General features: G+C 71.9%; 55 protein-coding genes (1 of these 55 only partly in view). 36 read left to right on the top strand and 19 right to left on the bottom strand.

What is annotated here, in order from left to right:
• The first annotated feature begins 164 nt into the window (after window positions 1-164).
• The 3 genes from DPM19_RS36035 to DPM19_RS02500 are packed head-to-tail and all read left to right on the top strand — an operon-like array spanning window position 165 to window position 2973.
• A complete protein-coding gene (locus DPM19_RS36035; RefSeq protein WP_111863105.1) occupies window positions 165-1025 on the top strand; it encodes an acyl-CoA dehydrogenase in 861 nt (286 codons plus the stop codon).
• Window positions 1022-2170: an acyl-CoA dehydrogenase family protein gene (locus DPM19_RS02495; RefSeq protein WP_111863106.1), complete on the top strand. Its 1149-nt coding sequence runs from the start codon at window positions 1022-1024 to the stop codon at window positions 2168-2170. Before DPM19_RS36035 ends, DPM19_RS02495 begins: the two co-directional genes overlap by 4 nt.
• A gap of 11 nt (window positions 2171-2181) precedes the next feature.
• On the top strand, window positions 2182-2973 hold the full coding sequence (locus DPM19_RS02500; RefSeq protein ID WP_111863107.1) for an enoyl-CoA hydratase: 792 nt from the start codon (window positions 2182-2184) through the stop codon (window positions 2971-2973).
• On the opposite strand, the gene DPM19_RS02505 is transcribed toward DPM19_RS02500, so the two are convergent.
• Genes DPM19_RS02505 through DPM19_RS02540 form a run of 8 tightly spaced genes read right to left on the bottom strand, consistent with a single transcriptional unit; the run spans window position 2960 to window position 9250 of the window.
• Window positions 2960-3745: an acyl-CoA dehydrogenase family protein gene (locus tag DPM19_RS02505; RefSeq protein WP_111863108.1), complete on the bottom strand. Its 786-nt coding sequence runs from the start codon at window positions 3743-3745 to the stop codon at window positions 2960-2962. The two genes, DPM19_RS02500 and DPM19_RS02505, sit on opposite strands and share 14 nt — an antisense overlap.
• Window positions 3742-4830 (bottom strand): acyl-CoA dehydrogenase family protein, encoded by a 1089-nt coding sequence (locus DPM19_RS02510; RefSeq protein ID WP_111863109.1) that lies wholly within the window; start codon window positions 4828-4830, stop codon window positions 3742-3744. Before DPM19_RS02510 ends, DPM19_RS02505 begins: the two co-directional genes overlap by 4 nt.
• On the bottom strand, window positions 4820-5224 hold the full coding sequence (locus DPM19_RS02515) for a nuclear transport factor 2 family protein (protein WP_111863110.1): 405 nt from the start codon (window positions 5222-5224) through the stop codon (window positions 4820-4822). The genes DPM19_RS02510 and DPM19_RS02515 overlap by 11 nt, the downstream gene beginning before the upstream one ends.
• Complete coding sequence (locus DPM19_RS02520; RefSeq protein ID WP_111863111.1) at window positions 5202-6416, bottom strand: metal-dependent hydrolase family protein; 1215 nt, start codon at window positions 6414-6416, stop codon at window positions 5202-5204. The genes DPM19_RS02515 and DPM19_RS02520 overlap by 23 nt, the downstream gene beginning before the upstream one ends.
• A 2-nt stretch (window positions 6417-6418) precedes the next feature.
• The gene (locus DPM19_RS02525) at window positions 6419-6739 is read right to left on the bottom strand and encodes a hypothetical protein (protein ID WP_111863112.1); all 321 of its coding nucleotides are present in this window, start codon (window positions 6737-6739) and stop codon (window positions 6419-6421) included.
• Window positions 6726-7991, bottom strand: coding sequence for an aromatic ring-hydroxylating oxygenase subunit alpha (locus DPM19_RS02530; RefSeq protein ID WP_111863113.1), 1266 nt, complete (start codon window positions 7989-7991; stop codon window positions 6726-6728). Before DPM19_RS02530 ends, DPM19_RS02525 begins: the two co-directional genes overlap by 14 nt.
• A gap of 24 nt (window positions 7992-8015) precedes the next feature.
• Complete coding sequence (locus DPM19_RS02535) at window positions 8016-8546, bottom strand: carboxymuconolactone decarboxylase family protein (protein ID WP_111863114.1); 531 nt, start codon at window positions 8544-8546, stop codon at window positions 8016-8018.
• Window positions 8543-9250: an SDR family NAD(P)-dependent oxidoreductase gene (locus DPM19_RS02540; RefSeq protein ID WP_111863115.1), complete on the bottom strand. Its 708-nt coding sequence runs from the start codon at window positions 9248-9250 to the stop codon at window positions 8543-8545. Before DPM19_RS02540 ends, DPM19_RS02535 begins: the two co-directional genes overlap by 4 nt.
• A gap of 272 nt (window positions 9251-9522) precedes the next feature.
• Here DPM19_RS02540 and DPM19_RS02545 point away from each other — a divergent pair, with 272 nt between their 5' ends.
• Entirely contained in the window at window positions 9523-10959 is a 1437-nt protein-coding gene (locus tag DPM19_RS02545; protein WP_111863116.1) for an aldehyde dehydrogenase family protein, read from the top strand.
• Window positions 10956-12161: a CaiB/BaiF CoA transferase family protein gene (locus DPM19_RS02550; RefSeq protein WP_111863117.1), complete on the top strand. Its 1206-nt coding sequence runs from the start codon at window positions 10956-10958 to the stop codon at window positions 12159-12161. The genes DPM19_RS02545 and DPM19_RS02550 overlap by 4 nt, the downstream gene beginning before the upstream one ends.
• A 71-nt stretch (window positions 12162-12232) precedes the next feature.
• Here DPM19_RS02550 and DPM19_RS02555 read toward each other — a convergent pair whose 3' ends face one another.
• Complete coding sequence (locus DPM19_RS02555; RefSeq protein WP_111863118.1) at window positions 12233-12934, bottom strand: SDR family NAD(P)-dependent oxidoreductase; 702 nt, start codon at window positions 12932-12934, stop codon at window positions 12233-12235.
• A 169-nt stretch (window positions 12935-13103) separates the two neighbouring features.
• On the opposite strand from DPM19_RS02555, the gene DPM19_RS02560 reads away from it, so the two are divergent.
• On the top strand, window positions 13104-13670 hold the full coding sequence (locus DPM19_RS02560) for a TetR/AcrR family transcriptional regulator (protein WP_199484788.1): 567 nt from the start codon (window positions 13104-13106) through the stop codon (window positions 13668-13670).
• Here DPM19_RS02560 and DPM19_RS02565 read toward each other — a convergent pair.
• The 3 genes from DPM19_RS02565 to DPM19_RS02575 form a co-directional block, all read right to left on the bottom strand.
• Entirely contained in the window at window positions 13621-14352 is a 732-nt protein-coding gene (locus tag DPM19_RS02565; RefSeq protein WP_111863119.1) for an alpha/beta hydrolase, read from the bottom strand. The genes DPM19_RS02560 and DPM19_RS02565 overlap by 50 nt on opposite strands.
• On the bottom strand, window positions 14342-15061 hold the full coding sequence (locus tag DPM19_RS02570) for an enoyl-CoA hydratase/isomerase family protein (RefSeq protein WP_111863120.1): 720 nt from the start codon (window positions 15059-15061) through the stop codon (window positions 14342-14344). Before DPM19_RS02570 ends, DPM19_RS02565 begins: the two co-directional genes overlap by 11 nt.
• Before the next feature lie 104 nt (window positions 15062-15165).
• On the bottom strand, window positions 15166-16161 hold the full coding sequence (locus DPM19_RS02575) for a ferredoxin--NADP reductase (protein WP_111863121.1): 996 nt from the start codon (window positions 16159-16161) through the stop codon (window positions 15166-15168).
• Window positions 16162-16225: 64 nt separating this feature from the next.
• On the opposite strand from DPM19_RS02575, the gene DPM19_RS02580 reads away from it, so the two are divergent.
• The 12 genes from DPM19_RS02580 (at window position 16226) to DPM19_RS02635 (ending at window position 29299) form a co-directional block, all read left to right on the top strand.
• Window positions 16226-17761 (top strand): AMP-binding protein, encoded by a 1536-nt coding sequence (locus DPM19_RS02580; protein WP_111863122.1) that lies wholly within the window; start codon window positions 16226-16228, stop codon window positions 17759-17761.
• A gap of 38 nt (window positions 17762-17799) precedes the next feature.
• A complete protein-coding gene (locus DPM19_RS02585) occupies window positions 17800-18978 on the top strand; it encodes an amidohydrolase family protein (protein ID WP_111863123.1) in 1179 nt (392 codons plus the stop codon).
• A gap of 20 nt (window positions 18979-18998) precedes the next feature.
• Window positions 18999-20408 (top strand): FadD3 family acyl-CoA ligase, encoded by a 1410-nt coding sequence (locus tag DPM19_RS02590; protein ID WP_233509748.1) that lies wholly within the window; start codon window positions 18999-19001, stop codon window positions 20406-20408.
• A 147-nt stretch (window positions 20409-20555) separates the two neighbouring features.
• Complete coding sequence (locus tag DPM19_RS02595) at window positions 20556-20945, top strand: roadblock/LC7 domain-containing protein (RefSeq protein ID WP_111863125.1); 390 nt, start codon at window positions 20556-20558, stop codon at window positions 20943-20945.
• A 72-nt stretch (window positions 20946-21017) separates the two neighbouring features.
• Window positions 21018-22595, top strand: coding sequence for a methylmalonyl-CoA mutase family protein (locus DPM19_RS02600; RefSeq protein WP_111863353.1), 1578 nt, complete (start codon window positions 21018-21020; stop codon window positions 22593-22595).
• On the top strand, window positions 22595-22996 hold the full coding sequence (locus tag DPM19_RS02605) for a cobalamin-dependent protein (protein WP_111863126.1): 402 nt from the start codon (window positions 22595-22597) through the stop codon (window positions 22994-22996). The genes DPM19_RS02600 and DPM19_RS02605 overlap by 1 nt, the downstream gene beginning before the upstream one ends.
• 93 nt (window positions 22997-23089) lie before the next feature.
• Window positions 23090-24031: an LLM class F420-dependent oxidoreductase gene (locus DPM19_RS02610; RefSeq protein ID WP_267900860.1), complete on the top strand. Its 942-nt coding sequence runs from the start codon at window positions 23090-23092 to the stop codon at window positions 24029-24031.
• Complete coding sequence (locus tag DPM19_RS02615) at window positions 24028-25092, top strand: CaiB/BaiF CoA transferase family protein (protein WP_111863128.1); 1065 nt, start codon at window positions 24028-24030, stop codon at window positions 25090-25092. Before DPM19_RS02610 ends, DPM19_RS02615 begins: the two co-directional genes overlap by 4 nt.
• A 76-nt stretch (window positions 25093-25168) precedes the next feature.
• Window positions 25169-26584 carry a class I adenylate-forming enzyme family protein gene (locus DPM19_RS02620; protein ID WP_111863129.1) on the top strand — a complete coding sequence of 472 codons (1416 nt, stop codon included), beginning with the start codon at window positions 25169-25171 and terminating at the stop codon, window positions 26582-26584.
• The gene (locus tag DPM19_RS02625) at window positions 26562-27455 is read left to right on the top strand and encodes an acyl-CoA dehydrogenase family protein (RefSeq protein ID WP_111863354.1); all 894 of its coding nucleotides are present in this window, start codon (window positions 26562-26564) and stop codon (window positions 27453-27455) included. Before DPM19_RS02620 ends, DPM19_RS02625 begins: the two co-directional genes overlap by 23 nt.
• Entirely contained in the window at window positions 27442-28530 is a 1089-nt protein-coding gene (locus tag DPM19_RS02630; RefSeq protein WP_111863130.1) for an acyl-CoA dehydrogenase family protein, read from the top strand. Before DPM19_RS02625 ends, DPM19_RS02630 begins: the two co-directional genes overlap by 14 nt.
• 1 nt (window position 28531) lies before the next feature.
• The gene (locus tag DPM19_RS02635) at window positions 28532-29299 is read left to right on the top strand and encodes an enoyl-CoA hydratase/isomerase family protein (RefSeq protein ID WP_111863131.1); all 768 of its coding nucleotides are present in this window, start codon (window positions 28532-28534) and stop codon (window positions 29297-29299) included.
• Between the two features lie 48 nt (window positions 29300-29347).
• On the opposite strand, the gene DPM19_RS02640 is transcribed toward DPM19_RS02635, so the two are convergent.
• Window positions 29348-30109, bottom strand: a complete 762-nt coding sequence (locus DPM19_RS02640; RefSeq protein ID WP_111863132.1) for an SDR family oxidoreductase — start codon at window positions 30107-30109, stop codon at window positions 29348-29350.
• A 53-nt stretch (window positions 30110-30162) separates the two neighbouring features.
• On the opposite strand from DPM19_RS02640, the gene DPM19_RS02645 reads away from it, so the two are divergent.
• The 3 genes from DPM19_RS02645 to meaB all read left to right on the top strand — a co-directional run bounded on the left by DPM19_RS02645 (window position 30163) and on the right by meaB (window position 33758).
• A complete protein-coding gene (locus DPM19_RS02645) occupies window positions 30163-31608 on the top strand; it encodes a class I adenylate-forming enzyme family protein (RefSeq protein WP_111863133.1) in 1446 nt (481 codons plus the stop codon).
• Window positions 31601-32743: a thiolase family protein gene (locus DPM19_RS02650; RefSeq protein WP_111863134.1), complete on the top strand. Its 1143-nt coding sequence runs from the start codon at window positions 31601-31603 to the stop codon at window positions 32741-32743. The genes DPM19_RS02645 and DPM19_RS02650 overlap by 8 nt, the downstream gene beginning before the upstream one ends.
• A 106-nt stretch (window positions 32744-32849) precedes the next feature.
• The gene (meaB, locus tag DPM19_RS02655; protein WP_325050191.1) at window positions 32850-33758 is read left to right on the top strand and encodes a methylmalonyl Co-A mutase-associated GTPase MeaB; all 909 of its coding nucleotides are present in this window, start codon (window positions 32850-32852) and stop codon (window positions 33756-33758) included.
• Window positions 33759-33780: 22 nt separating this feature from the next.
• Here the strand turns inward: meaB and DPM19_RS02660 are convergent, their stop codons facing one another.
• Window positions 33781-34587 (bottom strand): acyl-CoA thioesterase, encoded by an 807-nt coding sequence (locus DPM19_RS02660; protein ID WP_111863136.1) that lies wholly within the window; start codon window positions 34585-34587, stop codon window positions 33781-33783.
• Between the two features lie 26 nt (window positions 34588-34613).
• The gene (locus DPM19_RS02665; protein WP_199484790.1) at window positions 34614-35642 is read right to left on the bottom strand and encodes an NAD(P)H-dependent amine dehydrogenase family protein; all 1029 of its coding nucleotides are present in this window, start codon (window positions 35640-35642) and stop codon (window positions 34614-34616) included.
• Between the two features lie 454 nt (window positions 35643-36096).
• Between DPM19_RS02665 and DPM19_RS02670 the strand changes: the two genes are divergently transcribed.
• From DPM19_RS02670 to DPM19_RS02735, 14 genes are all read left to right on the top strand, one after another.
• On the top strand, window positions 36097-37470 hold the full coding sequence (locus DPM19_RS02670) for an ABC transporter substrate-binding protein (protein WP_199484791.1): 1374 nt from the start codon (window positions 36097-36099) through the stop codon (window positions 37468-37470).
• A complete protein-coding gene (locus DPM19_RS02675; protein WP_111863138.1) occupies window positions 37471-39585 on the top strand; it encodes a branched-chain amino acid ABC transporter permease in 2115 nt (704 codons plus the stop codon).
• Complete coding sequence (locus tag DPM19_RS02680) at window positions 39566-40276, top strand: ABC transporter ATP-binding protein (RefSeq protein WP_111863139.1); 711 nt, start codon at window positions 39566-39568, stop codon at window positions 40274-40276. The genes DPM19_RS02675 and DPM19_RS02680 overlap by 20 nt, the downstream gene beginning before the upstream one ends.
• Window positions 40273-40980, top strand: coding sequence for an ABC transporter ATP-binding protein (locus DPM19_RS02685; protein WP_111863140.1), 708 nt, complete (start codon window positions 40273-40275; stop codon window positions 40978-40980). Before DPM19_RS02680 ends, DPM19_RS02685 begins: the two co-directional genes overlap by 4 nt.
• A complete protein-coding gene (locus DPM19_RS02690; RefSeq protein ID WP_111863141.1) occupies window positions 40977-41375 on the top strand; it encodes a hypothetical protein in 399 nt (132 codons plus the stop codon). The genes DPM19_RS02685 and DPM19_RS02690 overlap by 4 nt, the downstream gene beginning before the upstream one ends.
• A complete protein-coding gene (locus DPM19_RS02695) occupies window positions 41326-41658 on the top strand; it encodes a hypothetical protein (protein ID WP_199484792.1) in 333 nt (110 codons plus the stop codon). Before DPM19_RS02690 ends, DPM19_RS02695 begins: the two co-directional genes overlap by 50 nt.
• 17 nt (window positions 41659-41675) lie before the next feature.
• Window positions 41676-42974 (top strand): amidohydrolase family protein, encoded by a 1299-nt coding sequence (locus DPM19_RS02700; protein ID WP_111863142.1) that lies wholly within the window; start codon window positions 41676-41678, stop codon window positions 42972-42974.
• Entirely contained in the window at window positions 42971-43696 is a 726-nt protein-coding gene (locus DPM19_RS02705; protein ID WP_111863143.1) for an enoyl-CoA hydratase-related protein, read from the top strand. The genes DPM19_RS02700 and DPM19_RS02705 overlap by 4 nt, the downstream gene beginning before the upstream one ends.
• Window positions 43697-43833: 137 nt before the next feature.
• Entirely contained in the window at window positions 43834-45363 is a 1530-nt protein-coding gene (locus DPM19_RS02710) for a class I adenylate-forming enzyme family protein (protein WP_111863144.1), read from the top strand.
• Window positions 45364-45663: 300 nt separating this feature from the next.
• Window positions 45664-46341, top strand: a complete 678-nt coding sequence (locus tag DPM19_RS02715; protein ID WP_158566684.1) for a TetR/AcrR family transcriptional regulator — start codon at window positions 45664-45666, stop codon at window positions 46339-46341.
• 177 nt (window positions 46342-46518) lie between these two features.
• A complete protein-coding gene (locus DPM19_RS02720; protein ID WP_146778721.1) occupies window positions 46519-46953 on the top strand; it encodes a hypothetical protein in 435 nt (144 codons plus the stop codon).
• A 387-nt stretch (window positions 46954-47340) separates the two neighbouring features.
• Window positions 47341-49248: a molecular chaperone HtpG gene (gene htpG / locus DPM19_RS02725; protein WP_111863147.1), complete on the top strand. Its 1908-nt coding sequence runs from the start codon at window positions 47341-47343 to the stop codon at window positions 49246-49248.
• Between the two features lie 256 nt (window positions 49249-49504).
• The gene (locus DPM19_RS02730) at window positions 49505-49795 is read left to right on the top strand and encodes a hypothetical protein (protein WP_111863357.1); all 291 of its coding nucleotides are present in this window, start codon (window positions 49505-49507) and stop codon (window positions 49793-49795) included.
• A 202-nt stretch (window positions 49796-49997) separates the two neighbouring features.
• Window positions 49998-50387, top strand: coding sequence for an STAS domain-containing protein (locus DPM19_RS02735; protein ID WP_111863148.1), 390 nt, complete (start codon window positions 49998-50000; stop codon window positions 50385-50387).
• Window positions 50388-50441: 54 nt separating this feature from the next.
• On the opposite strand, the gene DPM19_RS02740 is transcribed toward DPM19_RS02735, so the two are convergent.
• The 4 genes from DPM19_RS02740 to DPM19_RS02755 all read right to left on the bottom strand — a co-directional run bounded on the left by DPM19_RS02740 (window position 50442) and on the right by DPM19_RS02755 (window position 55737).
• Window positions 50442-51353: a TIGR03619 family F420-dependent LLM class oxidoreductase gene (locus DPM19_RS02740; RefSeq protein ID WP_111863149.1), complete on the bottom strand. Its 912-nt coding sequence runs from the start codon at window positions 51351-51353 to the stop codon at window positions 50442-50444.
• 30 nt (window positions 51354-51383) lie between these two features.
• Window positions 51384-53300 carry an AMP-dependent synthetase/ligase gene (locus tag DPM19_RS02745; RefSeq protein ID WP_111863150.1) on the bottom strand — a complete coding sequence of 639 codons (1917 nt, stop codon included), beginning with the start codon at window positions 53298-53300 and terminating at the stop codon, window positions 51384-51386.
• A 219-nt stretch (window positions 53301-53519) separates the two neighbouring features.
• Window positions 53520-54968: a PepSY-associated TM helix domain-containing protein gene (locus tag DPM19_RS02750; RefSeq protein WP_111863151.1), complete on the bottom strand. Its 1449-nt coding sequence runs from the start codon at window positions 54966-54968 to the stop codon at window positions 53520-53522.
• A 196-nt stretch (window positions 54969-55164) separates the two neighbouring features.
• Window positions 55165-55737, bottom strand: coding sequence for a hypothetical protein (locus tag DPM19_RS02755; RefSeq protein ID WP_111863152.1), 573 nt, complete (start codon window positions 55735-55737; stop codon window positions 55165-55167).
• A 286-nt stretch (window positions 55738-56023) separates the two neighbouring features.
• On the opposite strand from DPM19_RS02755, the gene DPM19_RS02760 reads away from it, so the two are divergent.
• A protein-coding gene (locus tag DPM19_RS02760) for an ABC transporter substrate-binding protein (protein WP_199484793.1) crosses the window boundary here: on the top strand, window positions 56024-56155 show its start. Its footprint extends 1569 nt past the window's final position; the window shows 132 of its 1701 coding nt (coding positions 1-132); its start codon is at window positions 56024-56026; its stop codon lies off the right edge, out of view.

Consider the following 56155-nt stretch of genomic DNA (forward strand, 5'->3'; position numbering starts at 1 on the left):
ACTCTTACTTGCTTGCAGTGAGAATGCTACTCTCGTGACATGTGCCACCTTGGCCGGCCAGGCGGAGCGACGTCCTGCAGCCGGCCGCGACGAGCCGGCGGTGAGAGCCGCGCGCCGCGACTCCCTCGGCGGCCCGGTGCGAAAAGTCCATTGGGAGGTCGCCTGTGCAGTTCGAGTTCGATGAGGACCAGCGGCTGCTCCAGCAACTGGTCCGCGAAACGGTGGCCAAGGCGCGGTCGCTGCCCGAGGACCAGCTCTGGGCCAAGTACCAGGAGCTGGGGTGGCTGGAGGCCCCGCCGGTGGAGCTGGCGATCGTGCTGGAGGAACTGGGGTACGTCGCCGATCCGACCCCCTTCCTCGCCACGTCCACCTGGTTCGCGCCGCTCGCCGGCCGGCTGCCCCGCGGTGCGGGCACGGGGGTGTGCGACGGGACCGGGCGGTTCGTGCTGGACGCGGACCGGGCCGACGAGATCGCGCTGGTCACCCGCGACGGCGTGGTGGTGGTCGACGGCGCGGCGGTGAGCACGGAACGGGTCGCCGTCTTCGACCCGACCCTGCACGTAGCCCACATTGCCCATGTGACCGCCCCGGACCTGGTCCCCGGAATCGCGGACCTGACCCTGATGGGCCTGGCGATCTCCACGGTGGGCAGCTGCCGGCGCATCCTGGACCTGGTCGTCGAGCACGTCAAGCAGCGCGTCCAGTTCGACGTCCCCATCGGCTCCTTCCAGGCGGTCAAGCACAAGGCCGCGGACATGCACGTGGCGATCGAGCGGGCCCGGGCGCTGGCCTACTTCTCGGCGCTGACCATCGCCGAGGACGACCCGCGGCGCGGCCGGGCGGCCCTGATGGCCAAGGCCGCCGCGGGGGAGTGCCAGCAGGTCGTCTTCCAGGGCGGCCTCCAGCTCTTCGGGGCGATGGGCTTCACCTGGGAGAGCGAACTGCAGATCCATCTCAAGCGGGCCAAGGCCGGCGACCTGCTGCTGGGAACCGCGGCCGTACACAGAAGGGCGTTGCTGGCATGAAGCTGGACTCCGATCCCGCGATCGAGGAGTTCCGCGCCGAGTTCTCCGCCTTCCTCGACGCGCACCTGCCCACCGCGGCCGAGGCCATGCCCCGCCCCCGGTCGAGCGCGGACGTGCCACCGTGGGCGGCCCGGTGGCAGCGGACGCTGTTCGACGCGGGCTGGCTGCTGCCCGGCAACCCGCCGGAGTACGGCGGGCGCAACGCCACGCTGCCGCAGCAACTCGCCCACCTGGAGGAACTGTCCCGGCGGCGGATCTACCACAGCTTCAACCCGCAGGGCCTCGGCATCATCGCGGCCTCGATCCTGACCTTCGGGACCGAGGAGCAGAAGCAGCGGTGGGCCGTCCCCATCCTGCGGGCGGAGATCACGGCGGCGCTCGGCATGAGCGAGCCGGAGGCCGGCTCCGACCTGGCCGGCCTGCGCACCCGCGCGATCCTCGACGACGACCACTTCGTGGTGAACGGGCAGAAGGTGTGGACCTCGGGGGCGCACCACGCGGACGTGCTGCTGACGTTCGTGCGCACCGACCCGTACGCCCCCAAGCACAAGGGGATCAGCGTCCTGCTCATCCCCACCGACACCCCGGGGGTGGTCCGGCGGCCGTTCGGCTCCCTCGCCTCGCCCGACGACCTGGACTTCAACGAGGTGTTCTTCACCGACGTCCGGGTGCCGAAGGAGAACCTGATCGGCGAGCTGCACCGCGGCTGGCGGGTGGCGCACGGCTCGCTCGGCCACGAGCGGACGATGCTGTGGCTGAGCTACGCCGAGCGGCTGGACGACCTGATCAGGGACGCGCCCGGCGACGAGGAGTGGTACGCGACGCTGCTCATGGACGCCCAGGCGCTCCGGCTGCTCGGCTACCGGCAGCTCGGCGGCGACCGGGACCCGGCGGAGGTGTCGGTGCTCAAGCTGCTCGGCTCCGAGGCCATCCAGGCCGCCGGCCTCCGCGCCCTGGAGGCGCAGGGGCCCGAGGGGCTGGCCCATCCCGCGGCGACCGCCCCGCCCAACCACATGAGCGTGGAGGCGTTCACCGCCAGCTGGTTCGAGCGGTACGCCCGGAGCTTCGCCGGAACGATCGCCGGCGGCACCTCCGAGATCCAGCGCAACATCATCGCCGAGCGCATCCTCGGCCTCCCCAGGTAAGGAAGAAGCCCATGAGCCAGATCCTCTACGAGGTCACCGACCGGGTCGCGGTCATCACGCTGAACCGGCCCGAGGTCGCCAACGCCCAGACGATGGAGCTGCTGGACGACCTGGACGCGGCCTGGACCCGGGCCGCCGACGACGACGACGTCCGGGTCATCGTGCTCCGCGGCAACGGCAGGCACTTCTCCTCCGGGCACGACCTGAAGGGCACCGGCCCGCGCCCGGACAAGATCACCCTGGAGTCGATCTACAGCGTCGAGGCGCGCCGGTACATCGAGTACACCCTGCGCTGGCGCAACATCCCCAAGCCGTCGATCGCGGCGGTCCAGGGCAAGTGCATCGCGGGCGGGCTGATGCTCTGCTGGCCCTGCGACCTGATCGTGGCGGCCGAGAACGCCGAGTTCTCCGACCCGGTGGTGCGCCTGGGGATCGGCGGTGTGGAGTACCACGGCCACACCTGGGAGTTCGGCCCGCGCAAGGCCAAGGAGATCCTGTTCACCGGCCGGGGCGTCACCGCGGCGGAGGCGGAGCAGCTCGGCATGGTCAACCGGGTGGTGCCGCTGGCGGAGCTGGACGCGTCCGCGATGGAGCTGGCCGGGCAGATCGCGCAGATGCACCCGTTCGCGCTGCGCCAGGCCAAGCGGGCCGTCAACCAGACCCTGGACGTGCAGGGCTTCTACGCGGCGATCCAGTCGGTGTTCGACACCCACACGACCGGGCACGGGAACGCGTTCAGCGTCTGCAACTACCCCATCCTCATCGACTACGAAGAGATGAAGAAGCAGGTCAAAGCTCAATGAGCCGGGGGGCGCGGCGGGTCGCCAGCAGCGACCCGCCGACGTCCTCGGCCAGCGCCTTCGCCGACCCGAGCAGGTCGTCGAGGACGAGCACCCGGCGCGCGAACGACTGGAAGCGGTGCTCGGCGGTGAACCCGATCCCGGCGAGCACCTGCTGGCAGTTCCGCGCCGCCGCCAGCCCGGCCCGCCCGGCCAGCGCCTTGCCCAGCGTCGACGTCGTGGGGTCCGTCGCGTGCGCGAGCGCGGCCTCCGCCGCCTCCAGCGTGACCAGGGTCTCGGCCAGCCGGTGCCGCACCGCCTGGAACGACGCCAGCCGCCGCCCGAACTGCGTGCGGGTCAGCGCGTGCTCGCGGGCCAGCTCCAGCATCGCCCGGCCGGCGCCGACGAGCTGGAATCCGAGCGCCCGGCGGCCCGCCGCCACCGCCTCCTCGCCGAGCGGCCGCCACTCCACCCGGCACAGCCCCAGCGCCGGGTCGAGCCCGCCCGCCGGCACGCAGGGCCGCCCGAACGCCAGGCCGTTCTCGGCCAGCGCGACCACACCGCCCGGCGGCCGGCCCAGCGCGTGCAGCAGCACGTCGTTGAGCAGGGGAGCGTGCGCCCCGGTCGCGCCGAGCAGGGGGAAGACCAGGGCGACTGCCTCGTCCGGCGAGTCCGCCAGCAGTTCCCGCCAGCCCAGCTCCACGAGTGCGGCGTCCAGGCGGTCGGCGTCGCCCGGTTCCTCCATGGCCGCGCGGAAGCCCGTGGACAGCAGCGTCAGGTCGGCGGCGTCGATCATTCGTCCCCCAGGGAGAGCAGTCGCTTGGCGACGATGTTGCGCTGGATTTCGGCGGTGCCCCCGTAGATGGTGGCGGCCCGGGAGTAGAGGTACTCCTCGCGCCAGGGCGACTCCTCGTACTCGACGACCCCGGGCAGCAGGTCGCGGGCGGTGTCGAAGAGCCGCTGCTCGGCGGAGGCGATGAGGATCTTGTCGATCGAGGTCTCCGCGCCCAGCGGCTCGCCCCGCGCCCGGCGGTGCTGGGTGCGCAGGGACGTCGAGCGGATGGCGTGCAGGTCGAGGAACGCCTCGCCGAGCGCGCGCTCGGAGCCGGCGGGCGCGGCGGCGAGCAGCCGGTCGAGCCGGGTGTACAGGTGCGCGACCCGGTGCCAGAAGCAGGAGGACCGCTCGTCCGGGAGGATGCTCATCGCGATCTCCCAGCCCTGCCCCACCGCGCCGATCATCCGGTCGGCGGGCACCCGGACGCCGTCGAAGAACACCTCGGCGAACTCGTCCACGCCGTGCATGGTCTCGATGGGCCGGACGAGGACGCCGGGGCTGTCCATGTCCACCAGGAAGGCCGAGATGCCGCGGTGGCCGGGGCCGGAGGTGCGGGCGAGCAGCAGGCAGCGCTGCGCGTACTGCGCCAGGGAGGTCCACACCTTCTGCCCGTCGATCACCCATTCGGCGCCGTCGCGGACGGCGCGGGTGGTCAGCGACGCCAGGTCGCTGCCCGCGCCGGGCTCGGAGAAGCCCTGGCACCAGGTCTCCTCGCCGGACAGCAGCAGCGGGACGAAGGCGAGCAGTTCGGGCGAGCCGTACCGGATCAGCGTCGGCGCCAGCACCTCGATCAGGGAGTAGATCCCCGGCTCGGCGAGGCCGCGGGTGGCGACCTCCTCGCCGAGCACCGCGCGCAGGATCGTGGGCCCGCCGAGGCCGCCGGCGTGCTCGGGCCAGCCCCAGCGCATCCAGCCGGCGTCGAACAGCGCCCGGCGCACCCGGGACAGCTGGGCCATGTCGCCGTCGAGGGACTTGTCGTGGACGGGGCTGAGATCGTGCTCGTCGAGCCACGCGCGCAGCCCCGTCCGGAACTCCTCAACGCGCATGCGAGTGCGGCCGGCCCGAGTCGTGGGCGCCGCTCTTGCGGATGAACGTCATGGCGCGGGTGCGCAGCCGCCAGCCGTCCTCGGTCCTGACATAGGTGTCGTTGTAGTACCCGATCCGCATGTGGTGGGTGGCGTCCTCGACGAAGCAGAGGTTCTGCACGCCGGTGGCCTCGTCGCCGTTGATGTCCAGCAGCGGCGTCGCGGTCATGAACAGCCCCTTGGGCGCCGCTTCGACCAGGGCGGGGAACTCCGCCAGCGGGTAGACCTCGCCGAACGCGCTGTAGGTGCCGTCGGGCGTGAAGACCTCCAGCAGGGAGTCGATGTCGTTCCTGGTGATCGAGACCGCGTACTTGGCGAGCAGCTGCCCGATCTCAATGATGTCCTGGTGCTCCATGGAAGACCTTCCCTCCTTTCATGACGAAGCGGACCTCGGACAGGACCGAGATGTCCTCCAGTGGGTTGCCGGGCACCGCGATCAGGTCGGCGAGCAGGCCCTCGGCGATCCGGCCGCGGTCGGCGGCGCCGATCAGCTCGGCCGCGTTGAGGGTCGCCGCCTGGAGCACGTGCAGCGGTGTCATGCCCCGCTTGACCATGGCGGCGAGTTCCTTGGCGCCGTGGCCGTGCGGGATCGCCGGCGCGTCGGTGCCGGCCGCGATCTTGACACCGGCCCTGCTCGCCCGGGCGACGACCGTCTGGGCCCGGGGGAAGATCTCGGCGGCCTTGGCCTTGAGCTCGGGGGCGGCCCTGGACAGGTCCATCCCCTCGGTCAGGTAGGTCGTCGGGACGAGGAAGGTGCCGCGCTCGGCCATCAGCTCGATCGTGTCGTCGTCGATCAGGAAGCCGTGCTCGATGCAGTCGATCCCCGCCTCCACGGCCGACCGGACGGCGTCCGCCCCGTGGGTGTGCGCGGCCACCTTGAGCCCGCGCCGGTGGGCCTCGTCCACGATCGCGCGCAGCTCCTCGTCGGAGTAGTGCTGCGCACCCGGGGTGCCGGTGTGCGACATCACCCCGCCCGACGCGCAGACCTTGATGAGCTTCGCGCCGTGCTTGATCTGGTAGCGGACCGCCTTGCGCACCTCGTCGACCCCGTTGGCGATGCCCTCCTCCAGCGAGAGGGGCATGATCCCCGGCGCGTACGCGGAGAACATCGTGGGGTCCAGGTGCCCGCCGGTCGGGGTGATCGCGTGCCCCGCGGGGACGATGCGCGGACCGTCCACCCAGCCGGCGTCGATGGCCTTGGCCAGGGCGACGTCCAGCAGGTAGCCGCCGGTCTTCACGAACAGGCCGAGGTTCCGGACCGTGGTGAACCCCGAGCGGAGCGTCCGGCGGGCGTTGCCCACCGCGCGCAGCATGCGCAGCGGCGGGTCGTCCTGGACCGGGGAGAGCGCGGCGGTCTCCCCCCGGCCGCCCATGAGCAGGTTGACCTCCATGTCCATCAGGCCGGGGAGCAACGTGACGTCGCCCAGGTCCAGGACCTCGCCCCCGCCGCCGCCCGCGATGCGGTCGCCGTCCACGGTGACCAGGCCCGGTTCCTCGATCTCGCCCGTCTCGACGTGGAGGAGGCGGGCCGCCTTGAGCGTGATCACGCTCAGACCCGGGGTTCGAGGACGAGGTCCAGGTACGCCGCGCCGCTGTCGGGCACCCGGGCCTGCTTCCACACCTCGATCGGGAACGACACCATCACCAGCGAGAACATCAGGAGCAGCAGGTTGCGCTCGGCCTCGGGGAGGTCGTCGACCGGGAACCCGTCCAGGTGGGCGGCGGCGGGCTCCAGGTGGGGGAACGCCGCGTCGTAGAACGCCTGCATCTCCTCCATCGAGCTGGCCAGGCGCTTGGCGTACCGCTCCGGCTCGGTCTCCAGGACCCAGGCGCCGAACTTCTCCAGCTCCGCGAACTCAGCCGGCAGCATTGGCGTGCTCCTTCACGTGGTCGCCGACCACCTTGTGCAGGTGGCGGAGGAGGATTTCCTGGTCGTTGAGGGGGAAGTCGGTGACGGCCCGGCTCTTGAGCATCGTCTGGGTGGCCTCCAGGGTGTTGGCGTCCTGGAGGGCGTACTCCTTGAACGTGACCGCGGCGAGTTCCTGGGCCAGCCGCTGGCGGCCGGTCTTGGCCGGCACGAAGTACAGCTTGGCCTCGAAGATGTGCCGGTCCACCGCGGTCGGCCAGTAGTGGTAGGTGAGGTACCAGCCCGGCGCCCACACCAGCAGCATGAAGTTCGGGAAGAAATGGAAGGAGTCCACGCCCCACGCCCGGTGCCGGGCCGGGTTGACGCCGGGCGGCAGCGGCTCCAGGCCCTCGATGTCGGGCCGGTCCCAGGGGCCGAACAGCCCGCTGCGCAGCACCCGCTCGATCGGCTTGACCATGCTCGGGTCCTTGGGCGGGGACATGCCGCCCCAGGCGGAGACCATCCCGTGCGGGGTGGTCACCTCGTAGTGCAGCGCCTCGAAGCCGAACCCCAGCAGCTTCTCGGCCTCCTCCTTGGTGGCCTGCTTCTGGTGCAGTACCGGCGCGTGGTAGAACTCCGCGAACGCGTCGATGAACAGCTTCCAGTTGCTGCCGACCTCGGCCTTGTAGCCGAAGACCTCGGTCATCTCGTGGAAGGGGTAGCCCTCCACGCCCTTGCCCATCTCGCCGAGGTACTCGGCCAGCGGCCGGGCGTCGGGGTCCAGGTTGACGAAGATGAACCCCTCCCAGATCTCGCAGCGCACCGCCTTCAGCCCGAAGTCGGCCTTGTCCAGGTCGAAGAACTCACCCTCCTGCTGGACGAAGGTCAGCTCGCCTTCGAGGTTGTACCGCCAGGCGTGGTACTTGCAGGTGAACTGGCGGCAGGTGCCCTTGACCTCCTCGCCGGGGTAGTCGTTCCACACCAGCTTGTTGCCGCGGTGCCGGCAGATGTTGTGGAAGGCACGGATCTGCTTGTCCTTGCCCCGGACGACGACCAGGGAGGTGTCGACGACCGCGAGTTCCTTGGTGAAGTAGTTGCCGACCCGGGGGACCTGTTCGATCCGGCCGATGTTCAGCCAGGTCCGCCTGAAGACGGCCTCGCGCTCGGCCTCGTAGTAGGCCGGGTCGATGGAGTCCTCGTAGTTGACGGGTGCGGTGCCCAGCTCGGGGTACTGCTCGGTCCAGCTCCCCGCCGCAGGCTTGGGGAAGAACGCCATGTCACACCTTTCTGAAATGTGTTGTCACGCGGGGCTGTCGAAGCCGCCGTCCGGCAGGCCGGGATCGAGGCCCACCCCGAAGGTGTTGAACGCCACGGCCAGCAGGCCGTAGGCGCCGACGGTGAAGACGAAGTCCATGAGCTGGGTCTCGTCGTAGATCTCCGCCAGTTCGGAGTAGGTGGAGTCGGGCAGCTGGGAGTCCTCCTCCAGCTGGTCCACGGCCCGGTTGATGAGCGTGTCGTCGCCCGCCCGGACCGCGGCGATCTCCTCGTCGGTGACGCCGGCCTTGCGGGCGATGAGCACGTGCTGCGCCCACTCGTAGGCGCAGCGCCGCCGCCAGGCCACCCGCAGGATCGCCAGCTCCCGGTCCCGCACGGGCAGGGAGGAGGTTCTGCCCAGCAGGTGGCCGTTGAACGTCAGGAACGCCTTGGCCAGCGGTGGGTGGTTGGCGAGGAAGCCCAGCGCGTTGGACGGCGGGAGCTTCCGCCCGGGGGCGAGGACCGACAGGGCCTCGGTGTCCCATTCCTCGTAGGGGACGAGCGGCAGGCGGGTCATGTGTTCCGCCCCCCGTTCACCCCGATGATCTGCCCGGTGATGTAACCGGCCTCCTCCGACACCAGGAACGCGCAGGTCGCGGCGAGGTCCTCGGGCCGGCCGATCCGCCGGACCGGCGTCTGCTCGATGTGGTGGTCGAGGGAGTCGCCGAGCAGCCCGCGCTCCGCGGCCTTGCGCAACATCGGGGTGTCGATGAAGCCGGGCGGCACCGCGTTGACGGTGATGCCGAGCGGGCCGAGCTCCAGCGCCAGCGCCTTGGTCAGCCCGTTGAGCCCCGACTTGGCCGCCACGTAGTGCGCCATGTACTGCTGGCCCGAGTGCGCGCTGGAGGAGGAGATGTTGACGATCCGGCCCCACTTGGCCTCGATCATGTCGGGGAGCACGGCCTGGGTGCAGTGGAAGACGCCGTTCAGGTTGACGTCGATCACCCGCTGCCAGGACTCGAACGACAGGTCGGTGAAGCGCTTGAACCCGTCCAGCCCGGCCGCGTTGACCAGGACGCCGATCGGGCCCAGCCGCTCCCTGACGGCGGTCAGCGCGATGTCCACCTGGGCCCGGTCCGTGACGTCGGCCTGGTAGGCGAAGTCGGCGTCGGGCGGCGGGTTGAGATCGAGCACGGCGACGTGGTGGCCGTCGGCGTCCAGCCGCTCCGCGATGGCCCGGCCGATGCCGGAGCCGCCACCGGTCACAACTGCGGTCTTCATACGAGAGCCCCGTCCGTCTCAGCCATCGGTAATCTCCCTTCCGAATAAGAGAATCATACTCTCACTCCAGAATGATCCGGAAGCCTTGACATTTGGCCCGCGCGGCCGATGGTGGTCCGCCTGTCGTTCTCGTCAACTAGTAGTTGATTCACGCTGTAGGAGAATGTAGTTTCCACACAGCGAGGAGGAGGCAGGATGGGATGTCAGGACAGGGTGGCGATGGTCACCGGCGCCGAGCAGGGAACCGCGGCGGACACGAGGGCGGTGCCGGCATGAAGCGCCTGCTGATCGACGGAGAGCTGGTCGGGGCCGACCGGGCGTTCGACTCGCTCAATCCCGCAACCGGTGAGGTACTCGGACAGGCCCCGGACGCCACGGTCGCCCAGGCCGAGGCCGCCGTCGCGGCCGCGCGCCGCGCCTTCGACACCACGAGCTGGTCGACCGACGTGCAGCAGCGCGTCCGGTGCCTGCGGCAGTTGCACAAGGCGCTGGTCGAGCACGGCGACGAGCTGCGCGAGCTGACGATCGCCGAGGTCGGCGCGCCCCGCATGCTCACCTACGGAGCCCAGCTCGACCAGCCGATCGAGATCGTCCGGTACTACGCGGACCTGCTCGAGGGCTACGCCATGACCGAGGACCTCGGCGAGGTCGAGGTCCGAGGGAAGCCCCACCGCCGCTGGGTGGAGAAGGAGGCCGGGGGAGTCGTCTCGGCCATCGTCGCGTACAACTACCCGAACCAGCTCGCGCTGGCCAAGCTGGCCCCCGCGCTGGCCGCCGGGTGCACGGTGGTGCTCAAGGGCGCCCCGGACACGCCGCTGGTCACGCTGGCCCTCGGCGAGCTGATCGCCGAGCACACCGACATCCCACCGGGCGTGGTGAACGTGCTGGCCTCCTCCGAGGTCGCCGTCGGCGAGGTGCTCACCACCCACCCCGACGTCGACATCGTCACCTTCACCGGCTCGACCGCCACCGGGCGCAAGATCATGGCGGCCGCGAGCACCACGCTGAAGCGGGTGTTCCTGGAGCTCGGCGGCAAGTCCGCGTCGGTCGTCCTCGACGACGCCGACCTCGCCACCGTCGCCATGTTCTCGGCCTTCGCGATCTGCTCGCACGCCGGGCAGGGCTGCGCCATCACCACCCGGCTGGTGGTGCCCAGGGAGCGGCACGACGAGATCGTCGAGCAGGTCGCGGGCATGATGAGCCAGATCAGCTACGGCGATCCGGCCGACCAGAAGACCTTCATGGGGCCGCTGATCAACGCGCGGCAGCGCGACAAGGTGGACGGCCTGGTCCAGCGGGCCGTCGCGGCGGGCGCGAAGCTCGTCACCGGCGGCGAGAAGGTGGATCCCGGCTTCTTCTACACGCCCACCCTGCTGGCCGGGGTCGACCCGGACAGCGAGGTCGCGCAGGAGGAGGTCTTCGGCCCGGTGCTCGCGGTCATCCCCCACGACGGGGACGACGACGCCGTGCGCATCGCCAACAACTCCATCTACGGTCTCTCCGGCGGGGTGTTCAGCGCCGACGAGGACCGGGCCATCGCGGTGGCGCGGCGGATCCGCAGCGGCACGTTCAGCATCAACGGCGGCAACTACTTCCACCCCGACGCGCCCTTCGGCGGGTACAAGCAGTCGGGCATCGGCCGGGAGATGGGCGTCGCCGGGCTGGAGGAGTTCCTGGAGAGCAAGACCTTCGCGACGGTGGTGGCATGAAGCCACTTGAGGGGATCCGCATTCTCGAGGTCGCCATGTACGGCTTCGTCCCCTCGGCCGGAGCCGTGCTCGCCGAGTGGGGCGCGGAGGTGATCAAGGTCGAGCACGCCGTCAACGGAGATCCGCAGCGCGGGCTCCGGCAGACCGGCACCATGCGCGTCGAGGGCGACCCGAACCCCAACATCGAGCACGCCAACCGCGGCAAGCGCAGCATCGGCCTGGACATCGCGAAGCCCGAGGGCAAAGAGGTACTGCTCGACCTGGCCCGGCGGTCGGACGTGTTCCTGACCAACTTCCGGCCCGGGGCCCGGCGCAAGCTGGGGATCGACGTGGACGACATCCGCGCGGCGAACCCGAAGATCGTCTACGCCCGGGGGAGCGCGCTCGGCCCGCGCGGCGAGGAGGCGGACCGGGGCGGGTACGACATGACGGCCTTCTGGGCCCGGGGCGCCACCGCCGCCAGCCTCACCCCGCCCGGGACGGAAGGGATGATCAGCCCGCCCGGCCCCGCCTACGGCGACACCATCTCCGGCACGAACCTGGCCGGCGGCATCGCGGCGGCGCTGCTCAAGCGCGAGCGCACCGGGGAGCCGTCGGTCGTGGACGTCTCCCTGCTGGGCAGCGGCCTGTGGGCGATGGGCCACGGGATCGGGCTGTCCCTGCACCTCGGCGAACCCCTGGTGGCGCCCGTGCCGGGCGCCCACGGCTCGCCGGTCAACCCGCTGACCGGGCTGTACGCCACGGCCGACGGCCGCTACCTGTCCTTCGTGATGTTGCAGCCGACCAAGTTCTGGGCCGATGTGTGCCGCCACGTCGACCGCCCCGAACTGGCCGACGATCCCCGCTTCGCCACCGCCGAGCTGATCGCCGCCAACACCGCGCAGGCCGTCGAGATCCTGCGGGAGGCGATCGCCGCCCGGACCCTCGCGGAGTGGACCGAGCGCTTCGCCACCCTGGCCGGGCCGTGGGCTCCGGTGCAGGACTCCCTCCAGGTGGGCCAGGACGCGCAGATCCGGGCGAACGAGTACCTGATCAAGGCCGGGGAGCTCGAACTGGTCGCCAACCCGGTGCAGTTCGACGTCGGCGCCCCGGACCCGGGGCCGGCGCCCGAGTTCGCCGCCCAGACCGAGGAGATCCTGCAGGAACTCGGCCTGGACTGGGAGCGCATCATCGCGCTCAAGACGGCGGGCGCGGTGACCTGACCGTGGGGACGAGGGAGCCGCGCGCAGGCGGGCCGGGCCGGCCGCCCGCCGCGTGGCTCCCCGTCCGGCCGCTAGGGCAGCGGCGCCTGCGCGTAGGGAACGGGCGACCTGCCGGGTCGCAGCACCAGCTGGGTGCCCGGCTCGGCCGTGCGCAGTGCGTGCTCGATGGCCGCCGCCACCTCGTCGGCGCCCGGCGCGGGGACCCCCGGCGGCCGGAGCCCGTTGCCGGTGACCGGCGGCGCCTCCCAGGGGCCGGGGCAGACCGCGCTCAGCCGGATGCCCTCGCGGGCCAGCCGCCCGGCGGACGCCCGGACCAGGCCGATGACGGCGTGCTTGGTCATCGTGTAGAAGGGGTCGTCCTCCACGCCGACCAGCCCGGCCAGCGACGCGGTGATCACGATCGAACCGCTGCGGCGCCGGCGCATCAGCGGGAGCGCGGCCCGCAGGCCGTACACGACGCCGTGCTGGTTCGTCCCCACCACCGACCGGTAGCCGCTCAGGTCGAGCACGTCCGGGTCGGTGGCCGTGCAGCCGGTCTCGGCGTTGAGCACGAGCATGTCCAGCCGGCCGTCCACGTGCGCGACGGCCTTCGTGGACAGGTCGGGATCGCTCAGGTCCCCGACCACGGCGAGGCCGCCGATGTCCGCCGCGACCTTTTTGACCGCGGGATCGCGGTCCACCAGTACGCAATGCACCCGCGCGGCCGCGAGCCTCCGCGCCACCGCCTCTCCGATGTCGCCTGACGCACCTGTGATGATCGCCACTTCGGTCATGACACCCGTCCTTTCCGCCACGACCGGGCGCAGAAGGGCCCGCTGGAGCCTGATCGGGGAGGGCTCCTCGACCAAGGTGTGAGCAGGGTAACACTCCTACCTACATGTAGGTAGGTCGTCCGCCGTGCCATGACGCCGATACTGTCTGTTGCGGGAGGAGGTGCCGAAGGTGAAGAGCCGGCGCCAGGAGATCATCGATACGGCCCTGGAGATGTTCGCCGAGCGCGGCTATCGCGGGACGTCACTGAACGCGATCGCGGAGCGCGTCGGCCTGACCAGGCAGGGAGTGCTGCACTACTTCCGGAGCAAGGAACAGCTCCTCACCACGATCCTCCAGCTCAGGGCGGAGCTCAACCGCCAGAACCTGGGCGCCGACCGGCTGGAGAGCGACTGGCCGGAGCTGCTCGCCGAGGTCGTCGCCTACGACCGCAAGAACCCCGGTCTGGCCGTGGTGCACAGCGTGCTGGCGGCCGAGAGCGTGACCGAGGGTCACCCGGCCCAGCAGTACTTCCGCGACTACTACCAGTCGGTGCGGGAGGACATCTTCCGGGTGCTCACCGAGCGTTACGGTGACCGCCTGCCGAGTGGCCTGGCCCCGCAGACCGTGGCGGCGGCCCTGCTGGCGATGCTCGACGGCCTGCAGCAGCAGTGGCTGCTGGACCGTGAGCTGGGCGACCACCCGGAGATCACGCGAGACGTGCTGGCGATGCTGCTGCTGGGGTCCGCGCCGCGATGAAGCCGGCCATGGCCGGCCCGGCCTCGGCGTCGAGGTCGGCGGCGTCCGACCGCACCCGCAGGTCCACCGTGACGCCGGATCGCGCCGCGCGGGCGGCGAACGCCAGCGAGTCGTCCAGCAGGGGATCGGTGCTGGCCACGAGGAGCTGGATCGCCGGCAACCCGTGCAGGTTGGCGTAGAGCGGGTTCAGCAGCGGGTCGGTCAGGGGGGTGTCGGCGGCGTAGCCCGCGACGCGCCGCCGGAGCTCGGCGGCGTCGAAGGCGGGATTGGCGGCCGCGTTGAGCTGGAGGCTCGGCGCCTGCAGGGTCAGGTCGAGCAGCGCCGAGACCAGCACCGCGCAGCGGGGCGGCGCGGCGCCCGAGTTGCGCAGCTGGACCAGCAGGGCGGCCGCGAGCCCGGCCCCGCCCTGCTCGCCCGCCACCACCACCGGGCCCGCGGACCGGCTGCGGAGGTAGGCGTTCTGGACGTCCTCCAGCGCGGCGGGGAAGTCGGGCCGCAGCCGCGGGCAGACGACGGTGGAGCCGGTGTGCAGGGCGAGGCGCCCGGCCCGGTCGAGCGCCGTCTCGGGGGCGGCCGCGAGGTACCGGTCGCTGTACAGGTAGAGGACGACCGTCTCGCCGGGGTCCGGCGGGCGCACCACCGGTCCGGCCGGGCCCGCCTCGACGCTCAGTTCACCTGCCACGGTTCATCACTTTCTCCGCCGCCGCCCAGTGCTCGTCGGACACCCAGAGGCGGGCGAAGGCGCGCGCCGCCTCCTCCGCCGACAGGGTGCCCGAGGTGACGCGCTTGATCTCTCCCGCCGGAGCGGTGGCCAGCGACCTGGCCAGGGAACGCCAGTCCTCCTCGAAGGAGGCCCGAGGCAGCACCCGGTCCACCAGGCCGACGCGCTGGGCCTCGGCGGCGTCGAGGATGGTGCCGGTGCCCGCCAGCAGCAGCGCCCGGCTCCGGCCCACCAGCGCGGCGAGCCGCTCGGCGCCGCCCCAGGCGGGCATGATCGCCAGGGCCGTCTGGTTGAAGCCGATCTTGATGTCGTCGGCGGCCACGCGGATGTCGGCGGCCACCGCGACCTCGGCCCCGCCGCCCAGGGCGTGGCCGTTCAGCGCGGCGACCACCGGGCCGGGGAAGGCCGCGATCCGGTCGCAGATCCCGCGCATCCGCAGGGCCATGGCCAGGGCGGCCTCCTCGGTCCGGAGCGCGGCCAGTTCCTTCAGGTCGCCCCCCGAGACGAACGCCCGGTCGCCCGCTCCCTTGATGACCAGGGCCCGGGCGCCGGCCACCGAGTCGAGGGCCTTGTCCAGCTCGTCCATGGTGACCGGTGCGATGGCGTTGCGAGCCTGCGGGCGGTTGATGGTGATGACCGCCAGCCCCTGGTCCATCTCAAGCTCTACCATGCTTGCTCTCCCATAGCGGTATTGCCATTCTCATTCCGGGCAAACATTGTATTCGCCGGTGCGGGGCGTGATCCAGGCGCGGCCGGTCCGCCCGGTAGGCGAGTTCAATCTTCGTAGACGACAGTGATGTCCGCGGTGGTGGGTTCGCCCTGGCAGGTGAGGACCCAGCCCTCGGCGATCTCGTCCTCCTCGAGCGCGTTGTTCGCGCGCATCCTGGCCTGGCCTTCGGTGACCTGGGCGATGCAGGTGGCGCAGTTCCCGGCCTCGCAGGAGAACGGCGGGGCGAGGCCGGCCCGGCGCGCGCTCTCCAGCAGGGTCTCGCCGGGATGCCGGGGGACCGCGTGCCGCTTGCCGCCGAGGACGATGGTGACCGTTCCGCCCTGCTCCTCGTCCGCGGGCGCCCGGTCCGCGGGGGAGTCGGCCGCGGGGGTGAAGCGCTCGATGAGGATCTGCTCGGGGCCGGCGCCCCAGGCGAGCAGGGCGTGCTCCACCAGGTCCATGAAGGGCGTGGGCCCGCAGACGTAGAAGTCGGCGTCCCGGTCGTCGCCGGCGAAGGCCCGGACCTCGGCGGCGGTGACGAACCCGTTCGGGACGTCCAGATGGTGGCGGACCTCGAAGCGGCCGGGGTACCGCCCGGCCAGTTCGGCCAGCGCGGACGCGAAGATGACCGAGTCGGCGTCCCGGTCGGCCGTCAGCACGCGGACCCGCCGCCGTGTCGTGGCCAGCGCGCTCTTGACCAGCGACAGGATCGGCGTGATGCCGCTGCCGCCGCAGAACGCCACCAGGGGGGCGGTGGTCTCCCGCAGGCAGAAGACCCCGGCGGGGCGGGTGACCTCGACGAGGTCGCCGGCCGCGAGGTGGTCGAGCATCCAGTTCGAGACCAGGCCGCCGGGTACCCGCTTCACCGTGGTCATCAGCTCGGCGTCGGTGTCGGGAGAGCTCGACATCGAGTAGCTGCGCAGGGTCCCGCAGACCTTGAACGTCAGGAACTGCCCAGCCTGGTAGGGGAACGGCGCGTCGAGCACGTACGTGCACGCGTCGGCCGTCTCCTGGACGACCTGCCTGATCCGGACCGGATGGAAGCCGTGGTCTCGCGCCATGTGCGGAATCTAGCTTCTCCCTTTAGGAGAGTGCAATTATCTCCCCATGGAAGGAGCTCTTGTGATGAGAAGCATTCCCACCGAGCTGGCCGAGCGGTACGAGGCGGAGGGCTGGTGGACCCGCGACACGCTCGGGGACGTGCTGGCCCGCGGGCTCGCGTCGGCCCCCGACGCCGGATTCCGCGTGTACTCGGCCGTACGGCCCTGGTCCGGAACCTTCCGCGACGTCGAGCACGTCGCGCGCAGGCTGGCGGGCGGGCTGCGCGCCCGGGGCGTCGGTCCCGGCGACGTGGTCGCGTTGCAACTGCCCAACTGGATGGAGGCCGCGGCGGTCTTCTGGGCCTCGACGTTCCTCGGGGCGACCGTGGTGCCGATCGTCCACTTCTACGGGCGCAAGGAGGTCGGGTACATCCTGGACTCGGTCCGGCCGCGCGTCTTCGTGGCGGCGGAGCGGTTCGGGCGGCTGGAGTACCAGGCCGACCTAGCCGCGAACGTGCCCGTCGTCGGTGTGGTGGGGCGCGACTTCGACGACCTGCTGGCCGACGAGCCGATGCCCGGGGTCGTCGCGGCGGACCCGGCGAGTCCCGCCCTGATCGCGTTCACCTCCGGCACCACGCGCGACCCCAAGGGCGTCGTCCACAGCCACCAGACGATCGGCTACGAGACGCGCCAGCTCGCCGCCCGCTACCCGCCGGACCGGGGCAGCCAGCTCACCGCGGCCCCCGTGGGCCACTTCATCGGCATGCTGAACGCCTTCCTGATCCCCGTCCTGGACGGTGCGCCGGTGAACCTCGCCGACGTGTGGGACCCGGGCCAGGCGCTGGCGCTGATGAAGAGCGACGGGCTCACCGTGGGCGGCGGGGCGACGTACTTCATGACCAGCCTGCTCGACCACCCCGACTTCACGCCCGAGCACCTGCCGTACATGAAGTACGCGGGCCTCGGCGGCGCGGCGGTGCCGGCGGCGGTCACCACCCGGCTGGCGGAGCTGGGCGTCACGGTGTACCGCGCCTACGGCAGCACCGAACACCCGTCGATCACCGGCTCCCACTGGGCGGCGCCCGAGGACAAGCGGCTCTACACCGACGGGAACGTCCTGCCCGGGGTGGAGCTGCGGCTGGCCGAGGACGGCGAGATCCTCAGCCGGGGCCCGGACCTGTGCCTGGGCTACACCGACCCGGCGCTGACCGAGCGGGTCTTCGACGCCGACGGCTGGTACCACACCGGCGACATCGGGGTGCTGGACGAGGACGGCTACCTCACGATCACCGATCGCAAGTCCGACATCATCATCCGCGGCGGCGAGAACATCAGCGCGCTGGAGGTCGAGGAGGTGCTCCTCGGCATGCCCGCCGTCGCGGAGGCCGCGGTGGTGGCCGCCCCCGACGCCCGGCTGGGCGAGCACGCCGCGGCCGTCCTGCGGCTGCGGCCCGGGCACTCCGCGCCCGACCTCGACGAGCTGCGCGCCCACCTGGAGCGGGTGGGGCTGGCCAGGCAGAAGTGGCCGGAGGAGCTGCACGTGGTGGCGGACTTCCCGCGGACCCCCAGCGGCAAGATCCAAAAGTTCGTTCTCCGACGGGACATTGCGACACCCAAGTGATGAGAATACTATTCTCGCATTCAGCAAGGGAGGATCTTATGTCGTCACGCGACGTGCCGTTTCCGCTGTTCGACGCGGACAACCACCTGTACGAGACCGAGGAGGCGATGACCAAGTACCTGCCCAAGGAGTACGAGGGCGCCATCCAGTACGTCCAGGTGCGCGGCCGGACCAAGATCGCGGTCCTGGGGCAGATCAGCGAGTACATCCCCAACCCCACCTTCGAGGTGGTGGCCCGACCGGGCGCGATGGAGGAGTACTTCCGCGTCGGCAACCCCGAGGGCAAGTCCCGCCGTGAGATCTTCGGCGACCCGATGCGCTCGATCCCCGCCTTCCGCGAGCCGGCACCCCGGCTGGAGCTGATGAACGAGCAGGGCATCGAGCGGACGCTGATGTTCCCGACGCTCGCCAGCCTGATCGAGGAGCGGATGCGGGAGGACCCCGAGCTCATCCACGCGGTCGTCCACGCGCTCAACCAGTGGCTGTTCGAGGTGTGGTCCTTCAACTACAAGGACCGCATCTTCACCACCCCGGTCATCAGCCTCCCGATCGTGGACAAGGCGATCGAGGAGCTGAACTGGTGCGTCGAGCGCGGGGCCAAGGCGGTCCTGATCCGGCCGGCGCCGGTGCCCGGCTTCCGCGGCCCGCGCTCCTTCGCGCTGCCGGAGTTCGACCCGTTCTGGAAGCGCGTCGTGGAGACCGGCGTCGTGGTCGGGCTGCACTCCTCCGACAGCGGCTACGCCCGGTACACCAGCGACTGGGAGGGCCGGAGCAACGAGATGCTGCCCTTCAAGCCGAACGCCTTCCGGCAGATCAGCGAGTGGCGGCCGATCCAGGACTCGGTGGCGTCGCTGGTCTGCCACGGCGCGCTGACCCGGTTCCCCGAACTGAAGATCGCGGTCATCGAGAACGGCGCCTCCTGGCTCCAGCCGCTGCTGAAGCAGCTGGCGGACCTCAACAAGAAGATGCCGAACGAGTTCGAGGAGGACCCGGTCGAGGCCGTCAAGCGCAACATCCACATCAGCCCGTTCTGGGAGGAGAACATGGCTGAGCTGTCCGACATCATCGGCGTGGAGCGGGTGCTGTTCGGCTCGGACTACCCCCACCCCGAGGGCCTGGCCGACCCGGTCAGCTACATCGACGAGCTGACGGGTCTCGGCGAGGACGACAAGGCCAAGATCATGGGTGGCAACCTCGCCAGGTTGATGTCGGTATGACGTGGGACACCATCCCCCAGATGGTGCTCAGTGTCGACGACCGCTTCGGTAACGCCGAAGCGGTCGTCGACGGGCCGCTCCGGCTCACCTTCACCGAACTGGCCGAGCGGGTCCGCGTGGCGGCGGGGGCCTTCGCCGAGGCCGGGATCGACAAGGGTGACCGGGCGGCGATCTGGGCGCCCAACTCGGCCGAGTGGATCATCGCGGCGTTCGGGCTGCTGACCGCCGGCGGCGTGCTGGTCACGGTCAACACCCGGTTCAAGGCCGCGGAGGCCCACGACATCGTCCGCCGTAGCGGGGCCAAGCTGGTCCTGTCCCAGCCGGGCTTCCTCGGCGAGGACTACACGGGCCCGCCCGAGGTGCCCACGATCGACATCAAGTCGGACTTCCTGTCCAGCGGCTCGCCGCTGGAGCGCGCGGTCAGCGGCGACGACGTGTGCGACATCATGTTCACCTCGGGCACCACCGGGCGGCCCAAGGGCGTCATGATGACCCACGCCCAGGCACTCCGGATGTACGCGGAGTGGTGCGACCTGGCCGACCTGCGGCAGGGCGACCGGTACATGATCGTCAATCCGTTCTTCCACATCTTCGGGTACAAGGCCGGCTGCATCGCGTCCATGATCCGCGGGGCCACCGTCCACCCGGTGCCGGTCTTCGAGGTGGACCGGGTGCTGGAGCTGATCGAGCGCGAGCGGATCACGATGCTGCCGGGCCCGCCCACGCTGTACCACTCGCTGCTGGAGGCGCACGCCGAGGGGAAGTGGGACCTGTCGTCGCTGCGCGCGGCGGTGACCGGCTCGGCGGACATCCCGGTCGAGCTGATCCGCCGGGTCGTGACCGAACTGCCGTTCCAGACGATCAGGACCGGATACGGCCTGACCGAGGCGGGGACCGCGACCATCTCCCGGGACGGCGACTCGTTCGAGGACATCGCCACGACGGTCGGCCGGCCCTGCGACGGCGTCGAGATCCGGATCGCCGACGACGGTGAGGTGCTGGTCCGCGGCTACAGCGTCATGCGGGGTTACCTGGACGACCCCGAGGCCACCGCCGAGGCGATCGACGCGGACGGCTGGCTGCACACCGGGGACCTGGGGACGCTGGACGAGCGCGGCAACCTGCGGATCGTCGGCCGCAAGAAGGACATGTTCATCGTGGGCGGCTTCAACGCCTACCCCGCCGAGATCGAGAACTTCCTGATGGAGCACCCGGCCGTCACCCAGGCCGCCGTGATCGGCGTGCCGGACGAGCGGCTCGGCCAGGTGGGCAAGGCCTTCGTGATCAAGCGGGAGGACCTCACCGAAGAGGAGCTCATCGCCTGGAGCCGTGACCGGATGGCCGGCTTCAAGGTCCCCCGGCAGGTGGTGTTCCTCGACGAACTGCCGCTCAACGCCACCGGCAAGGTCATGAAGGACCAGCTGCACTGACCAGCACCCGGGCCGGGTACCGGAGCGCCCGGCCCGGGTGCCCACCACGACCACACCCACGTCGCCCGGGGTGATTCCAGCGCCGAAGTCCGAGCGCGTCTCCGGCTCCCGCGGGCGGCACCACCCCTGCGATGAACGGGAGCGACCATGAGACAGCAGACGATGCCCGGCGAACTGGACTGGCTGCTCGACGACCTGGTGCATCGGGTCGGCGGGGTGCGCCATGCCCTGCTGCTGGCCGAGGACGGGCTGGTCCTGGCGACCTCGGGGAACATCACCCGCGAGGACGCCGGGTTCCTGGCCGCGCTGGCGTCGGGATTCGACCGCCTGGCCGGCGGCGTCCGGGAGCACTACCGGGCCCGGCGCGTGCAGCAGAGCACGGTGGAGCTGGACGACATGCTGTTCTTCGTGGTGCCGGCCGGCGGCGGGAACTGCCTGGCCGTGCTGAGCGACAAGGGCGGCAACGCGGGGCTGGTCGCCTACGAGGCCACCATGCTGATCAGACGGTTGCAGGGGCAGCCGACCGCGCCGCTCTGACCGACCTCGCGATCATCTTATTCTCTTGGGTGGTATTGGCATTCTCGTTTTTTGAAAGTAACGTATCTGATGATGAACGACTTCGCCGAGACTTCGTCCGGCATCCCGCTCCAGCCGGTCTACGGACCGGCGGACCGGCATGCCGAGCCCCCCGAACCGGGCCGCTTCCCCTTCACCCGCGGCAACTACGCCTCCGGCTACCGGGGGCGACTGTGGACGTTCCGGCAGTACTCCGGGTTCGGCACGGCGGAGGAGTCCAACCGCCGCTACCGCTACCTCCTGGAGCAGGGCGGCACCGGGCTGTCGGTCGCGCTCGACCTGCCCACCCAGTGCGGCTACGACTCCGACGACCCCGAGGTGAGCGAGGAGGTCGGCCGGGTCGGCGTGGCGGTCGACACCCTCGCCGACGCCGAGATCCTGTTCGAGGACATCCCGCTGGACCGGATCAGCACCAGCTTCACCATCAACGGGACGGCCGCGATCCTGCTGGCGTTCTACGTGGCGGCGGCCGAGCGCAAGGGCGTTCCCCGGGCGAAGCTCACCGGGACGATCCAGAACGACATCCTCAAGGAGTACGCCTCGCGCGGCACCTGGATCTGGCCGCCCGAACCGTCCCTGCGGCTGATCGCCGACACTATCGAGTTCTGCGCGGCCGAGGTGCCGAAGTTCAACGCGATCTCGGTGGCCGGCGCGCACTTCCGGGACGCCGGCGCCAACGCGGTGCAGGAGATGGCCTTCACCCTCGCCGACGGGGTCACCTACTGCGACACCGTGCTGGCCCGCGGCCGGATGACGATCGAGAAGTTCGCCCCGCAGGTCTCCTTCTTCTTCTACACGCACGGCGACTTCTTCGAGGAGATCGCCAAGTACCGGGCGGGCCGGCGGCGCTGGGCGACGATCGTCCGGGAACGGTACGGGGCGTCCTCGGACAAGGCGTCGATGTTCCGCTTCGGCTGCGTCGCGGGCGGCGCCTCCCTGTACGCCCCCCAGGCGCGCAACAACGTGGTCCGGGTGGCCTACGAGGCGATGGCCTCCGTGCTGGGCGGCGTCCAGTCGATGTTCACCGCGGCCTGGGACGAGCCCTTCGCGCTGCCCAGCGAGGAGTCGGCGACGCTCGCCCTGCGCACCCAGCAGATCCTCGCCCACGAGACCGGCGTCACCCGCGTCGCGGACCCGCTCGGCGGCTCCTACTTCGTCGAGGCGCTCACCGACGCCACCGAGGCCAAGATCATCGAGATCATGGACGACCTCGACCGGCACGGCGGCATGGTCCGCGCGATCGAGGACGGCTACCTGCAGGGTCTGATCGCCGACGAGGCCTACCGGACCCACCAGGAGATCGAGGACGGCACCCGCCCGATCGTGGGGGTCAACCGGTTCGTCTCCGACGAGCCGCCACCCGACCTGGCGACCTACGAACTGGACGCCGAGGGCCGCGAACGGCAGCTCAAACGGCTCGCCCGGGTGAAGGCCGGCCGCGACAACGCGGCCGTGCAGGCCCGCCTCGCCGACCTGTCCCGGGCCGCGGAAGGTGACGACAACCTCATGGGTCCCCTGATCGACTGCGCCAACGCCTACTGCACGGTCGGCGAGATGGTCGCCGCGCTCAAGGCGGTCTGGGGCGAGTTCCAGCAGCCGGTGGTGTTCTGATGCGCACCCGAGTCCTGATCGCCAAGCCCGGCCTGGACGGCCACGACCGCGGCGCCAAGATCGTCGCCCGTGCGCTGCGCGACGCGGGCTTCGAGGTCGTCTTCACCGGCATCCGCCAGCGGATCGAGGACATCGTGGCGATCGCCCTCCAGGAGGACGTCGCCGTCGTCGGCCTCAGCATCCTGTCCGGCGCGCACCTGGCGCTGACCGCGCGCACCGTCGAGGCGCTCCGGGCCGCCGACGCCGCCGACATCGCCGTCATCGTCGGCGGCACCATCCCCGCGGCCGACGTCCCCCGCCTGCAGGAGGCGGGTGCCGCCGCGGTCTTCCCGACCGGTACCTCCCTCGACGTCCTCGTGGCGGAGGTCCGCGCCTTGACCGCCGCCCCCGCCCCGCCCTGATCGCTTCGTGCACGGCGTGGCGCGGGCGGCGCGGCCCCACCGCGTGAAGACAACGGATCTCGAGCATTGGGAGGCACTGTGCGGGTCGGTGTGATGAGCGGTCCGGAGCGGGGAGACTCCGCGCGGAAGGCCGTACGCATGATCGAGGACGCCGAGTGGGCCGAGAGCGCGGGGCTGGACACGGTGTGGGTCCCGCAGGTCCCGACGGACTTCGACGCGCTGGTGGCCGTGTCCCTGATGGGGGCGCGCACCTCGCGGATCGAACTGGGGACCGCGGTCGTGCCGCTGCAGACGCAGCACCCGATCGCGCTGGCCCGGCAGGCGATGTCCGCGCAAGCCGCCGCGAACGGGCGGCTGGCGCTGGGCGTCGGCCCGTCGCACCACTGGATCGTGCGGGACATGCTCGGCCTGCCGTACGAGCGGCCGGCCGCGTTCACCCGCGACTACCTGGAGGTCATGGACGCCGCGCTGCGCGGCCCGGGCGACGTCGACGTGGAGAACGAGACGTTCACGGTGCACAACCCGCTCGGCCTCGGCCCGGTGGCGCCGCTGCCGGTGCTGCTGGCCGCGCTCGGCCCGGTCATGCTGCGGATCGCCGGCGAGCGGGCGGACGGGACCGTACTGTGGATGGCCGACGAGCGCGCGGTCGCCGAACACGTCGTGCCGCGCATCACCAAGGCGGCCGAGGAGGCGGGCCGCCCGGCGCCGCGCGTCGTCGCCGGCATCCCGGTCTGCCTGTGCCGCCCCGAGGAGGTGGACGCCGCGCGCGCCCGCGCCAACCGCATCCTGGGGGAGGCCGAGGTGTCGCCCAACTACCAGCGGCTGCTGGACTACGGCGACGCCCGGGACGTCGGCGACCTGTGCGCGGCGGGCGACGAGAAGGCGATCCTGGCCCGGATGCGGCGCTTCGCCGACGCCGGGGTCACCGACCTGTCGGTGCGGCTGCTGCCCCTCGGGGAGAACCGGGACGAACTGGTCGCCTCCAAGCTCCGCACCCGCGAGATGATCGCCGCGCTGGCCGCGGAACTGCGGTGACCACCGGGCCCCTGGCGGGAATCCGCATCCTGGAGGTCGGCCACATGCTGGCCGGCCCCTACGCCACGATGATGCTCGCGGACCTCGGCGCCGAGGTCACCAAGATCGAACCACCTGGCGGGGACATCTCCCGCCAGGTGAGCGACGCCTACTTCGCCAGCCTCAACCGCGGCAAGCGCAGCGTCCGCCTCGACCTGACCGCCGAGCCGGGCCGGAACCGCCTGGGCGAACTCGTCGCCGGAGCGCACGCCCTGCTGGTCAACCTGAAACCGTCGGCGATCCACCGGCTCGGCCTCACCTACGACGCCCTCCGGAAGTGGAACGAGCGGATCGTCTGCGTCGCGCTCACCGGCTTCGGCCTGGCGGCGGGCGACGACCCCGCCTTCGACTACGTGGTCCAGGCGGCCACCGGCGTCGCCTCCCTCACCGGCGACCCCGCGGGCCCGCCGACCCTGCCCGGTTACTCCTCGGCCGACAACTCCGCCGGCCTGACCGCCGCGCTCGGCCTGCTCGCCCAGATCGTCTCCGGCCGCGGCGGCCAGGTGGAGGTCTCGCTGCGGGACGTGCTGCTGTCCCAGCTCAACTACCGGGCCTCGGCCTACCTCAACGAGGGGACCGAGCCGCGCCGGCTGCCGTTCGGCGCGCACTCCTACTACGTCCCGGCCCAGCTCTTCCCGACCGCTGAGGGGTACCTGGCGCTGTTCGTCACGCACGACGGCTTCTGGAAGTCCTTCTCCGCCGAGGCGGGCATCGAGGGCTTCCCCACGATGGCCGAGCGCGCGGCGCGGCGCGAGGAGGTCCTGGCCGTCGTCACGCGCGCCCTGGCCACCGACACCGCCGCGGGCTGGGAGTCCCGGCTGCGCCCGCTGGGCGTCCCGGCGGCGGCGGTGCGCACCCTGCCGGAGGCCCTGGAGGCCACCCCGGAGATGGTGGTGCGCGCCGGCGACTTCCGCCTGGTCGCCAACCCCGTCCGGGTGGCCGGATACGCCCCCGACTACCGGCGGCCCCCGCACCTGGGCGAGCACGACGACCCGCCGGGGGCCCTCCAGCGATCCGGTTGAGAATGCTATTCTCTTTTAGCGGCAAGAAGAATCTTGCTCCATGCTACGGCTGTTGTCGGAGCCGGAGGGAGAAAGGGTGAGCGAGCAGATCGCGCTCGTCTTCGAGGAGCGGGAGTACGGCGCGGCCGAGCTGGCGGACCTGGCCGGCGGGCTGGCGGCCGAGCTGGCGCGGCGCGGCGTCCGGGCGGGGGAGCGGGTCGCGCTCATGTCGTCGAACCGGCCCGAGTTCGTGGTGGCGGTCCAGGCGATCTGGCGGCTCGGCGCGGCGGTCGTGCTCTTCAGCCCGGCGTGGAAGCGCGCCGAGGTCGAGCATGCCCTGGCCGTCACCGAGCCGGCGCACGCCGTGGGCGACCATCCGGTGCTGGGCGAGCTGATGCCGATGCTGCACCTGGACGAGCCCGTCACCCCGGAGCAGGGAGCACCTCCCGGCCCTGGCCCCGAGCCCGACCCGGGGGCGGACGCCGTGCTGGTGTTCAGCTCGGGCACCACCGGCCTGCCGAAGGCCGTCCGGCACACGCACGCCTCGTTCCGCGCCGCCGTCCGGCACTGGCGGGACGCGCTGCACCTGACCGGCGCGGACCGCATCCAGATCACCACGCCGCCCGCGCACATCCTCGGCCTGCTCAACATTGTCACCGCACTGGAGACCGGGACGTGGCTGCGGCTGCACCGCCGGTTCGACCTGGCGGCGATGCTGCGGCACATCGAGACCGACCGGATCACCGTGGAGATGGCGGTCGCACCGATCGCGCTGGCGCTGGCGTCCCACCCCGAACTGGAGTCCTACGACCTGTCGTCCCTGCGCTACATCATGTGGGGCGCGACCCCGGTGACGGCGAGCGTCGCCGAGACCGTCACCCGGCGGACCGGGGTCGGCTGGGTGCCCGCCTACGGGGCCAGCGAGCTCCCCGTCATCACCTGCAACCCGATCGACGGGGCCCGCCTGGACAGCGCCGGGCGCGCCGTGCCGGGGGTGACCCTGCGGGTGGTGTCCCTGGAGACCGGGGAGCCGGTCGGGCCGGGGGAGACCGGCGAGATCCAGGCGCGGTCGGACTCGCTGATGGCCGGTTACCTGCCGGCGGAGGCCACGGCAGACGCCGTCGTCGACGGCTGGTACCGGACCGGGGACGTCGGTCACATCGACGCCGGCGGCTGGGTGCGGCTCACCGACCGGTCCAAGGAAATGATCAAGGTGCGCGGCTTCCAGGTCGCGCCCGCCGAGGTCGAGGCCGTCCTGCACGGGCACCCGGCCGTCGCCGACTGCGCGGTGTTCGGAGTCCCCGACCCGGCCGACGGCGAGGCGATCGTCGCGGCCGTCGCGCCGCACGGCCAGGCCGATCCCGACGAGCTCGTCGCGCTGGTCGGCGACCGGCTGGCCTCCTACAAACGGCCGAGCCGGGTGGTGCTCGTCCCCGAGATCCCGCGCCTGCCTTCCGGCAAGGTGCTCCGCCGAGTCCTGAAGGAGCGCCATGGACGCGCGTCTGACAGCTGAACAGCGGGAGCTGCGCACCGCCGCCGCCCGGCTGGCCGCCGACCTCGGCCCCGGCTCCGTCCACGACCTGGACGAGGCCGACCGCGTCGCCCGGCTGGAGAAGGCGGTCGCCGCCACCGGCTGGCGGACCCTGCGGTCCGACGGGGCGTCCGGGGTCGAGGTCGCCCTCGTCACCGAGGAGTTCGCCCGCGGGCTCGTCGACGTCCCCTTCCTGGGGCCGGTGCTCGCCGACGACCTGCGCGCAGGTGGCGACCCGTGGACGATCGCGGTGGGCGCCGAGGCGGTGGACGCCCGGGGGATGGAACGGGCCCTCGCCCTCGACGGCCACCGGGTGCTGGCCGGCCGGGTTGGGGCCGTCGTCCCCGGAGCCGACCTGACCAGGCGGAGCGCGCAGGTGGTCGGCCCGCTCGAACCGGTCGGCGAGATCACTGCCGAGCGCGCCGAGCGGTGGCGGGCGCTGGCGCTGGTCGTCACGTGCGCGGACCTGCTGGGCGCCGCCCGCGGCGCGCACGCGGTCGCCTGCGACTACGCCAAGGTCCGCCGGCAGTACGGCAAGACGATCGGCTCCTACCAGGCGGTGGCCCACCTGCTGGCTGAGGGGCTCGCCCTGATCGAGGGTTCGGTGAGCGTCCTGCGGCACGCGGCCTGGGCCGTCGACGAGCTGACCCCGGCCGAGGCGATCCGGGCCGCCCGGATCGCGAAGCTCTACTGCGCCCGCGCCGCGCGGACCGTCTGCGAGACGGCGGTGCAGGTGCATGGCGGTATCGGCAACACCTGGGAGTGCGTGGTCCACGTGTACCTGCGCCGGGCGCTGGCGTCCGCCGACCTGTTCCCCGCGCGGCTGGAGGAGATCGACCTTGGACTTTCGTGACTCGGCGGAGGAGTCGGCCTTCCGGGAGCGGCTGCGGGCCTGGCTGGCCGAGCGGGCCGGTACCTTCCCGACCTCCGGGGACGACTACTGGAGGCGGCAGGGCGAGTGGCACCGGGCGCTGTACGAGGGCGGGTTCTTCGGGCTGTCGTGGCCGCGTGAGTACGGCGGCCACGAGTTGCCGCCCGTCTACGACGTCATCCTGGACGAGGAGCTGGCGCGCGCCGGTGCGCCGCCCCGGCCCAGCCTCGGCTACCTGGTCCAGGGGCTCGGCCGGCATGGCAGCGAGGAGCTGCGGCGCCGCTTCCTGCCCGGCATGATCAACGGCACCGAGCGCTGGTGTCAGGGGTTCAGCGAGCCCGGTGCCGGGTCGGACCTGGCGTCCCTGACGACGGCGGCCGTCCGCGACGGCGACGGGTACGTCCTGAACGGCCACAAGGTGTGGACCAGCTACTCCGACAGCGCTGACTGGTGCCTCCTGCTGGCCCGCACCGACCCGGACGCGCCCCGCCACAAGGGCATCTCGGCGTTCGTGGTGTCGATGCACCAGCCGGGCATCGAGCAGCGGCCACTGAAGATGATCAGCGGGGTGACCACCGAGTTCGGCCAGGTCCTCTTCGACGGGGCGCGGGTGCCCGCCGACCAGATGGTGGGCGTGCCGGGCGAGGGCTGGGCGCTGGCGATGACGGTCGTCGGGCACGAGCGCGAGCCGTCCACGCTGGGCTTCTCGGCCCGGTACGGCAAGCTCGTCCGCGACCTGGCGTCCCGGGTGGGGGACGCCCCGCCGGCGGAGCTCGCCTGGGCGGCGGTGCAGACCGAGATGCTCCGGCTGCACGTCCGGCGGCGGCTGTCGGAACAGCTCGACGGGATCTCGCACGGTCCCGAGGGTTCGCTGGACAAGCTGCTCATGACCTGGGTCGAGCAGGACGTCGGGCACGCGGCGCTGGCTGTGGGCGGGACCGGCGACCCCGAACTGCTGAACGCCTACCTCTACAGCCGCGCCCAGAGCGTCATGGGCGGCACCTCGCAGATCCAGAAGAACATCATCGCCGCGCGGATCCTCGGATTGGAAACCTGACATGTACGACATGCCGGAGGAGATCGACGTCCGCGCGGAGGGTTCGCTGCGGATCATCACGCTGAACCGCCCCGACGCGCTCAACGCCGTCAACGACGCGCTGCACACCGGGCTGGCGCAGCTGTGGCCGCGGTTGGGCGAGGACCGGGAGGCCCGCGCCGCCGTGCTCACCGGCGCGGGCCGGGCGTTCTCGGCCGGCGGCGACTTCGGCTACCTGGACGAGCTGCGGCGCGACGCCGAACTGCGCGCCCGGACCATCGCGCACGGCCGCGACATCGTGCTCGGCATGGCCCGGTGCCGGGTGCCCGTGGTCGCGGCCGTCAACGGCCCGGCCGTCGGGCTGGGCTGCAGCCTGATCTCGCTCAGCGACATCGTCTACATGGCCGAGTCCGCTTACCTGGCCGACCCGCACGTGCAGGTCGGCCTGGTCGCGGCCGACGGCGGCCCGCTCACCTGGCCGCTGCACACCAGCCTGCACCTGGCCAAGGAGTACGCGCTCACCGGCGCGCGCATCCCGGCCGGGCGCGCCGCCGAGCTCGGGCTGGCCAACCACGTGGTCGCCGACCCGCTGGCCGAGGCCCTGGCGTGCGCGAAGCGGATCGCCGAGCTGCCCCGGCAGGCGGTCGAGAGCACCAAGCGGCTGCTCAACCTGCATCTCGAACGGGCCGTGCTCGCCACCCTCGACTTCGCCAACATCGCCGAGGAACAGTCGTTCCAGACCGACGACTTCCGCGCCATCATCGAGAAGCTCACTGCCGGCAAGGGGTGAAAGAGGGGTCCCGGGAGCGCCTGTCTCCCGGGACCCCGATCATTCCGTTTACTTGGGCGGGAACCGGAGGGCACCGTCGAGACGAATGACTTCGCCGTTGAGATAGTCGTTTTCGCAGATGTGCTGCACAAGGGCCGCGTACTCCGGCGGACGTCCCATCCGCCGCGGGTGCGGGATCCGGGGCCCCCAGAACTCCTCCAGCTGCTCGCCCGCCTGGCCGTAGGCCGGGGTCAGGAAGGTGCCCGGGGCGATCGTGACGACGCGGATGCCGAGCGGGGACAGGTCGCGGGCGGCGACGAGGGTCATCCCCACCACCCCGCCCTTGGCGGCGGCGTAGGGGAGCTGGCCGACCTGGCCCTCGTAGGCCGCGATCGACGAGGTGCCGATGATGACGCCGCGGTCGCCGTCCACCGGTTCCTGGCGGGCGATGGCGGCAGCGGCCAGGCGCATCACGTTGAAGACACCGGTCAGGTAGACCTCGATGGTCGTCCGGAAGCCGGCGAGGTCCAGGGGCTCGCCGTTCTTGTTGATGAGCCGCCCGCCGCTGGCCGGGCCGCCGTGGGCGTCCACGCAGATCCGCAGTGGCCCGGCGGCCGCAGCCTCGGCCATCGCCGCCGTGACGTCGTCCTCGCTGGTGGCATCGGTGCGCAGGTAGCGGATGCCCAGTTCCTGCTCCAGCGCCTTGCCCTTCTCGTCGGCGAGATCGGCGACGACGACCTTCGCTCCGGCGGCGTGCAGGCGGCGGACCGTGGCTTCGCCGAGACCGCCCGCCCCGCCGACCACGATCGCTGAGCTCTCACTGATCTGCATCGACGTTTCCCTCTCTTGCAAGTCAGGATATTTATTAGGAGAATATCATTCTCATGAATATCACCAGGATCCTCGAGATGGCGATCTCGGCCGGCGACCGGGTGGCGGTGACGGCGGGCGGCCGGTCGCTGACCGCCACCGGGCTCCTGCATCTCGCCGGCGCCGCCGCGCACCGGTTCCGGGACCACCCGGCCGTCCTCTACCTGGGCGCCAACCACCTCGCCTACCCCGTCGCCCTGTTCGGCGCGGCCCTGGCGAACGTCCCCTTCGTCCCGCTCAACTACCGGCTCGGCGATCACCAGCTGGACGATCTGCTGGCCCGGCATCCCGGCGCCCTGGTGCTGCGCTCCGACGACCTCGACGCGCTCTGCGCCCCCGCGGACGCCGCCGAACCCACCGGGCCGCCACCGGCCCCGGCCGGGGAGGGGGACGGCGACGCCGTCGCGGCCCTGCTCTACACCAGCGGGACGACCTCCGCCCCCAAGGCCGCGGTGCTCCGGCACCGGCACCTGCTCGCGTACGTGCTGAACACGCTGGACTTCGCGTCGGCCGGGGAGGACGAGGCGGCGCTGGTGGCGCTCCCGCCCTACCACATCGCCGGGATGGCGAACCTGCTGACGAACATCTACACCGGGCGCCGGGTGGTGTACATGGCGGCGTTCGACGCCGGGGAGTGGCTGGAGACCGTCCGGCGGGAGCGGATCACGCACACGCTGCTGGTGCCGACGATGCTGTCACGGATCGTCGCCGAGGTACGCGGCGACGACGCCGGGACACCGACGCTGCGCACCCTCGCCTACGGCGGCGCGCGCACCCCGCGGCCCATCCTGGAACGGGCGTTGCAGGTCTTCCCCGGCGTCGGGTTCGTCAACGCCTACGGGCTGACGGAGACGGCCTCCTCGGTCGCGGTCCTGGGGCCGGGCGACCACCGCAAGTCGCTGGCGTCCGACGACCCGCAGGTGCGGGCCCGGCTCGGCTCGGTGGGCCGCGCGCTACCGGGGATCGAGTTCCAGATCCGCGCCGACGACGGCACGCCGGCCGGCCCGGGGGAGACCGGGCTGGTGTTCGTGCGGGGCGAGCAGATCTCCGGCGAGTACGGCGGGCGGAGCGTCCTGGACGCGGACGGCTGGTTCGCCACCCGGGACCGCGGCCGGCTCGACGCCGGCGGCTACCTGTTCATCGAGGGACGCGCCGACGACACCATCATCCGGGGCGGGGAGAACATCGCCCCCGCCGAGATCGAGGACGTCCTGCTCGCCCACCCCGGGATCGCCGAGGCCGCGGTGCTCGGCCTGCCCGACCCCGAGTGGGGGCAGCGGCTCGTCGCCGTCGTCGTCGGCGCGGGGGACCCCGCCGAGATCCGGCAGTGGGTCAAGGACCGGCTGCGCTCCGCCAAGACCCCCGACACCGTCGTCTTCCGCGCCGAACTGCCCAAGACCGACACCGGAAAGATCCTCCGCCGCGTCCTGCTGGCCGAACTGGAGACCGCCCATGCCTGAAGCAGTCATCGTTTCCGCCCTGCGCACCCCCATCGGCACCGCCTTCAAGGGGACCCTGCGCGACACCACCGCCTTCGACCTGGCCCACCACGTGGTCACCGCCGCGGCCGAGGGCCTCGATCCGGCCCTTGTCGACGACGTGATCCTCGGCGAGGGCCTCTACGGCGGCGGCGTCATCGCCCGACACGCCGCGGTGACCGCCGGCCTCACCTCGGCCCCCGGGCTGGCCCACAACCGGCACTGCGCCGCGGGCCTGGCCGCCGTGCAGGGCGCGGCGGCCGGCGTGCGCGCGGGCATGGACGAACTCGTCATCGCCGGCGGGGTGAACTCGGCCTCCACCTCGCCGCGGTCCAGCTTCCGGGTGGGCGGGGAGTGGGTCGACTCCTGGATGCCGCCCACCCACCCCGACCGGCCGGACGCCCCCAACCGCGACATGTCGATCACCGTGGGCTGGAACGCCGCCGTCAACGCCGGGGTGAGCCGCGTCGAGATGGACGAGTGGGCGCTGCGCTCGCACCGCAACGCCATCCAGGCCATCGACGAGGGCCGCTTCAAGGAGGAGATCGTCCCGATCGAGACCCCGCACGGGCTCTTCGCCGTGGACGAGCACCCGCGCCGCACCACCAGCATGGAGAAGCTGGCCGCGCTGAAGCCGCTGCACCCGGAGATCGAGGGCTTCAGCATCACCGCGGGCAACGCCTGCGGTGCCAACGACGGCGCGGCCGCCCTGGTCGTCGCGAGCGACCGGCTCGGGCTGCCCGCGCTGGCGACCGTCCGGTCGTGGGCGTCCGTGGGCGTCGACCCCGCCGAGACCGGGCTGTCCCCGGTGAAGGCGATCCCCAAGGCGCTGTCCCGGGCCGGGCTGTCGGTCGGCGACGTCGACCTGTTCGAGATCAACGAGGCGTTCGCCTCGGTGCCCGTCGCCGTCATCAGGCTGCTCGGCCTGGACCCGGACCGGGTGAACGTGAGCGGCAGCGGCTGCTCGCTCGGCCACCCGGTCGCCGCCACCGGCGCACGGATGATCGGCACGCTCGTGCACGAGCTGCGCCGGCGCGGCGGCGGCGTCGGCGTCGCCGCGATGTGCGCGGGCGGCGGGATGGGCTCGGCCACGGTCATCGAGGTCCCGGCGCCCTGACCGGCAGTGCCTCCGGTGCCGGCCGGGGCGACCTCCAGCGCCCCGGCCGGCACCGGTTCCCACCCGCGACGGTGCCTGCGACAGTGCTGGTGACGGGGCCGTGACGATGCCCGTGACGATGGAGGAGGCGGCGGTGGACGTTCCGGAGCTGGTCGCCGCGGCGCGTGGCGGGTCCCTCCGCCCGGTCGGCCGGCTGCTGAGCCTGGTGGAGGGCGAGCGCCGCGAGGAGGTGCTGGCGGCCCTCGGCCCCGCACCGGACGCCGTCCGGGTCGTCGGCGTGACGGGCCCGCCCGGCGCCGGCAAGTCGACGACCGTCGCGGCACTCGTCGGGGCGTACCGGGAGCGCGGCCTGCGGGTGGCGGTGCTGGCGGTCGACCCGTCCTCGCCCTACAGCGGCGGCGCGCTGCTCGGCGACCGGATCCGGATGGCCGCGCACACGACCGACCCCGGGGTGCTCATCCGCTCCCTGGCGACCCGCGGGCATCTGGGCGGGCTCGCCGCGGCGGTCCCCGCGGCCGTCCAGGTGCTCGCCGCCCTCCGCTACGACCTGATCCTGCTGGAGACGGTGGGCGTGGGGCAGTCCGAGATCGAGATCGCCGCCGTCGCTGACCCCACCGTCGTCATCCTCGCGCCCGGGGCGGGCGACGCCGTCCAGGCCGCCAAGGCGGGGCTGCTGGAGGTCGCCGACCTGCTGGTCGTCAACAAGGCGGACCGGGACGGCGCCGCCCAGACGGTCCGCGACCTGCGGATCGAGACCGGTGCCCAAATCCTCACCCTCGTCGCGCCCCAGGGCGAGGGGCTGCCCGAGCTGGTCGAGGCGATCGACGCCCACCACCGCGCCGACACCCCCGCCCGCCGGGCCGCCCGCGCCCGGGCGCAGATCCTCTCCCTGGCGCAGACCCGGCTGCGCGCCCACCCCGGTCTCGCCGCCCTGGCCGCCGACGTCGCCGCCGGCCGCTGCGACCCCTACACCGCGGCCGACCTCCTCGTCCGCCCGCCCGGGGCCGCCGGCTGACCGGCGGCCCCGGAACGGCCGGTCACTGCTGGAAGCGGAGCATCGCCTCCTGGGCGTAGGAGGCCACCAGGGAGCCGTCCTCGGTGAGGACGTCGCCGCGGCCGAAGCCGCGGCCGTGCGCCAGCAGCGGGCCGTGCTGGCGCAGCAGCAGCCACCCGTCGGTGCGGAAGGGCCGGTGGAACCAGAGGGTGTGCGAGGTGACGGCGGAGGCGAACGCCGTGCCCGCGTCCCGCTGGGAGATCCCGTCGAGGGGGAGCAGCGCCGTGCCGATGAGGGTGAGGTCGGTCGCGTAGGCGGCCAGCGCCGGGGCCAGTTCCGGGGCGGCCGACGGCATGCGCATCCAGAGGTCGAGCTCGGGCGATTCGGGCTTGGGGGAGTCCAGGTCCACGGTCGACCGGGTCTCCCAGGGCAGCAGGTCGAAGCGCACGCGGTGCTCCGCCCCGGGCACGGCGGGAGCCGGCGGGACGGTCTGCCGGTCGAGCCCGTCCTCGGCGGAATGCATGGACACCGAGGCCGTGGCCACGACGCCGGACGACTGCCGGGCGGTGATCGTCAGCGCCGCGAAGGTGCCGCCCTCGTGGTGGCGCGCCACCTCGTAGCGGACGGGTTCGTCGGACCGGCCCGCCCGCGGGAACAGCACGTGCAGGGACTTGACGCCCTTGTCCGGGCAGGTGAGGGCGGCGGCCCGGGCGAACTGGGCCAGCAGCTGCCCGCCGAACAGCCGGTGGTAGGTCAGCTTCTGGTTGCTCCCCTCGAAGGTCGTGGTCTCGCCGTCGTCCGACCGGTGCAGGTCGAGGCAGGCCAGCAGGTCGTTCCAGAGGTCGGTCACAGGTGCTCCCGGGGTGGACTGAGTGCTCATCCGAGCATGGCGACGATCTGGGGCAGGTCAACCGAGGTGCGGATCCCCGGGGCCGCCGCGCAGACGTAGGGCACGGCGTTGACGGCGCGGTGCGCCGTGTACCCGGGCGAGGTGGCGCCCATCCGTTCGAGGGGCACCGCGAAGCGCAGGTCCACGTCGAGCGGGGCGTCGCCCTCGACCGCGATGTGCCAGCCGGTGTCGCGGACGTCCCACGCGGGTTCGAGGTCGGTGATGCAGTACCACAGGGCGCGGAAGCGCAGCACCGCCCGGCCGTTGCGCAGGCCCGACACCGTCATCCGCTGCGCCGCCACGGTGCCGGCCTCCAGCGTGCCGGCGGCGATGCGGGTCGTCTCGCGCGCGGTCGCGACCTCCCCGGACGCCTCCACGGCGTCCAGCGGCATCGACAGCGCGTCGGCGAGGAGTCGCAGTGACGGGCCGAAGCTGATCCGCCCGTGGGCCAGCCGGCGCTCGTCGAGCTCGGCGGGGGGCTTCCCGAAGCCCATGATGTCGAAGAGCAGCCCGGGCGAGTCGCGCCGCGAGAGGTCGGCGAACTCGCTGATCGTCAGCCGGTCGAGCCGCCGCTGGATCGACGTCAGCACCAGCGGGACGGCCTCGGTGATGAACCCGGGGCTGCTCCCGGTGCTGTGGACCGAGGTGCCGCCGCGCTCGCAGGCGGCCTCGACCCGCTTGCGGATCTCGGGGTCCATGCTGTCCGGGCGGTGGAACTCGCCCCGGGTGGTGACGACGTTCGCGCCCGACTCCAGCAGCCGGCACACCTCGTCGAAGTCGCACGCGGCCGGCATGTACAGGACGCAGTCGGCGCCGAGCGCCAGGATCTCGTCGATGTTCCGGGTCGCGACGACGCCGGTCCGGGCGTACCCGCACAGCTCGCCGGCGTCTTTGCCCGCCTTGTCGGGCGAGTGGACGTACACCCCCGCCAGGGTCAGGTTCGGGTGCTCGATGACGGCCCGCATCGCGCGGGTGCCGATGTTCCCGGTGGCCCACTGGACGACCCGGGGGCTCACGGAGCCACCGGCGGCCGGGATCCGTCGAGACGTGCCTTGCTCATGGAAGTACTCCTCGCTCTCGGTGAGGAGAACGCTATTCTTCCAAGGTGAGACGGTCAATACCGCCCAGTCTTCCCCACGGACGGCCAGGCCAGGCCGGAGCGGCCTGTTCGGCGCCCTCCGTTGAGATCACGACTTTCCTGTCCGCCTGCTCATACTTCCTATGGATGCATGGTTGATTCTCGCAGAACGAAAAGCTAGTTTCCTCTCACCGAGAGGAGTGCGCCAAGCGAGATCTGCCAGCCCACCGGCCGGCTCAAGTCCCTGTTCGGCGTCCCGGGCCCACCGGCCCGAGCCCGCCCGAATCCGCCGTTCGGACCGTGGAGAACCCGCCCGGTCCCGACCGCCCCGCGCCGGGGCGTCACCTGATCCACCCATAAGCCGGTCGGGGGACAGTACCGAGGAGGAACCCGTGAAACCGCAGAAAACCCTCGCCGTGATCGCGGCGATAGCCCTGCTCGCCGCGGGATGCGGCCGCAGCGGCTCCGGCGGCGAGGAGACGCCTCCTGACGCCGGGCAGGCCGTGACCGGCGATTTCGGCGACCTGAAGGGCATCTGCAAGCCGGGTAGCGCGAAGGGCTCACCCGCCCAGGGCGTCACCGACAAGGAGATCAAGCTCGGCGTCTTCAGCGACGTGGGCTTCACCAAGCAGTCGGAGTTCATCGACGCGGCGAAGGCGTTCACCTCCTGGTGCAACGCCGCCGGCGGGATCAACGGCCGCAAGCTCGTCGCCAACACCCGCGACTCCAAGCTGATGGAGGTCCGCCAGCGGATGCTGGAGTCCTGCCGCGAGGACTTCGCGGTCGTCGGCGGCGGCTCCGCGCTGGACGCGCTGGGCGTCAAGGACCGGCTGACGTGCCTGATGCCCGCCTTCCCCGCCCAGACCTCCCAGGTCGGCAACCTCGGCTCGGATCTGCAGATCGAGACGGTGGCCGGCGGCCCCTCCTACAGCCCCTACGCCGGGTACTTCAACTGGCTGCTGAAGGAGGCGTACCCGGGCTCGGCCAAGAACGTCGGCATCATCTACGGTGACTCCCCGGTGGCCAAGGTCATCGAGGCGCACACCCGGCAGGGCATCCAGGGCTCCGGCGGGACGATCTCCTACTCCGAGGCGTACTCGCCGCAGGGCGTCCCGGACTGGACCCCCTACGCCCAGGCCATCAAGAGCCGGGGCGTCAAGGGCCTGATCTTCCTCGGAAGCTTCGCCGACCTGGCCAAGCTCGAGCAGGTGCTCACCAACATCAACTACAAGCTCGACTGGATCGACACCAACAGCAACGCCTACGGTCCGGCGTTCCTCAAGCTGGCGGGCCCGGCGGCCCTCGCCGCCCAGAACAACCTCGCTGACATCGGCGGCGTCTACCCGCTGGAGAACGCCGCGCAGAACCCGGCGACCAAGCAGGCCACCGAACTGTTCGCCAAGTACGCCCCGGGCAAGCCGGTGACGCTGCAGATGATCCGCGGCTTCGTCGCCTGGACGCTGTTCGCCAAGGCCGCCTCCTCCTGCGGCGACAACCTCACCCGCAAGTGCGTCTTCGAGGCGGGGATGAAGGAGACCGCGTGGACGGGCGGCGGCCTCCAGGCCCCGGTCGACCTGTCCAAGCCCGACGCCCCGGCCCAGTGCTTCAACGTCGAGAAGGCGACCCCGCAGGGCTGGAAGCCGGCCGACTTCAAGCCCAACCAGGGCGCCTACCGCTGCAACGCGCCCGCGATCAAGTTCAGCAACCCCATGGGCAAGCCGGTCACCCTCGCCGACGTCGGCAAGAGCATGAACGACGTCAAATAAATGGAGCAGTTCCTCATCTTCGGTGTTGTAGGTCTGAGCACCGCCGCGATCTACGCCGTCATCGGCAGCGGTCTGGTGCTCACCTACACCACCACCGGCGTGTTCAACTTCGCGCACGGGGCGGCGGGCATGCTGTCGGCGTTCGCCTACTGGCAGCTGTCCGTCGGGTGGGGGTGGCCGGTTCCGGTGGCCCTGGCCGTGGTGCTGCTCGTGCTCGCCCCGGCCTTCGGCCTCGCGGTCGAGAAGGTGGTGCTGCGGCCCGTCCAGAACCTGGGTGAGGCCGAACGGCTGGTGATGACGGTCGCTCTGTTGAGCGGCCTCATCGCCGCCGCCCGGTGGATCTGGGACCCCAACACCCCCCGGCCGCTGTCGGCGTTCTTCGTCAACAGCGCGCCCATCCGCCTGGGACCGGCGACGATCACCTGGCACCAGGCCACCACCATGATCGTCGCGGTGGCGGTGGCCGCGGGCCTGTGGTACCTGCTGCACCGCACCCGCACCGGCACGGAGATGCGCGCGACCGTGGACGACCGGGCCCTGGCCGGTCTCACCGGCGCCGACCCGCTCCGGGCCAACCGGGTCGCGTGGATCCTCGGCACCCAGCTCGCGGCGATCGGCGGCATCCTCATCGCGCCGACCGTCGCCCTGGACGCCTCCCAGCTCTCCCTGCTGATCGTCAGCGCCTACACCGCCGCGATCTTCGGCCGGCTGCGCAGCCTGCCGCTGGTCTTCGTCGGGGCGGTGGTCGTCGGCTGCCTGGAGAGCTACCTGACCGGCTACCTGCCGCAGAACCCGTACCTGCCGGGCCTGCGGCTGGCCGCGCCCGCGCTGCTGCTGTTCCTGGCCCTGCTGCTGTTCCCCCAGGGGCGGCTGCGCGGCCGGGACCGCAGGCTGCGCCCGGTCCCGACGCCGACGATGCGGGGAACGCTGATCTTCGCCGCGTCGATTGTCGCCTTCGGGATGGTGCTGGCGACGGTGCTGGGCGAGTCCGAGCTGATCTCCTACGGGCCGATCTTCTCGCTGGGCATCGTGGCGCTGTCGTTCGTGCCCCTGGCCGGCTACGCGGGCCAGATCTCGCTGTGCCAGCTGAGCATGGCGGGCATCGGCGCGATCGTCTGGGGCCAGCTCGGCGCGGACGGGCAGCTGTGGGCGCTGCCCGCCGCGGTGCTGGTCGCGGCCCTGGTCGGGGCGCTGGTTGCGGTCCCCGCGCTGCGCCTGTCCGGGGTGTACCTGGCGCTGGGGACGACGGCCTTCGCGGTCGTCCTCGACCGCTGGATCTTCACCCTGCCCGCGATCGACCTGTTCGGCGTGCAGATCGCGCTGTTCAACCAGGGCTCGGTGGAGATGGCCGGACCGAACCTGTTCGGTCTGCGGCTGGACGGACAGGCCGAGCTGATGGTCTTCGCCGCGGTCTGCCTCGCCCTGGCCTCCCTGGGGGTCGCGGCGCTGCGCCTCAGCAGGTTCGGGCGGCGGCTGATCGCGCTGCGCGACAGCGAGGCCGCCTACGCCACCCTCGGCGGCAGCCTGCTGGTCGCCCGGGTCCTGGTGTTCGCCCTGGGCGCCGGGATCGCGGGGCTCGGCGGGGTGCTGTACGGGATGCAACTGCAGTCGGTCACCGCCGAGCAGTTCAACTTCGTGGCGGGGCTGCCGCTCTTCCTGGTCGCGGTGATCGGCGGGCTCGGCACGGTGGGCGTCGGGCTGTTCACCGGCACCGCCTACATCGGGCCGATGCACCTGCTCAACAGCATGGCGCCGTGGGCGCACAACATCGTCAACCTGCTGCCGGCCCTGGCCGGTCTGGGGTTCGCCCGGCACCCCGAGGGCGTCGCCCCGGGGATGCGGCACGGCTGGGAACCGCTCGCCCGTAACCGGGTCGCGGTGCTCGCGCTGGTCGGCGGGCTCGCGGTGGCGTGGCTGCTGCGGCTCGGCGACCTCATCAACGGGTGGACGTTCTTCCTCGGCGCGCTGGTCCTGGCTCTGGCGCTGCGCACGTACGCGCAGTCGCGGGAGGCCGGCGCGGTCGTGACGGACATCCCGGTCGAGTGGTGGGGCGTGCGCCGCCCCTGGCGTGCGGAGGACAGGGAGGTGCTGTCCCGTGGAATCGCTGCAGGTTAGCGGGGTGACGGTCGACTTCGGCGGCCACCGGGCCCTGGACGGGGTCGCCTTGACGGCCGCCCCCGGCCGGGTCACCGGACTGATCGGCCCCAACGGGGCCGGCAAGAGCACCCTGTTCGACGTCGTGTCTGGGCTGCGCCGGCCCTCGTCGGGCCGGGTGCACCTGGCCGGCCGGGACGTCACCCGGCTGGGCCCGGCGCGCCGGGCCCGGCACGGGCTGGCCCGGACGTTCCAGCGGCTGGAGCTGTTCGGCCGGCTGAGCGTCCGCGACAACCTGCTCGTCGCCGCGGAACTGGGTCCGCAGCGGCGGCACGCGGACCGCGTCGTCACCGAGATCCTTGACCGGCTCGGCCTGGCGAAGATCGCCGACCAGCACGCCGACACCCTGTCCACCGGGGTCGCCCGGCTGGTCGAGGTGGGCCGGGCCCTGGCCGTCCGGCCCACGCTCCTGCTGCTCGACGAGCCCGCGGCCGGGCAGGACGCCGAGGAGACCGAGCGGTTCGCGGCCCTGCTGCGCTCGCTGGCCGACGACGGGACGGCCGTCGTCCTCGTCGAGCACGACATGGGCCTGGTCATGAGCGTGTGCGACGAGGTGCACGTCCTCGACCTCGGGAAGATCATTGCCGTTGGTCCGCCCGAGGTGATCCGCAACGACGAGACGGTCCTGGCCGCCTACCTGGGGGACGCGTGAGCACTCTGCTGGAACTGCACGACGTGCGCGCCGCCCACGGCGGCATCACCGCCCTGCACGGCGTGACCCTGAGCGTCGCCGCCGGGCAGGTGGTGGCCCTGCTCGGCCCGAACGGCGCGGGCAAGACGACCACGCTGCGGGTCGCCGCGGGGGTGCACCCGGTCGAGTCGGGCCGGCTGGTGCTGGGCGGCCGGGACCTGACCGGGGCCAGCCCCCGCGACCTGGCCCGCGCCGGGGTCTGCCTGATCCCCGAGGGCCGCGGCGTGTTCCCCAACCTGTCGGTCCGCGACAACCTGCTGATGATGACCTTCACCGGCCGCAGCCGCGAGGAGATCGAGGAGATCGCGTTCGCCCGGTTCCCCGTCCTCGCCCAGCGCGCCGCCCAGACGGCCGGGACCCTGTCCGGCGGCGAGCAGCAGATGCTCGCCCTCGCCCGGGGCCTGGCCACCGATCCCGCGGTGCTGCTGCTGGACGAGCTCTCCATGGGACTGGCCCCGCTGATCGTCGCCCGGCTGTACGAGCAGGTCGCCGAGATCGCCCGGCAGGGCGTGGCCGTGCTGGTCGTCGAGCAGTTCGCGACGGCCGTCCTCGGCATCGCCGACCACGCGGCCGTGCTGGTGCGCGGCCGGATCGAACGCCAGGGCCGACCCGACGACGGGCTGCGCACCGAACTTTCCGCCCTCTACCTGGGGAGTGCCCCATGACCTCGACCGAGACGCGCGCGGACCGCTTCGTCCGCGAACTCGCCGAACTGAAGATCCCCGACCCGGCCGCCGGGCGGGCCGCCCTCTGGCTGCGCCTGGGCGTGGCGCTGATGGTGCTCGGCCTGGTGCTGGCGGGATCGTCCTACCTGCTCGCGCACGGCACCACCGACCCGCTCGCCCAGCGGGACGCCCTCGCCCTCGGGCTGGGCGGGATCGCCGGGTGCGTCGTGGGATCCGCGCTCTTCCTGCGGTACTCGCTGACCGGCTTCCTGCGGTTCTGGATGGCCCGCCAGTCCTACGACCTCGCCCTCCTCGCCGACCGCCTCCTCGACAAGGAGAACAGCCATGACCTCGCCCTCGACCCCCTCGACAGCGCCGACCCTGCGTCCCGGTGACCAGCTCGCCAGCACCGTCTGCAGCACACGGGTGGTCGTCGTCCGCGCCCCCGCCGAGGAGCGACCGGAGATCGCCTGCGGCGGGGACCTGATGGTCCCCGCGGTCACCGCGCAGGCGGCGCCGTCCAGCGCGGCCGACGCCGCCACGCTCATCGGCAAGCGCTACGTGGACGCCGGCGGGAAGCTCGAACTGCTCTGCATCTCCTCCGGCGCGGGCGAGCTGAGCTGCGCGGGCACCCCCATGACCCTCAAGGCCGCCAAGCCGCTCCCGGCCTCCGACTGACACAAGGGAAAAGAGCCATGAACCGCGACGACATGATCCTCATCAGCGTCGACGACCACATCATCGAGCCGCCCGACATGTTCGTGAACCACCTGCCGGAGCGGTACAAGGAGGACGCGCCGCGGCTGGTGCACCGGGACGACGGCACCGACGTCTGGCAGTTCCGGGACACGGTGATCCCCAACGCGGCGCTGAACGCGGTCGCCGGGCGGCCCAAGGAGGAGTACGGGCTCGAACCGCAGGGCCTGGACGAGATCCGCCCCGGCTGCTACGACGTGGACGAGCGGGTCAAGGACATGAACGCCGGGGGGATCCTGGCGTCGATGAACTTCCCGTCCTTCCCCGGGTTCGCCGCCCGGCTGTTCGCCACCGAGGACCGCGAGTTCTCGCTGGCCCTGGTCCGGGCCTACAACGACTGGCACATCGACGAGTGGTGCGGGGCCCACCCGGGCCGGTTCATCCCGATGGCGCTGCCGGTGATCTGGGACGCCGAGGCGTGCGCGCAGGAGGTCCGGCGGGTGGCGGAGAAGGGCTGCCACTCGCTGACCTTCAGCGAGAACCCCGCCGCGATGGGCTACCCGAGTTTCCACGACGAGTACTGGGACCCGCTGTGGCGGGCGCTGTGCGACACGGGCACGGTGCTGAACGTCCACATCGGCTCGTCGGGGCGGCTGGCGGTGCCCGCCGTGGACTCGCCACCGGACGTGATGATCACCCTGCAGCCGATGAACATCGTGTCGGCCGCGGCCGACCTGCTGTGGTCCCGGGTGATCAAGGAGTTCCCGGACATCAAGATCGCCCTGTCCGAGGGCGGGACCGGCTGGATCCCCTACTTCCTGGAGCGGGTGGACCGTACCTTCGAGATGCACGCCACCTGGACGTTGCAGGACTTCGGCGGGCGGCTGCCCAGCGAGGTGTTCCGCGAGCACTTCCTGACCTGCTTCATCAGCGACCCGCTCGGGGTGAAGCTGCGGCACGACATCGGCATCGACAACATCTGCTGGGAGGCGGACTACCCGCACAGCGACTCGATGTGGCCGGGCGCGCCCGAGGAACTCCACGAGGTCCTGGAGCGCTACGAGGTGCCCGACGAGGACACCGACAAGATGACCCACCTGAACGCCATGCGCTGGTACTCCTTCGACCCCTTCTCGCACGTCCCGCGCGATCAGGCCACCGTCGGGGCGCTGCGCCGGGCCGCCGCGGGCCACGACGTCTCCATCCAGTCCCGCAGCCACCGGATCATCGACCCCTCCGAGAAGCTGGAGGGGTACCGCATGCGGGCGCGCGCCGCCATGAAAGCGGCGGGGCGGTGAGCGACCTGGTCCTGACCGAACGGGCCGGCGACGTCCTGGTGGTGACTCTGAACCGGCCCGCGGCGCGCAACGCCCTCAGCCCCCAGATGATGGAGGCGCTGACGGAGGTGCTGCGGTCCGCGGACGCCGACCCGGAGGTCCGGGTGATCGTCCTGACCGGGGCGGGAGAGGTCTTCTGCGCCGGGCTCGACCTGAAGGCGTTCGCGGCGGGCGGCGACTACATGGGGCTGCTGTGGTTCTACCACAAGGGCCTCGCCACCCCGCTCGTCGCGGCGGTGAACGGCTCCGCGCTGGCCGGGGGTTTCGAGCTGCTGCTGCCGTGCGACCTGATCGTCGCGGCCGAGGGCGCCCTGCTCGGCATCCCCGAGGTCAAGCGGGGGCTGTTCGCGGCGGGCGGCGGGACGATGCTCACCGAGCGGATCCCCTTCGCCGTGGCGCTGGAGATGGGGCTGACCGGCGACTCGATCACGGCCGAGCGGGCCCGGGAGGTCGGGCTGGTGAACCGGGTCGTCCCCGCCGACCGGGTGCTGCCCGAGGCGCTCGACCTGGCCGGGCGGATCGCCGAGAACGGCCCGCTGGGCGTCGCCATCACCAAGAGGCTGATGCGCCGCCGCCGGTGGGGCACACCCGAGGACGTCAAGGAGATCTTCGGCAGCGCCGACGCCAAGGAGGGCGCCCGCGCGTTCGCCGAGCGCCGGCCGCCGGTGTGGACCGGGAAGTGACGGCGCGGAGCTGAGCGGCGGGCGGCGACCTCCGTGGTCGTCGACCCGCCACGCCTGAAACCTCGGGTCGCGCCCACCACCCGGAGGTGCTTGCGCGCGCCGGCCCGCACCACCCCGGACTCCCAGGGAGAGCGTTGATGAATCTGGCCATGATCCTCGACATGGTCGCCGACGGGATGGCCGACCGCGTCCTGGTCGGCGACCGGGCCACCGGCCTCACCGCGGCCGACCTGCGTACCCGGGCCGTGGCGGGCGCCGCCCTCGTCTCCGTGGCGGGCGCGGACCGGCTCGTCTACCTCGGCGGGAACGGCCCGGCGTTCCCGGTGGCGCTGTTCGCCGCCACGCTGGCCGGCGTCCCGTTCCTGCCGCTGAACTACCGGCTCAGCGCCGATCAGCTCGACGAGGTGATGAGCCGGCAGGACGCGCCGCTGGTCGTCACGGACACCCCGGAGCGGGTGCCCGGGGCGCGGACCGCCGGCCTGGCGGAGTTCCAGCGGCTGCCCGCCGCCGGGCCGGCACCGCGCTCGGCGCACGACATCGACCCCGAGGCGGTCGCCGTGCTGCTGATGACGAGCGGCACCACCGCGGCGCCCAAGAGCGCGGTGCTGCGGCACCGGCACCTGGTCTCCTACCTCTTCGGGTCGGTCGAGTTCGGCTCCGCGGCCGCGACCGACGCCACGCTGGTCAGCGTCCCTCCGTACCACATCGCGGCGGTGGCGAACGCGCTGTCCAACCTCTACTCCGGCCGCCGGGTTGCCTACCTCGACCGGTTCACCGCCGCCGGCTGGCTCGACGCCGTCGAGCGCGAGGGCATCACGCACGCCATGGTCGTGCCGACCATGCTGGTGCGGATCGTCGCCGAGCTGAAGGCGCGCGGCCGGCGGGCGCCCGCGCACCTGCGCTCCGTCTCCTACGGCGGAGCGAAGATCTCCGCCGAGGTCGTCGCCGAGGCGCTGCGGCTGTTTCCGGATACCGGCTTCGTCAACGCCTACGGGCTCACCGAGACCGCGTCGTCGGTCGCGGTGCTGGGCCCCGACGACCACCGCGCGACGGTGAACAGCCCCGATCCGGCGGTCCGGGCCCGGCTGGGCTCGGTCGGCCGGGCGCTGCCGGCGGTGGAGATCGAGGTCCGCGACCCCGCGGGGAACCCCTGCCGGCCGGGGGAGACCGGTGACATCGTCGTGCGCGGCGCGCAGGTGGCGGGCGAGTACGTCGAGTCGGGCAGCCTGGTCGGCGGCGACGGCTGGTTCCCCACCCGGGACCGGGGCCACCTCGACGAGGAGGGGTTCCTCTTCGTCCAGGGCCGGGCCGATGACACGATCATCCGCGGCGGCGAGAACATCGCCCCCGCCGAGATCGAGGACGTGCTGAGCCGGCACGAGGCGGTCCTCGAATGCGCCGTGGCCGGCGTGCCCGACACCGAGTGGGGCCAGCGCATCGCGGCGTTCGTCGTCCTGCGGCCGGAGCACCGGGCCGAGCCGGCGGAGCTGCGGGAGTGGGCCCGCGGGCGGCTGCGCGGCTCGAAGACCCCCGACGACGTCGTGCTCCTCGACGAGCTGCCGGCGACGCCGACAGGCAAGATCCTGCGCCGCGAGCTCGTGGCCCTGCTCCAGGACGGGCTGCAGGACGGGCTCCAAGACGGGCTCCGGGAGGGTGCCCGGCCGTAGCGCCATGGCTTCCGGACCGCCGAACGCCGTTGGCGTAAACTGGCGGGCGGTTCAGCCGAGCGGCCGACCGTGATCGCTTCGTCGCAGGGCGTTCCCGCCGGCGCGGGCCCGCGCCCGTCCGACACCCCAGCTGCCGATCCCGGTGCGATCACCCGCACCCGCCCGGCGGGAGGCGAGCACCATGACATCCGTGCCACCGGGCCCGACCGGCCGGCCGTTAGCCACGGCCGGGTCTCGTGATCGCCGGTGACGGCGGGCCGGATGGGGATGAGCGCGGTGCGGGTGACCAGGAGGGCACGGGTGACGGGAAAAGAGGCGGCCGACGTCGTGAGCGGCGAGAGCGCCGGGCCGGCCGGGGTGCGGCCGCCCAGCCCCCGTGAGGTGCGCCGCCGGCAGCGCATCGAGCTGAGCCGGGAGCAACTGCTCGAAACCGCCGAGGAACTCTTCGCCGAACGCGGCTACTACGAGACGAGCCTCAAGGACGTGGCCGAGATCTGCGAGTTCTCGGTCGCCTCCATCTACACCTTCTTCGACAACAAGGAGGACCTCTACCTGGCGGTCCTGATGCGGCGCGGCGCCGGGCAGCGTGAGGAGATGGGCCGGCTCGCGGCCGAGGAGATGCCCGCCGACGAGCGGCTGATCGCGATGGTGCAGGCGCAGATCGAGCGCCGGCAGAAGTACCCCGCCTGGGCCCAGCTGCACGCCCAGATGACCAAGATCGGACGGCGGGCCGCCGGCGACATCCCGGAGGTCTACAAGAACTTCTACTACGAGATCGTCGGCCTCCTGGCCGGGGTCATCGCGGAGGGGCAGCACGAGGGCCGGCTCCGCCCCGGCGACCCGCACGCCCTGGCCCGGCTCTGCAGCGCGCTCATCGACAGCTTCACCCTGATGGACCCGATGATCAGCCACGAACCCGAGGGCATCAACGCCGAGGAGTTCCTGCGCTTCATCCGCGAAACCTTCACCATGAACTGACCCGTTCGACAATGGGCCCGTAGGCCCTGGGCCGTTAGGTCCATAGACCCTGTTTTCTCTGTATTGCAGCATGTGATCATGTTCCGCGCGAACATTTATCCCAGCTGGGTGTTCGCGCGGGATTTCCATTCATGCGCCGATGCTGAAAAGCTCGGCAGGTCAAATGCAGGGAGTCGTATGAGTATCCGCTCGAACCGTTTCAGAATTCGCCTCGCGATGCTGGCCGCCGTGCCCGCCGTGGCGGCGTCCGCCGTGGTCGTCGGCACCGCCACCCCGGCGCTGGCCGCCTGCGGGCAGGTCGGTGGCGACTTCACGCATATGCACAACGTCTCGCGGGTCACGTTCACCGCGGTCAAGAACTGCTCGAACAACGACATCCGCGTGTACGGACGTCTCTACGACACGCTGAACGACAACCGCAGCGTCCGCCTGGACATCAAGTACGGCGGCGGTACCTTCGGCAACGACTTCGTCCGGTGGGGCGGCGGGTACAACACCAGCACCCCGTTCGACCACAACGCCGGTGACACCGGCGCTTACGTCGAACTCTGCATGTTCGCGTACAACAGCTTCGGGCAGAGCAGCACCGACTGCGAGTCCTATTACTTCTGACCCGCCGCCCTTCGCCGGGACCTCCCCGTTCCCCGGCTCCTGACGGCGCCGCCCAGGTAGGACGTCGGCCCGTTGCGACGGCAACGGGCCGACCGGCCGGTACCGGCCGACGTACGGATCGCGTCCACCGCGAGCGGCCTTTCCGGTGCGGACGCCCGCCGCCGAGGCGGGGCGGGTGACCGGCCAGGCCCGAAATCCGGTCGCCGGCCTGTCCGAAGGGAGAGGCCCGCGGGTGTGCGTCCCGGATCGGGCGATGCGCCGGACAGATGGCCGTGGACTCGTAAGATATGGGGCCGGGCCGGCGTATCGGCCTGGGGGCGCAGCGGCTGATCAGCCGGCGGGAAGTCCTCACGTATTGCTTCGGCGGGTTCTTTTCGGGAGGAATACATGGACGCACGGACGGAGACCCTGGAGTTCCAGGCGGAGGCGCGCGAACTGCTGCGGTTGGTGATCCATTCGATCTACTCGAACAAGGACATCTTCCTCCGCGAGCTCATCTCCAACGCCTCCGACGCCCTCGACAAACTGCGGCTGGAGGCGCTGCGCACCCCGGACCTGCACGTCGACGCCTCCGACCCGCACATCCTGCTGGAGATCGACAAGGAGCGGCGGACGCTGACGGTCCGCGACAACGGCATCGGGATGTCCCGCGACGAGGTCGTTGAGCTGATCGGCACCATCGCCAAGTCCGGCACCGCCGAGCTGCTGCAGCGGCTGCGGGAGTCCCGGGACGCCGCGGCCTCCCAGGACCTCATCGGGCAGTTCGGCGTGGGCTTCTACGCCAGCTTCATGGTGGCCGACAAGGTGACGCTGCTGACCCGGCGCGCCGGGGAGACCCAGGCGACCCGCTGGGAGTCCGCCGGCGAGGGCAGCTACACGATCGAGTCGGTCGAGGACGCGCCGCAGGGCACCTCGGTCACCCTGCACCTCAAGCCGGAGGACAAGGAGGACCACCTCTTCGACTACGCCGACCCCTGGAAGATCAGGGAGATCGTGCGGCGCTACTCCGACTTCATCACCTGGCCGATCAGGATGGCCGCGGAGGGGCAGGCCGACGGCGACGCTCCCGCGGTGGAGACCGTCAACTCGATGAAGGCGCTCTGGGCGCGGCCCAGGGACGAGGTCACCGACGCCGAGTACCACGAGTTCTACAAGCACATCAGCCACGACTGGACCGACCCGCTGGAGACCGTCCGGCTCCAGGCGGAGGGGACGTTCGAGTACCAGGCGCTGCTGTTCATCCCGTCCCACGCGCCGCTGGACCTGTTCATGCGGGAGCACCGACGCGGCGTCCAGCTGTACGTCAAGCGGGTGTTCATCATGGACGACTGCGAGGCGCTCATGCCGGAGTACCTGCGCTTCGTCAAGGGCGTGGTGGACGCCCAGGACCTGTCGCTCAACGTGTCCCGGGAGATCCTGCAGCACGACCGGCAGATCCAGCTGATGCGCCGGCGGCTGGTCAAGAAGGTGCTGGCTACGGTGAAGACGATGCTGGCCGACCACCCCGACCGCTACCGCACGTTCTGGACGGAGTTCGGGGCGGCCGTCAAGGAAGGGCTGGTCAACGACCCCGACAACCGGGACGCCATCCTCGACATCGTCTCGTTCGCGTCCACGGACGACCCGGAGGAGGTCACCACGCTGCGGGGCTACGTGGAGCGGATGAAGGACGGCCAGGAGCACGTCTACTACCTCACGGGCGCGTCGCGGTCGGCCATCGAGAACTCGCCGCACATGGAGGCGTTCCGGGCGAAGGGTCACGAGGTCCTGATCCTCACGGACCCGGTCGACGAGATGTGGGTGGAGTCGGTTCCGGAGTTCGGGGGGAAGCGGTTCCAGTCGATCGCCAAGGGCCAGGTCGACCTCGACGACGAGGACACCGCCGAGGCCGACCGCGAGAAGCGGCGGGAGGACTTCGCCCCGCTGCTGACCTGGCTGACGGAGACGCTCGCGGAGAACGTGAAGGAGGTCCGGCTGTCCACCCGCCTGACCACCTCGCCCGCCTGCATCGTCGGGGACGCGAACGACATCACCCCGACCCTGGAGCGGATGTACCGCGCCGCGGGCCAGGACCTGCCGCCCATCAAGCGCATCCTCGAACTCAACCCCGAGCACCCGCTGGTGACCGGGCTGCGGGACGCCCACGCCGCCCGTACGGACGGGACGGACCTGACCGGGCTGGCCGAGACCGCCGAACTGCTGTACGGGATGGCGCTGCTCGCCGAGGGCGGCGAACTCGCCGATCCGCCGCGGTTCACCCGCCTGCTCGCCGACCGGCTGGCGCACACTCTGTGACCTGGACACCCGCGAGCCCGATTGCGCAAGCGACACGCCGCGGCTTTTCTGAAAAATGCCACTCTATACGTCGCATTTATCCCTATTTTGGGAGCATATGAAAAAATGCGCTTGTTTCGGCTTCGGCCTCGGGTAGGAGATCGCTAGTCCGAGAGTTGCTCGTTAAGCAACAAGACACATGCCAGAGCGGGCAGCCAACACGGGTGCCAGCCGCCAGGTCGGTGACTGGCGACCACCGATGACATCGGAGGCCACATTGCGCATACTTCTGGCAGCGGTCGCTACTTTCGTCCTCATCGTGTTCGGCAGCGCACTGCCGGCGGCGGCCCAACAGTCATCAGCCACCGCGCACCCGCCGAGCGTGACGAACTCGGCGACCGTGGCGGCCGCGGAACGGTCGCAGCCGCGGGACGACGACGGTGGTGGCGGCGGCGGGAACGCAGGGCTGTGGGGGCTCCTCGGCCTGCTGGGCCTTGGGGGCCTGGCCGGAGCCGCGCGCCAGCGGCACAGGCAGATGTCCCACACCGAGCGCAACATCCACCACTGACCGGCGAAGAACGAGGAGAGTAAGCAGGGAGAGCGGCCGGAAGCGCCGCTCTCCTCGCATGCCGGGCATCGGATCGCCCGCAAGCCCCAGCGGCTCACAGCCGCATCCACGCGAAACCCCGGTTGTCGGGCGGGATTATGTCCGGCTGCTCCGGTGATACTCCTGGGGTTCATGGAGAGGGGCAGATCACCAAGGAGAGGAAATGCTTGGGGTAGCGGCCTACGAGCCGGCTGACCAATTCGATGTGACCATCGGACTACGGGGGCGCTGGATCGTCGTCGAGCTTCTGGGCGAGCTCGACCTGACGACTGCCCCCCGGCTGGAATCCGAGGTCACAGCCGCCCTCGACATGCCCGGCGACCCCCGGCTCGCGCTGGATCTGGCGGGCGTGACGTTCTGCGACTCGAGCGGGCTGGCCGCCTTCATCCGGCTGTGGCGGAACGTCCAGCAGCGGGCCGGCGAGTTCGTCCTGCTGCGGCCGCAGGAATACCTGCTGCGCTGGCTGGAGATCACCGGCCTTCGCTCCAGGATCGACGTGCGTGACGATCTCGCCGACGAGGACACCGGTCTGGCCGACCTGGCCAGCGCCTGATCTCCGGTCGGTGCCGTCTGACGAGGAGGAGACGGCACCGGCCGGAGCCTGACCTCATCCGCGAGACCTGACCCCGGCCGCCCGGAGGATCTTCTCGGCCTGCTCCAGGGCCTCGTCCACGGTCCGGGCGATGTTCATGAACTCCACGAAGGCGTGGCCGGCGCCGGTTTCGCGTTCCGCCCGGGTGAGGGTCTCCACCACCTGGTCGAGGGAGGTGCCGGGGGCGGGGTAGACGCGCAGCACCATGCCCAGCTCCCCGGGGTCGCGGCCGGCCTTCCCGGCCAGGTCGCGGATGAGCCGCATGGGTTCGTTGACGGTGGCCGGGTCGAACTCCCACGGCCCGGGGACGCAGACCGGCAGCCACCCGTCGGCCCGGCGGGCGACCCGGCGCAGCGCGGCCGGGGCGTAGCCGGCCAGGTAGAGGGGCGGACGGGGCCGCTGGGCCGGTGCGAGCTCGGCGTACGTGGCCGGGACCCGCCAGTGCTCGCCCTCGTACCGGGCGGGGTTCGACGTCCACAGTGCCTCCAGGGCGTCGAGGCATTCGTCCAGCCGGGCCCCGCGCTGGTGCATGGGCACCCCGGCGGCCTGGTACTCCTCCGGCGACCACCCGATGCCGAGGCCGGGCAGCAGCCGCCCGCCGCTGAGCTGGTCGATCGTCGTGAGGCTGCGGGCCAGGATCGCGGGCGCGTACCAGGGGGCGTTGAGGACGTTGGTGCCGAGGCGTACCCGCTCGGTGGCCGTGGCCGCCACCGCCAGCAGCGCGAAGGGGTCGAGCCGCGAGCGGAAGACCTCGGGGATCGAGTCGCCGCCCCCGTAGCCGACGGTGGGGTCGACCGGCGCCAGCAGCCGGTCGCCCACCCACAGGCTGCCGGCGCCGAGGCGTTCGGCCTCGGCGGCGAACCGGGCGACCTCTCCCGCCTGGTGGGCGAGCGGGCCGAACTGCGGCAGTGTGAATCCGATCTGCACAGCGTGCTCCCTTCCCGGGAAGCACACGGGTCACTCCGCGTAGAGGGCCTCGACCTCGGTCGCGTAGGCGTCCATGACGGCCTGGCGCTTGACCTTCAGCGAGGGGGTGAGCAGGCCGTTCTCCTCGGTGAACTCGCCCTCGACGATCCGGAACCTGCGGATGGACTCGGCCGTGGAGACGGCCTCGTTGGCGTAGTCCACCGCCCGTTGCACGGCGGCGACCAGTTCGGGGTCGGTGCGGAGCTCGGCGAGCGGTGTGTCGAGCGGGCGCTTGCGGACCGTCAGCCAGTGCTCGATCGCCTCGGGGTCGAGGGTGACCAGGGCGGCGACGTACCGGCGGCCCTCGCCCACCACGATGCACTGCATGATCGGGGGACGGCTGCGCAGCCGGTCCTCCAGGGGGGCCGGCGAGACGTTCTTGCCGCCGCTGGTGATCAGGATGTCCTTCTTGCGGCCGACGATCGACAGGTACCCGTCCTCGTCGAAGGTGCCGAGGTCGCCGGTGGAGTACCAGCCGTCGTCGAGCGCCTCCAGCGTCGCCGCCTCGTTGTTCCAGTAGCCGCTGAAGACGATGTCGCCCTTGATCAGCACCTCGCCGTCGTCGGCGAGCCGGATCGCGGTGCCGGGAACCGGTAGCCCGACGGTGCCGGGCCGCGGGCTCAGCGGCGGGCTGAGCGAGGCGGCGGCGGTCGTCTCGGTCAGGCCGTACCCCTCGTAGATGAGGATCTGGCAGGCGTAGAAGAAGAGGTTGAGCCGGGGGTCGAGGGGGGAGCCGCCGCTGATGGCGTAGCGGAGGTTGCCGCCCAGGGCCGCCCGGATGCGCCGGTAGACGAGCAGGTCGTACAGGGCCCAGGCGAGGTACAGTTTGCGGCCGGGACCCGGCCCGGTCCCCAGGAACTCGGCCAGTTGTGCCTCGCCGAAGCGCACGGCGATCCGGTCGGCGCGCTCGAAGGAGGAGCCGCGGCCGAGATTCTCGGCCATCGCCCGCCCGGTGTCGTGGATCTTCTCGAAGAGGTAAGGGACGCCGACGACGAAGGTGGGTTTGAAGGACGCCAGTTCGGGCCGGAGGTCGTCGGGCTTGATGCTCGGGCAGTGGCCGACCTCGATGCGCGCCTGCAGGCAGGCGATCTGGATGGTGCGGCCCAGGATGTGCGCCAGCGGCAGGAACAGCAGGGTGGAGGCGTCCTGGCCGGTGATCTCGGTGAAGACGGGGTGCAGCAGTTCGATGGTGTTGGCCGCCTCGGCGTGCAGGTTGCCGTGCGTCAGCACGCAGCCCTTCGGCCGGCCCGTGGTGCCGGAGGTGTAGCAGACGGTGGCGATGGTGTCGGGGGTGAGCGCGGCCCGCCGCTTGGCCACCTCCTCGTCGAGCACCCCCCCGCCCGCGGCGGTGAGCTCGGCCAGCCCGCCGGCGTCGAGCTGCCAGATCCGTGGCGGCGCGGGCAGCGCGCCGGCCGCGGTGGCCGCGGCCTCGGCGTTCTCCGGCGTCTCCACCACGATGAACGCGGCGCCGGAGTCACGCAGGATCCACTCGATCTGTTCCGCCGACGAGGTCGCGTAGATCGGCACGGTCTGGCCGCCCGCCGCCCAGATGGCGAAGTCGAGCACGCACCACTCGTACCTGGTGCGGGACATCAGCGCGACCCGGCCGCCGGGCGTCAGGCCGGCGGCGATCAGCCCCTTGGCCGCGGTGCGCACCTGGTCGGCGAAATCCGCCGCGGTGACCGGCTGCCACCCGTTCCCGGTTTTGCGCCGGACGACCACCGCGGAGGGCGCCTCGGCCGCATTGGTGAAGGGGATGTCGGCGATGCTGCCGGCGGTGGCCGGCGGCACGAGCCGGGCCGCCCGGACCTCGCGTACGGCCCCGTTCTCCCTGATCAGCTCGATGGAGACGCGATCGGCGAGATCGTGCCGTCGCTTGGCCTTTTTCATGGCTTTGCGTAGACCCATGGCCGACTCCTGTTCATGGTCCGCGGCGGTACGGGCATTGGGCTCGGTCACCGGAACGCGAAATCCTACGCGGCCTACGACTGGTTTTCTTTGCAGCGAATAACGCCATCCGGTCGGCTTTTATCACCTGGTTACGGTGACGCAGATCTCAGCCGGGGCGCGGGGAGAGCCGGTCCTGAGCCGGTACGGCGGGGGCCGTACCGGCTCAGGGACCGCAGGTCACGCCGGGGTGGTCCGGCGTCGCCGCAGGGCGCCCAGGGCGAGGTCGATGACCAGGAAGGCCAGCAGGCTGAAGCCCAGGACCGGCAGGGCCCAGGCGACCAGCAGCACGACGGGGGCGCCCACCAGGAGCAGCGGCAGGGGGACGCTCCGCCAGGCGCCGCGGGCCGGCGGCCGGCCGAACGGGGCGCGGCGGTCGGCGCGGGTCGGGCGGCGCTGCCACCACATGCGGTAGCCCAGGAAGACGGCGGTGAGCAGGCCGCAGGCGATGGCGGCGAGCAGTAGCTGGTTGGGCAGGCCGAACAGCAGGCCCATGTGCGCCTGGATGCCCAGCGAGCTGAGCTTGGCCAGCGGGGGATGGTCGGCCCAGTCCACCCGGGCGGTGACCTGTCCGGTGGCGGGGTCGACGGCGACCTGGTCCTTGTGGACGGGCCAGCGGTTGTCGGCCTGGGTGACGCTCCAGGTGCTGTGCGCGTCCTTGGGCGGGGCCAGCTCCACCGGGCCGGACAGTCCCGCCGACCGGGCGGTGGCCAGGACCCGGTCCGCCTCGCCGGCGGGGTCGCCGTGCTCGGCGCCGCCGGCGGCTCCGTGCCCGCCGTGCCCGCCCGCGGCGGACGCCGGGTTGCCGGGCAGGGCGGTGTTCAGCGCGGGGGCGCTGGAGTTCAGGTTCTGCTGCAGGGAGTCGAAGCGCTTCCCGGCGTGGTCGGACCAGGTGAGGCCGGTGGTGCTGAGGAACAGCAGGCCGGTGGCGAGCCACAGGCCGAGGGCGGCGTGGCGGGCGCGGGTGCGGCGCACGCCCTTCTCGCCACGGCGCGGCCACAGCACCCGCCAGGAGGAGGCTTTGCCGAGGTAGCGGCGGCGGCGTCCGAGCCAGAGCAGCAGTCCGCCGCCGACGATGACCCACAGCCAGCTCGCGGCCATCTCCGAGTACAGCCGCCCGGTCGCCCCCAGGTGCAGGCCGCGGTGCATCTCGTCCAGCCAGGTGGTCAGCGGGGTCGACCCGAACCACGTGGTCAGCTCGCCCCTGACCTGGGCGGTGTAGGGGTCGACGTACACCGTCCGCTGCTTCTCGCCCAGCTCGGGCACCGACAGCACCACGGCGGTGGTCCGCTCGGGGCCGGCGGGGAGGACCACCGTGGCGATGCTCCCCTCGGGGTGGGCGGTGCGGGCGGCGCGGATCTGCTCGGCCAGCGGCCGCGGCTGCCCGGTGACCTGTTCGACGCGCAGCTCCTGGCCGTAGACGAGCTGGTCGAGCTGGGGCGTGAACGCGTACGCCAGCCCGGTCAGCGCGGCCAGCACCAGGAACGGCGCGACGAACACCCCCGCGTAGAAGTGCAGGCGCAGCACCAGCGCCCACACCCCGGTGCGGGACCGGGCGGGTGCCGGGGCGGGCGGTGTGTCGGGGACGGCCGCGGAACGCGGTGGATCTTGGTCTGAGGTGATGGACATGCGATCTCCAGGCAGGGGAGCCCACGGCGCCACGGCACGGTGCGGACCGTGCTCGGTGGAACGCCGCGGGACACGAGGGTGAAGGGGGGCCGGGGACCGGCCCGTTCCCCGCGCAGGCGGGAACGACGCGGGCGAGGTACCGCCCGCGTGCGACGAGTTCACCCCCGGTGCCCGGACCGCGGGGTCCGCGCCGGGCTCAGCCGGGGGCGATCACGCCCGCCGGCGGCCCCCGGGAGGCCAGGACATGGCGGAGCACCCGGGAGCGGGGCCGTTCCGGCTCCTGCCAGCGCGCCACCCGTGGTGGCAGCGCCGGTCCGGCCGGGGCGAACAGCGGGGTGATCACCCGGGCCGTCCAGGCGGCCAGGCAGCGGACCAGGTCGCACAGCCCGGTCTCGCCGCACTCCAGCCACCACGCCGTCACCAGCACGGCGACCGCGTGCATCAACAGCATGTCCAGACCGGGCGTGCCGGAATGGTGTGCCGCGCCGGCCTGGGCCGCCGCGCCGGCGGCCCCGGCCCCGGCCCCGGCCCGCGACAGCAGGACGTGCAAGAACACCTGGGAGAGGCCGAGCGCGGGCACGATGGCCCCGAGCGTGCGCTCGCGCCGGGTCAGTGCCAGGGCGGGGACCAGCAGCACCGCGAACCCCGCGGCGACCGCGGTGCGGTCCACCGCCCCGCCGTCGACGATGTGCCCGGCGGACGCCAGCCCGACGCCCACGGCGGCGAACCCCGCCGCGCGCAGCCCGCGCACCACCGACCACAGCTCCATGACGCCCGGATCCTCCCATATCGCCTACTAGCTGGGCTATATGCCTGCGGTAGGTCATACGAGACCAGGCTTCCGGGCGGTTCAGTGCAGGTCGCAGCCGTGTCCGAGTCGGGTCGGTTATGCCGACATGGGGCCCGAAGGGGGAATTTCTACTAAAACGATCGGGAAAGTTGCGTCCCGTGGGGTGGCGCGTTACGTTCGTCCGCACCGGCGCCGGGCCTCCCCGGCGCGGTCCATCGCGTGCGGCCCCGTGATCCGGGCGCCCGACCGAAAGAGGCTGCTCCCCATGAGGATGAGACCGACCGTCCTGCTCGGCGCCGTGCTGCTGGCGGCCGCGTCAGGCACGGTGGCGTGCAGCGGTTCCGGCTCCGGTTCCGCCTCATCGGCGTTCGACCCGCAGAACTGCCAGGGCGGCACG

Source organism: Actinomadura craniellae, from assembly GCF_003289645.1.
Classification (GTDB): Bacteria; Actinomycetota; Actinomycetes; order Streptosporangiales; family Streptosporangiaceae; genus Actinomadura_D; species Actinomadura_D craniellae.

Coding starts and splice junctions, on each gene's coding strand:
- DPM19_RS02570 (WP_111863120.1), bottom strand. CDS start 15,061: ATGGTAGAGCTTGAGATGGACCAGGGGCTGGCGGTCATCACCATCAAC.
- DPM19_RS02755 (WP_111863152.1), bottom strand. CDS start 55,737: ATGGAGCTGTGGTCGGTGGTGCGCGGGCTGCGCGCGGCGGGGTTCGCC.
- DPM19_RS02580 (WP_111863122.1), top strand. CDS start 16,226: ATGAGAAGCATTCCCACCGAGCTGGCCGAGCGGTACGAGGCGGAGGGC.
- DPM19_RS02750 (WP_111863151.1), bottom strand. CDS start 54,968: ATGTCCATCACCTCAGACCAAGATCCACCGCGTTCCGCGGCCGTCCCC.
- DPM19_RS02600 (WP_111863353.1), top strand. CDS start 21,018: ATGAACGACTTCGCCGAGACTTCGTCCGGCATCCCGCTCCAGCCGGTC.
- DPM19_RS02645 (WP_111863133.1), top strand. CDS start 30,163: ATGAATATCACCAGGATCCTCGAGATGGCGATCTCGGCCGGCGACCGG.
- DPM19_RS02550 (WP_111863117.1), top strand. CDS start 10,956: ATGAAGCCACTTGAGGGGATCCGCATTCTCGAGGTCGCCATGTACGGC.
- DPM19_RS02535 (WP_111863114.1), bottom strand. CDS start 8,546: ATGACCCGCCTGCCGCTCGTCCCCTACGAGGAATGGGACACCGAGGCC.
- DPM19_RS02505 (WP_111863108.1), bottom strand. CDS start 3,745: ATGATCGACGCCGCCGACCTGACGCTGCTGTCCACGGGCTTCCGCGCG.
- DPM19_RS02595 (WP_111863125.1), top strand. CDS start 20,556: ATGAGACAGCAGACGATGCCCGGCGAACTGGACTGGCTGCTCGACGAC.
- DPM19_RS02575 (WP_111863121.1), bottom strand. CDS start 16,161: ATGGCGCGAGACCACGGCTTCCATCCGGTCCGGATCAGGCAGGTCGTC.
- DPM19_RS02530 (WP_111863113.1), bottom strand. CDS start 7,991: ATGGCGTTCTTCCCCAAGCCTGCGGCGGGGAGCTGGACCGAGCAGTAC.
- DPM19_RS02720 (WP_146778721.1), top strand. CDS start 46,519: ATGAGTATCCGCTCGAACCGTTTCAGAATTCGCCTCGCGATGCTGGCC.
- DPM19_RS02690 (WP_111863141.1), top strand. CDS start 40,977: ATGACCTCGACCGAGACGCGCGCGGACCGCTTCGTCCGCGAACTCGCC.
- DPM19_RS02500 (WP_111863107.1), top strand. CDS start 2,182: ATGAGCCAGATCCTCTACGAGGTCACCGACCGGGTCGCGGTCATCACG.
- DPM19_RS02695 (WP_199484792.1), top strand. CDS start 41,326: ATGACCTCGCCCTCGACCCCCTCGACAGCGCCGACCCTGCGTCCCGGT.
- meaB (WP_325050191.1), top strand. CDS start 32,850: ATGCCCGTGACGATGGAGGAGGCGGCGGTGGACGTTCCGGAGCTGGTC.
- DPM19_RS02745 (WP_111863150.1), bottom strand. CDS start 53,300: ATGGGTCTACGCAAAGCCATGAAAAAGGCCAAGCGACGGCACGATCTC.
- DPM19_RS02545 (WP_111863116.1), top strand. CDS start 9,523: ATGAAGCGCCTGCTGATCGACGGAGAGCTGGTCGGGGCCGACCGGGCG.
- DPM19_RS02700 (WP_111863142.1), top strand. CDS start 41,676: ATGAACCGCGACGACATGATCCTCATCAGCGTCGACGACCACATCATC.
- DPM19_RS02555 (WP_111863118.1), bottom strand. CDS start 12,934: ATGACCGAAGTGGCGATCATCACAGGTGCGTCAGGCGACATCGGAGAG.
- DPM19_RS02540 (WP_111863115.1), bottom strand. CDS start 9,250: ATGAAGACCGCAGTTGTGACCGGTGGCGGCTCCGGCATCGGCCGGGCC.
- DPM19_RS02525 (WP_111863112.1), bottom strand. CDS start 6,739: ATGCTGCCGGCTGAGTTCGCGGAGCTGGAGAAGTTCGGCGCCTGGGTC.
- DPM19_RS02635 (WP_111863131.1), top strand. CDS start 28,532: ATGTACGACATGCCGGAGGAGATCGACGTCCGCGCGGAGGGTTCGCTG.
- DPM19_RS02625 (WP_111863354.1), top strand. CDS start 26,562: ATGGACGCGCGTCTGACAGCTGAACAGCGGGAGCTGCGCACCGCCGCC.
- DPM19_RS02640 (WP_111863132.1), bottom strand. CDS start 30,109: ATGCAGATCAGTGAGAGCTCAGCGATCGTGGTCGGCGGGGCGGGCGGT.
- DPM19_RS02710 (WP_111863144.1), top strand. CDS start 43,834: ATGAATCTGGCCATGATCCTCGACATGGTCGCCGACGGGATGGCCGAC.
- DPM19_RS02495 (WP_111863106.1), top strand. CDS start 1,022: ATGAAGCTGGACTCCGATCCCGCGATCGAGGAGTTCCGCGCCGAGTTC.
- htpG (WP_111863147.1), top strand. CDS start 47,341: ATGGACGCACGGACGGAGACCCTGGAGTTCCAGGCGGAGGCGCGCGAA.
- DPM19_RS02605 (WP_111863126.1), top strand. CDS start 22,595: ATGCGCACCCGAGTCCTGATCGCCAAGCCCGGCCTGGACGGCCACGAC.
- DPM19_RS02675 (WP_111863138.1), top strand. CDS start 37,471: ATGGAGCAGTTCCTCATCTTCGGTGTTGTAGGTCTGAGCACCGCCGCG.
- DPM19_RS02590 (WP_233509748.1), top strand. CDS start 18,999: ATGGTGCTCAGTGTCGACGACCGCTTCGGTAACGCCGAAGCGGTCGTC.
- DPM19_RS02585 (WP_111863123.1), top strand. CDS start 17,800: ATGTCGTCACGCGACGTGCCGTTTCCGCTGTTCGACGCGGACAACCAC.
- DPM19_RS02515 (WP_111863110.1), bottom strand. CDS start 5,224: ATGGAGCACCAGGACATCATTGAGATCGGGCAGCTGCTCGCCAAGTAC.
- DPM19_RS02510 (WP_111863109.1), bottom strand. CDS start 4,830: ATGCGCGTTGAGGAGTTCCGGACGGGGCTGCGCGCGTGGCTCGACGAG.
- DPM19_RS02735 (WP_111863148.1), top strand. CDS start 49,998: ATGCTTGGGGTAGCGGCCTACGAGCCGGCTGACCAATTCGATGTGACC.
- DPM19_RS02610 (WP_267900860.1), top strand. CDS start 23,090: ATGAGCGGTCCGGAGCGGGGAGACTCCGCGCGGAAGGCCGTACGCATG.
- DPM19_RS02650 (WP_111863134.1), top strand. CDS start 31,601: ATGCCTGAAGCAGTCATCGTTTCCGCCCTGCGCACCCCCATCGGCACC.